Origin of the sequence: Roseovarius sp. AK1035 (genome assembly GCF_003288315.1) — a bacterium.
GTDB lineage: Bacteria > Pseudomonadota > Alphaproteobacteria > Rhodobacterales > Rhodobacteraceae > Roseovarius > Roseovarius mucosus_A.
The window spans coordinates 3,804,849-3,858,950 of record NZ_CP030099.1 but is presented as its reverse complement, the minus strand read 5'-3'; the positions used below and the strand labels follow the sequence as shown (position 1 = coordinate 3,858,950).

General features: G+C 62.2%; 57 protein-coding genes and 2 tRNA genes (2 of these 59 running past the window's edge). 26 read left to right on the top strand and 33 right to left on the bottom strand.

The genetic code is table 11. The features are described from left to right. The 3 genes in view from mobA to RAK1035_RS18395 are tightly spaced (each overlapping or abutting the next) and all read left to right on the top strand, a layout consistent with a single transcriptional unit that may run on beyond the window. Positions 1 to 525, top strand: partial view of a molybdenum cofactor guanylyltransferase MobA gene (mobA, locus tag RAK1035_RS18405; RefSeq protein ID WP_008280356.1) — the 3' portion only. The gene continues 111 nt to the left of window position 1, outside the view; 525 of the gene's 636 nt are visible here — the last part of the coding sequence; its start codon lies off the left edge, out of view; the stop codon is at positions 523 to 525. Then, the gene (gene mobB, locus RAK1035_RS18400; protein WP_008280355.1) at positions 522 to 1,013 is read left to right on the top strand and encodes a molybdopterin-guanine dinucleotide biosynthesis protein B; all 492 of its coding nucleotides are present in this window, start codon (positions 522 to 524) and stop codon (positions 1,011 to 1,013) included. Before mobA ends, mobB begins: the two co-directional genes overlap by 4 nt. Next, entirely contained in the window at positions 1,010 to 3,109 is a 2,100-nt protein-coding gene (locus RAK1035_RS18395; RefSeq protein ID WP_008280354.1) for a molybdopterin-binding protein, read from the top strand. The genes mobB and RAK1035_RS18395 overlap by 4 nt, the downstream gene beginning before the upstream one ends. Before the next feature lie 7 nt (positions 3,110 to 3,116). On the opposite strand, the gene RAK1035_RS18390 is transcribed toward RAK1035_RS18395, so the two are convergent. After that, on the bottom strand, positions 3,117 to 4,100 hold the full coding sequence (locus RAK1035_RS18390; protein WP_008280353.1) for a KpsF/GutQ family sugar-phosphate isomerase: 984 nt from the start codon (positions 4,098 to 4,100) through the stop codon (positions 3,117 to 3,119). 157 nt (positions 4,101 to 4,257) lie between these two features. Between RAK1035_RS18390 and RAK1035_RS18385 the strand changes: the two genes are divergently transcribed. Beyond that, a complete protein-coding gene (locus RAK1035_RS18385; RefSeq protein ID WP_008280352.1) occupies positions 4,258 to 5,481 on the top strand; it encodes an MFS transporter in 1,224 nt (407 codons plus the stop codon). Between the two features lie 8 nt (positions 5,482 to 5,489). On the opposite strand, the gene RAK1035_RS18380 is transcribed toward RAK1035_RS18385, so the two are convergent. The 3 genes from RAK1035_RS18380 to RAK1035_RS18370 all read right to left on the bottom strand — a co-directional run bounded on the left by RAK1035_RS18380 (position 5,490) and on the right by RAK1035_RS18370 (position 8,179). Beyond that, positions 5,490 to 6,860 carry a glutamate--cysteine ligase gene (locus tag RAK1035_RS18380; RefSeq protein ID WP_008280351.1) on the bottom strand — a complete coding sequence of 457 codons (1,371 nt, stop codon included), beginning with the start codon at positions 6,858 to 6,860 and terminating at the stop codon, positions 5,490 to 5,492. 63 nt (positions 6,861 to 6,923) lie between these two features. Then, positions 6,924 to 7,451: a hypothetical protein gene (locus RAK1035_RS18375; RefSeq protein ID WP_008280350.1), complete on the bottom strand. Its 528-nt coding sequence runs from the start codon at positions 7,449 to 7,451 to the stop codon at positions 6,924 to 6,926. Beyond that, positions 7,448 to 8,179 carry a 16S rRNA (uracil(1498)-N(3))-methyltransferase gene (locus tag RAK1035_RS18370; RefSeq protein ID WP_008280349.1) on the bottom strand — a complete coding sequence of 244 codons (732 nt, stop codon included), beginning with the start codon at positions 8,177 to 8,179 and terminating at the stop codon, positions 7,448 to 7,450. The genes RAK1035_RS18375 and RAK1035_RS18370 overlap by 4 nt, the downstream gene beginning before the upstream one ends. Before the next feature lie 11 nt (positions 8,180 to 8,190). Here RAK1035_RS18370 and ubiA point away from each other — a divergent pair, with 11 nt between their 5' ends. The 3 genes from ubiA to RAK1035_RS18355 all read left to right on the top strand — a co-directional run bounded on the left by ubiA (position 8,191) and on the right by RAK1035_RS18355 (position 11,458). Beyond that, on the top strand, positions 8,191 to 9,156 hold the full coding sequence (gene ubiA / locus RAK1035_RS18365) for a 4-hydroxybenzoate octaprenyltransferase (RefSeq protein ID WP_008280348.1): 966 nt from the start codon (positions 8,191 to 8,193) through the stop codon (positions 9,154 to 9,156). Positions 9,157 to 9,218: 62 nt separating this feature from the next. Further along, entirely contained in the window at positions 9,219 to 11,126 is a 1,908-nt protein-coding gene (locus RAK1035_RS18360) for an OmpA family protein (RefSeq protein WP_008280347.1), read from the top strand. Next, positions 11,123 to 11,458 carry a hypothetical protein gene (locus RAK1035_RS18355; RefSeq protein ID WP_008280346.1) on the top strand — a complete coding sequence of 112 codons (336 nt, stop codon included), beginning with the start codon at positions 11,123 to 11,125 and terminating at the stop codon, positions 11,456 to 11,458. The genes RAK1035_RS18360 and RAK1035_RS18355 overlap by 4 nt, the downstream gene beginning before the upstream one ends. 127 nt (positions 11,459 to 11,585) lie before the next feature. Here RAK1035_RS18355 and RAK1035_RS18350 read toward each other — a convergent pair whose 3' ends face one another. The 5 genes from RAK1035_RS18350 to RAK1035_RS18330 form a co-directional block, all read right to left on the bottom strand. Beyond that, positions 11,586 to 12,062, bottom strand: coding sequence for a copper chaperone PCu(A)C (locus tag RAK1035_RS18350; protein WP_008280345.1), 477 nt, complete (start codon positions 12,060 to 12,062; stop codon positions 11,586 to 11,588). A gap of 43 nt (positions 12,063 to 12,105) precedes the next feature. Then, entirely contained in the window at positions 12,106 to 12,453 is a 348-nt protein-coding gene (locus RAK1035_RS18345; RefSeq protein ID WP_008280344.1) for a hypothetical protein, read from the bottom strand. A 102-nt stretch (positions 12,454 to 12,555) separates the two neighbouring features. Then, positions 12,556 to 12,846 (bottom strand): 50S ribosomal protein L28, encoded by a 291-nt coding sequence (rpmB, locus tag RAK1035_RS18340; protein ID WP_008280343.1) that lies wholly within the window; start codon positions 12,844 to 12,846, stop codon positions 12,556 to 12,558. 294 nt (positions 12,847 to 13,140) lie between these two features. Further along, a tRNA-Ala gene (locus tag RAK1035_RS18335) sits at positions 13,141 to 13,216 on the bottom strand. A gap of 84 nt (positions 13,217 to 13,300) precedes the next feature. After that, complete coding sequence (locus RAK1035_RS18330) at positions 13,301 to 13,627, bottom strand: TIGR02300 family protein (RefSeq protein ID WP_008280342.1); 327 nt, start codon at positions 13,625 to 13,627, stop codon at positions 13,301 to 13,303. Positions 13,628 to 13,740: 113 nt separating this feature from the next. Here RAK1035_RS18330 and RAK1035_RS18325 point away from each other — a divergent pair, with 113 nt between their 5' ends. Together RAK1035_RS18325 and RAK1035_RS18320 are read left to right on the top strand one after the other, a co-directional pair. Further along, the gene (locus RAK1035_RS18325; protein WP_008280341.1) at positions 13,741 to 14,433 is read left to right on the top strand and encodes a M48 family metallopeptidase; all 693 of its coding nucleotides are present in this window, start codon (positions 13,741 to 13,743) and stop codon (positions 14,431 to 14,433) included. 30 nt (positions 14,434 to 14,463) lie between these two features. Then, positions 14,464 to 15,111, top strand: coding sequence for a GntR family transcriptional regulator (locus tag RAK1035_RS18320; RefSeq protein WP_008280340.1), 648 nt, complete (start codon positions 14,464 to 14,466; stop codon positions 15,109 to 15,111). 4 nt (positions 15,112 to 15,115) lie between these two features. Here the strand turns inward: RAK1035_RS18320 and cbiB are convergent, their stop codons facing one another. From cbiB to RAK1035_RS18305, 3 genes are read right to left on the bottom strand one after another with little or no spacing between them, the layout of a single operon-like run. After that, positions 15,116 to 15,997 (bottom strand): adenosylcobinamide-phosphate synthase CbiB, encoded by an 882-nt coding sequence (gene cbiB, locus RAK1035_RS18315; RefSeq protein WP_008280339.1) that lies wholly within the window; start codon positions 15,995 to 15,997, stop codon positions 15,116 to 15,118. A gap of 14 nt (positions 15,998 to 16,011) precedes the next feature. After that, positions 16,012 to 16,956 (bottom strand): threonine-phosphate decarboxylase CobD, encoded by a 945-nt coding sequence (gene cobD, locus RAK1035_RS18310; RefSeq protein ID WP_008280338.1) that lies wholly within the window; start codon positions 16,954 to 16,956, stop codon positions 16,012 to 16,014. 5 nt (positions 16,957 to 16,961) lie between these two features. Then, a complete protein-coding gene (locus RAK1035_RS18305; RefSeq protein WP_037297500.1) occupies positions 16,962 to 17,342 on the bottom strand; it encodes a DUF1636 family protein in 381 nt (126 codons plus the stop codon). 234 nt (positions 17,343 to 17,576) lie between these two features. Between RAK1035_RS18305 and gpmI the strand changes: the two genes are divergently transcribed. The 3 genes from gpmI to RAK1035_RS18290 are packed head-to-tail and all read left to right on the top strand — an operon-like array spanning position 17,577 to position 21,571. Continuing rightward, positions 17,577 to 19,091 (top strand): 2,3-bisphosphoglycerate-independent phosphoglycerate mutase, encoded by a 1,515-nt coding sequence (gpmI, locus tag RAK1035_RS18300; protein WP_112303116.1) that lies wholly within the window; start codon positions 17,577 to 17,579, stop codon positions 19,089 to 19,091. Next, positions 19,088 to 20,227 (top strand): murein hydrolase activator EnvC family protein, encoded by a 1,140-nt coding sequence (locus tag RAK1035_RS18295; protein ID WP_008282591.1) that lies wholly within the window; start codon positions 19,088 to 19,090, stop codon positions 20,225 to 20,227. Before gpmI ends, RAK1035_RS18295 begins: the two co-directional genes overlap by 4 nt. Before the next feature lie 3 nt (positions 20,228 to 20,230). Further along, the gene (locus RAK1035_RS18290; protein ID WP_008282590.1) at positions 20,231 to 21,571 is read left to right on the top strand and encodes a S41 family peptidase; all 1,341 of its coding nucleotides are present in this window, start codon (positions 20,231 to 20,233) and stop codon (positions 21,569 to 21,571) included. A 273-nt stretch (positions 21,572 to 21,844) separates the two neighbouring features. On the opposite strand, the gene RAK1035_RS18285 is transcribed toward RAK1035_RS18290, so the two are convergent. From RAK1035_RS18285 to RAK1035_RS18265, 5 genes are all read right to left on the bottom strand, one after another. Continuing rightward, positions 21,845 to 22,459, bottom strand: coding sequence for a hypothetical protein (locus RAK1035_RS18285; protein WP_008282589.1), 615 nt, complete (start codon positions 22,457 to 22,459; stop codon positions 21,845 to 21,847). A 34-nt stretch (positions 22,460 to 22,493) separates the two neighbouring features. After that, positions 22,494 to 22,628, bottom strand: coding sequence for an aa3-type cytochrome c oxidase subunit IV (locus RAK1035_RS18280; RefSeq protein WP_008282588.1), 135 nt, complete (start codon positions 22,626 to 22,628; stop codon positions 22,494 to 22,496). 90 nt (positions 22,629 to 22,718) lie between these two features. Continuing rightward, complete coding sequence (locus RAK1035_RS18275; RefSeq protein WP_008282587.1) at positions 22,719 to 23,171, bottom strand: hypothetical protein; 453 nt, start codon at positions 23,169 to 23,171, stop codon at positions 22,719 to 22,721. Between the two features lie 14 nt (positions 23,172 to 23,185). Beyond that, on the bottom strand, positions 23,186 to 24,229 hold the full coding sequence (locus RAK1035_RS18270; RefSeq protein ID WP_037298553.1) for an MBL fold metallo-hydrolase: 1,044 nt from the start codon (positions 24,227 to 24,229) through the stop codon (positions 23,186 to 23,188). Further along, on the bottom strand, positions 24,229 to 25,947 hold the full coding sequence (locus RAK1035_RS18265) for an acyl-CoA dehydrogenase (RefSeq protein ID WP_008282585.1): 1,719 nt from the start codon (positions 25,945 to 25,947) through the stop codon (positions 24,229 to 24,231). The genes RAK1035_RS18270 and RAK1035_RS18265 overlap by 1 nt, the downstream gene beginning before the upstream one ends. Before the next feature lie 137 nt (positions 25,948 to 26,084). On the opposite strand from RAK1035_RS18265, the gene RAK1035_RS18260 reads away from it, so the two are divergent. Beyond that, complete coding sequence (locus RAK1035_RS18260; protein WP_008282584.1) at positions 26,085 to 27,032, top strand: L-threonylcarbamoyladenylate synthase; 948 nt, start codon at positions 26,085 to 26,087, stop codon at positions 27,030 to 27,032. A 19-nt stretch (positions 27,033 to 27,051) separates the two neighbouring features. Here RAK1035_RS18260 and RAK1035_RS18255 read toward each other — a convergent pair whose 3' ends face one another. Further along, on the bottom strand, positions 27,052 to 27,378 hold the full coding sequence (locus tag RAK1035_RS18255; RefSeq protein WP_008282583.1) for a DUF1330 domain-containing protein: 327 nt from the start codon (positions 27,376 to 27,378) through the stop codon (positions 27,052 to 27,054). A 211-nt stretch (positions 27,379 to 27,589) separates the two neighbouring features. Between RAK1035_RS18255 and RAK1035_RS18250 the strand changes: the two genes are divergently transcribed. The 4 genes from RAK1035_RS18250 to RAK1035_RS18235 all read left to right on the top strand — a co-directional run bounded on the left by RAK1035_RS18250 (position 27,590) and on the right by RAK1035_RS18235 (position 29,949). Further along, a tRNA-Gly gene (locus RAK1035_RS18250) sits at positions 27,590 to 27,664 on the top strand. A gap of 122 nt (positions 27,665 to 27,786) precedes the next feature. After that, entirely contained in the window at positions 27,787 to 28,374 is a 588-nt protein-coding gene (hisB, locus tag RAK1035_RS18245) for an imidazoleglycerol-phosphate dehydratase HisB (protein WP_008282582.1), read from the top strand. Between the two features lie 3 nt (positions 28,375 to 28,377). Then, positions 28,378 to 29,016: an imidazole glycerol phosphate synthase subunit HisH gene (gene hisH, locus RAK1035_RS18240; protein ID WP_008282581.1), complete on the top strand. Its 639-nt coding sequence runs from the start codon at positions 28,378 to 28,380 to the stop codon at positions 29,014 to 29,016. Further along, complete coding sequence (locus RAK1035_RS18235) at positions 29,017 to 29,949, top strand: glutaminase (RefSeq protein WP_008282580.1); 933 nt, start codon at positions 29,017 to 29,019, stop codon at positions 29,947 to 29,949. A gap of 46 nt (positions 29,950 to 29,995) precedes the next feature. On the opposite strand, the gene RAK1035_RS18230 is transcribed toward RAK1035_RS18235, so the two are convergent. Then, a complete protein-coding gene (locus RAK1035_RS18230) occupies positions 29,996 to 30,385 on the bottom strand; it encodes a DUF2147 domain-containing protein (protein WP_008282579.1) in 390 nt (129 codons plus the stop codon). 136 nt (positions 30,386 to 30,521) lie between these two features. On the opposite strand from RAK1035_RS18230, the gene hisA reads away from it, so the two are divergent. Continuing rightward, entirely contained in the window at positions 30,522 to 31,244 is a 723-nt protein-coding gene (gene hisA, locus RAK1035_RS18225; protein WP_037298551.1) for a 1-(5-phosphoribosyl)-5-[(5-phosphoribosylamino)methylideneamino]imidazole-4-carboxamide isomerase, read from the top strand. Positions 31,245 to 31,263: 19 nt separating this feature from the next. Here hisA and RAK1035_RS18220 read toward each other — a convergent pair whose 3' ends face one another. Next, entirely contained in the window at positions 31,264 to 31,716 is a 453-nt protein-coding gene (locus RAK1035_RS18220) for a DUF302 domain-containing protein (protein WP_008282577.1), read from the bottom strand. Positions 31,717 to 31,818: 102 nt separating this feature from the next. Between RAK1035_RS18220 and hisF the strand changes: the two genes are divergently transcribed. The 3 genes from hisF to RAK1035_RS18205 are packed head-to-tail and all read left to right on the top strand — an operon-like array spanning position 31,819 to position 33,188. Beyond that, positions 31,819 to 32,583: an imidazole glycerol phosphate synthase subunit HisF gene (gene hisF / locus RAK1035_RS18215; RefSeq protein ID WP_008282576.1), complete on the top strand. Its 765-nt coding sequence runs from the start codon at positions 31,819 to 31,821 to the stop codon at positions 32,581 to 32,583. Further along, positions 32,580 to 32,894: a phosphoribosyl-ATP diphosphatase gene (locus tag RAK1035_RS18210; protein WP_008282575.1), complete on the top strand. Its 315-nt coding sequence runs from the start codon at positions 32,580 to 32,582 to the stop codon at positions 32,892 to 32,894. The genes hisF and RAK1035_RS18210 overlap by 4 nt, the downstream gene beginning before the upstream one ends. A 3-nt stretch (positions 32,895 to 32,897) precedes the next feature. Beyond that, complete coding sequence (locus RAK1035_RS18205; RefSeq protein WP_008282574.1) at positions 32,898 to 33,188, top strand: Dabb family protein; 291 nt, start codon at positions 32,898 to 32,900, stop codon at positions 33,186 to 33,188. Between the two features lie 72 nt (positions 33,189 to 33,260). Here RAK1035_RS18205 and RAK1035_RS18200 read toward each other — a convergent pair whose 3' ends face one another. The 8 genes from RAK1035_RS18200 to RAK1035_RS18165 all read right to left on the bottom strand — a co-directional run bounded on the left by RAK1035_RS18200 (position 33,261) and on the right by RAK1035_RS18165 (position 42,420). Then, on the bottom strand, positions 33,261 to 34,832 hold the full coding sequence (locus RAK1035_RS18200; RefSeq protein WP_008282573.1) for a GMC family oxidoreductase: 1,572 nt from the start codon (positions 34,830 to 34,832) through the stop codon (positions 33,261 to 33,263). A gap of 27 nt (positions 34,833 to 34,859) precedes the next feature. Next, on the bottom strand, positions 34,860 to 35,384 hold the full coding sequence (locus RAK1035_RS18195; RefSeq protein ID WP_037298549.1) for a twin-arginine translocation pathway signal: 525 nt from the start codon (positions 35,382 to 35,384) through the stop codon (positions 34,860 to 34,862). 56 nt (positions 35,385 to 35,440) lie between these two features. After that, a complete protein-coding gene (locus tag RAK1035_RS18190; protein ID WP_008282571.1) occupies positions 35,441 to 35,836 on the bottom strand; it encodes a VOC family protein in 396 nt (131 codons plus the stop codon). A gap of 89 nt (positions 35,837 to 35,925) precedes the next feature. Then, entirely contained in the window at positions 35,926 to 36,219 is a 294-nt protein-coding gene (locus RAK1035_RS18185; RefSeq protein ID WP_198133611.1) for a ribbon-helix-helix domain-containing protein, read from the bottom strand. A gap of 142 nt (positions 36,220 to 36,361) precedes the next feature. Continuing rightward, positions 36,362 to 36,751, bottom strand: a complete 390-nt coding sequence (locus RAK1035_RS18180) for an MAPEG family protein (RefSeq protein ID WP_008282569.1) — start codon at positions 36,749 to 36,751, stop codon at positions 36,362 to 36,364. A 15-nt stretch (positions 36,752 to 36,766) separates the two neighbouring features. After that, positions 36,767 to 37,567 carry a phosphodiesterase gene (locus RAK1035_RS18175; RefSeq protein ID WP_037298546.1) on the bottom strand — a complete coding sequence of 267 codons (801 nt, stop codon included), beginning with the start codon at positions 37,565 to 37,567 and terminating at the stop codon, positions 36,767 to 36,769. A 120-nt stretch (positions 37,568 to 37,687) separates the two neighbouring features. Continuing rightward, positions 37,688 to 41,128, bottom strand: coding sequence for a pyruvate carboxylase (gene pyc / locus RAK1035_RS18170; protein ID WP_037298608.1), 3,441 nt, complete (start codon positions 41,126 to 41,128; stop codon positions 37,688 to 37,690). Positions 41,129 to 41,280: 152 nt separating this feature from the next. Continuing rightward, the gene (locus RAK1035_RS18165) at positions 41,281 to 42,420 is read right to left on the bottom strand and encodes an alpha-hydroxy acid oxidase (RefSeq protein ID WP_232279245.1); all 1,140 of its coding nucleotides are present in this window, start codon (positions 42,418 to 42,420) and stop codon (positions 41,281 to 41,283) included. A gap of 109 nt (positions 42,421 to 42,529) precedes the next feature. On the opposite strand from RAK1035_RS18165, the gene RAK1035_RS18160 reads away from it, so the two are divergent. Continuing rightward, the gene (locus RAK1035_RS18160) at positions 42,530 to 44,869 is read left to right on the top strand and encodes an ATP-dependent helicase (RefSeq protein WP_008282563.1); all 2,340 of its coding nucleotides are present in this window, start codon (positions 42,530 to 42,532) and stop codon (positions 44,867 to 44,869) included. A gap of 99 nt (positions 44,870 to 44,968) precedes the next feature. On the opposite strand, the gene RAK1035_RS18155 is transcribed toward RAK1035_RS18160, so the two are convergent. From RAK1035_RS18155 to RAK1035_RS18135, 5 genes are read right to left on the bottom strand one after another with little or no spacing between them, the layout of a single operon-like run. Then, on the bottom strand, positions 44,969 to 46,111 hold the full coding sequence (locus RAK1035_RS18155) for a saccharopine dehydrogenase family protein (protein WP_008282562.1): 1,143 nt from the start codon (positions 46,109 to 46,111) through the stop codon (positions 44,969 to 44,971). Between the two features lie 13 nt (positions 46,112 to 46,124). After that, a complete protein-coding gene (locus RAK1035_RS18150; RefSeq protein WP_008282560.1) occupies positions 46,125 to 46,373 on the bottom strand; it encodes a SemiSWEET family sugar transporter in 249 nt (82 codons plus the stop codon). Continuing rightward, positions 46,374 to 47,429, bottom strand: a complete 1,056-nt coding sequence (locus tag RAK1035_RS18145; RefSeq protein ID WP_008282559.1) for a saccharopine dehydrogenase — start codon at positions 47,427 to 47,429, stop codon at positions 46,374 to 46,376. Positions 47,430 to 47,438: 9 nt separating this feature from the next. Beyond that, complete coding sequence (locus RAK1035_RS18140; RefSeq protein WP_008282558.1) at positions 47,439 to 48,053, bottom strand: glutathione S-transferase family protein; 615 nt, start codon at positions 48,051 to 48,053, stop codon at positions 47,439 to 47,441. 19 nt (positions 48,054 to 48,072) lie between these two features. After that, positions 48,073 to 48,723, bottom strand: coding sequence for a histidine phosphatase family protein (locus tag RAK1035_RS18135; protein ID WP_008282557.1), 651 nt, complete (start codon positions 48,721 to 48,723; stop codon positions 48,073 to 48,075). Positions 48,724 to 48,955: 232 nt separating this feature from the next. On the opposite strand from RAK1035_RS18135, the gene fdhF reads away from it, so the two are divergent. From fdhF to RAK1035_RS18115, 4 genes are all read left to right on the top strand, one after another. Then, positions 48,956 to 51,730, top strand: coding sequence for a formate dehydrogenase subunit alpha (gene fdhF, locus RAK1035_RS18130; RefSeq protein WP_008282556.1), 2,775 nt, complete (start codon positions 48,956 to 48,958; stop codon positions 51,728 to 51,730). 104 nt (positions 51,731 to 51,834) lie between these two features. After that, on the top strand, positions 51,835 to 52,884 hold the full coding sequence (locus tag RAK1035_RS18125) for a cobalt-precorrin-5B (C(1))-methyltransferase (RefSeq protein ID WP_008282555.1): 1,050 nt from the start codon (positions 51,835 to 51,837) through the stop codon (positions 52,882 to 52,884). Further along, positions 52,881 to 53,609, top strand: coding sequence for a cobalt-precorrin-6A reductase (locus RAK1035_RS18120; RefSeq protein ID WP_008282554.1), 729 nt, complete (start codon positions 52,881 to 52,883; stop codon positions 53,607 to 53,609). The genes RAK1035_RS18125 and RAK1035_RS18120 overlap by 4 nt, the downstream gene beginning before the upstream one ends. After that, positions 53,606 to 54,102: the 5' portion of a DNA-3-methyladenine glycosylase family protein gene (locus tag RAK1035_RS18115; RefSeq protein WP_008282553.1), read on the top strand. It continues 133 nt past the right edge of the window; the window shows 497 of its 630 coding nt (coding positions 1-497); it begins with the start codon at positions 53,606 to 53,608; its stop codon lies off the right edge, out of view. The genes RAK1035_RS18120 and RAK1035_RS18115 overlap by 4 nt, the downstream gene beginning before the upstream one ends.

Here is a 54,102-nt window from a genome sequence, read left to right as displayed (position 1 = left end):
GACCGTCTGGGCCCTCAGGTGGGGGCGATGGCGCTCAACGCCAATGGCGAGCCCGCCCGCTTTGCGGCCTTTGGCCTGCCGGTGCTGCCCGATCCCATCCCCGGTTTCGCCGGGCCGCTGGTGGGCGTTCTGGCCGGTCTTGATTGGGCTGCGGGGCAGGGGGCCGACTCTATCGTCACCGTCGCCGCCGACACGCCGTTTTTCCCGACCGATCTTGTGGCGCATCTGACAGGCGTGGCAGAGGGCATGACCCATCCCCTCGTTCTTGCCGCCACCCCGCGCGGTGACACCGAGACCAAATCCATGAGCTGCAGCGGTTTGATCCGCCATCCCACCTTTGGCCTCTGGCCCACGGCGCTGCGGCATGATCTGCGCGCGGCGCTGTTGGACGGGCTGCGCAAGGTGGTGCTCTGGACCGACAAACATGACGGGCGCGAGGCGGTATTTGACGACGCGCTCGATCCCTTTTTCAACGTCAATACGCCCGAGGATCTGGACGCGGCACGCAGGAGACTATCAGCATGAGGATTTATGGCGTCACCGGCTGGAAGAACGCGGGCAAGACCGGGCTGATGGAGCGGCTGGTGGCCGAGATCACGGGGCGCGGCTATACGGTTTCCACTGTGAAACACGCGCATCACACCTTTGACGTGGACCAACCGGGCAAGGACAGTCACCGCCACCGCGTGGCGGGCGCGACCGAGGTGCTCTTGGCCTCGCGTAACCGCTTTGCCCTGATGCATGAACTGCGCGAAGAGGGCGAACCGACGCTTGAATCTCTCTTGCAGAAACTCTCCCCCGTCGATCTGGTGTTGGTCGAGGGCTACAAGCGTGATCGCCATCCCAAGGTCGAGGCGTTTCGCGCCGAAACCGGCAATCCGCTGATTGCCACCGATGATCCCACCATCCGCGCCGTGGCGAGCGATACGGCGTTGACGATCGACCGGCCTCTGTTCGACCTTAACGACACCAAGGCAATTGCCGATTTCATCTTGGCGGAGGTGGCGTTGTGAACCGGTTTGACACGTTTGCGATGCTGGATTGGTCGGGCGGCAACGACACCGGGGCGCGCCCGTGTCGGGATGCGATCTGGCTAGGGGTGACACGCGACGGGGTGGATGAGGCCCCGACCTATCTGCGCAACCGGGCCGAGGCCGAGGCGGCGCTAGTGGCCCTGATTGCGGCAGAGCTTGCGGCGGGGCGCAGGCTTTTGATCGGGGTGGATTTTCCCTTTGGCTTTCCGGCGGGGTTTGCCCGAGGTTTGACTGGCTGCGACAATCCCTTTGCCGTCTGGGACTGGCTGGAAACGGTGATCGAGGATGCACCGGGCGGCAATAACCGCTTTGATGTGGCGGGCGAGATCAACGGGCGCTTTCCCGGCGTGGGGCCATTCTGGTTCAACGGGTTGAAGCGCGAGATTGACGGATTGCCGCGCAAGGACACGCGCGCAGGCCATGGCATGGCTGAGAAGCGCGCGGCTGAGGCGCGGGCACCGGGGGCCTTCACCTGCTGGCAGATGGGGGGCGCGGGGGCCGTGGGTGGGCAGGTTCTGACCGGGCTGCCGGTGCTTAACCGGCTCAGACGCAGGTTTTACGGGCAAGTGTCTGTCTGGCCGTTCGAGGTGTTGGACAAGCCCGTGGCGCTGGTCGAAATCTGGCCGGGGCTGATCAATGCCGCTGTCAAACCCTTGGGCGAGATCCGGGATGCGCATCAGGTGCGGCTGATGGCGCGCGCGTTGGCGCGTTTACCTCAGGAGCAACTGGCCGAAATGCTGGCGGTGGATGCGCCGGAAGAAGGCTGGATTCTGGGTTTGGGATATGAGGCGGCGTTGATTGCCGCATGTGACGACGTGCTCAAACCGCCGCCCCTGCGGAATGATTGTTTTGCACTGCCTGCGGGCGTGGATTGGACGCCGGTCGATGACGCATTGGCGCTTTTGCAAGATCGGCTGCGTCCCGTGGTGGGCCAGACCCGCGCGCCGCTGGCGCAGGCCTTGGGCCGCGTTCTGGCCGCACCCGTCACCGCGCTGCGCGCCAACCCGCCCGAGGCGAATACCGCCGTGGATGGCTATGGCTTTGCCCATGCAAGCCTGACCGCTGGCGATCAAACGCTGCCGCTCGTTGAGGGGCGCGCCGCCGCTGGTGTGCCCTATCCCGACAGCGTGCCCCCCGGCCATGCGGTGCGCGTGCTGACGGGGGCTGCGCTGCCTGAGGGCGTTGATACCGTGATCCTGCAAGAGGATGTGACCTTGGGCGCGGGGCGTATCGCGTTTCGTGCGGGGCTAAAGCCCGGTGCCAATACACGCCGCGCGGGCGAGGATGTGGCGGCAGATGCGCCGGTACTTGCGCCGGGCCGTGTGATTAGCCCTGCCGATCTGGCGCTTTGCGCCGCTGTGGGCGTGGCGGATCTGCCAGTGCATGAACAGCTGCGCGTCGCGGTCATCTCCACTGGCGATGAACTGGTAGAGGCCGGTCATCCCGCCCGACCCGGCCAGATCTATGATGCAAACCGTCCTATGCTTTTGGGTCTTGTGGAGCAGATGGGCTATGCGCCGCTTGATCTGGGGCGTATTGCCGATGACCGCGCAGCGCTTCGCGCTGCGTTGGATCGTGCGGCGGAAGATTCGGATGCCATTCTCACCTCTGGCGGCGCGTCGTCGGGCGATGAGGATCATGTATCGGCCTTGTTGAATGAGGCGGGGGCCATGGCCGAATGGCGTATCGCCCTGAAACCGGGGCGGCCCTTGGCGCTTGGCCTCTGGCGGGGCGTGCCGGTTTTTGGCCTGCCGGGCAATCCGGTGGCGGCCCTTGTCTGTGCGCTGATCTTTGCGCGGCCTGCGTTGCGGCTCTTGTCCGGAGCGGGCTGGTCTGTGCCGCAGGGATTTCACGTGCCCGCCGGTTTTGAGAAACGCAAGAAACCGGGCCGCCGTGAATATCTGCGCGCGCGGATCCGTGAGGGGCGGGCAGAGGTTTTCGCCTCGGAAGGCTCGGGGCGGATCAGTGGCCTAAGCTGGGCCGAAGGTCTGGTGGAATTGCCTGACGGTGCGGTGACCATTCAGCCGGGTGATCCGGTGCGCTATATCCCCTATGCGAGCTTTCTGAGCGCCTGATCCGGGATCAGGCGACCCCGGCGCGCAGGATGTCATGGATATGCACGAGGCCGCGCAATTGCCCGCTCTCATCCACGGCAAAGAGCGCGCTGATCTTGTGGGTGTTCATCACGCCCAAAGCCTCGGACAAGAGCGCCTCGGGCAGGATGCTGCGGGGGTTGCGGGTGGCCACCTCTCCGGCGGTGCGTGCCATGAGGTCTGATAGGTTGCGCCGCAAATCGCCATCGGTGATCACCGCCATTAGCCGACCTTCCTCGACCACGGCCGCCACGCCAAAGCCCTTGGCCGTCATCTCGATCAAGGTTTCGCCCATCGGGGTCTCGGCGCTGACCACGGGCAGGGCCGCGCCGCTGTGCATGACCGAAGAGACGCGCAAAAGCTGCGCGCCCAGCGTGCCGCCGGGGTGAAAGGCCAGAAAATTCTCGCGCTCAAAGCCCCGCAGCCGCATCATCGCCACAGCCAGAGCATCGCCCAAGGCCAGCGTGCAGGTGGTGCTTGTGGTGGGGGCCATGCCGATGGCGCAGGCCTCGGGGGCATTGGGCAGGGTCAGACGGAAATCGGCCTGTTGTCCAAGGGTACTGTCGGGTTTTTTGGTTATGGCGATGAGAGGGATCGCAAAGCGGCGGCTATGGGCAATGATATCGGCCAGTTCCCGGGTTTCGCCAGAGTTGGAGATCAGGATCAGCGCATCTTCCCGTGTGATCATGCCCAGATCGCCATGGCTTGCCTCGCCCGGATGGACATATTGCGCCGGCGTGCCAGTGCTGGCCATGGTTGCCGCGATCTTGGCGGCGATATGGCCAGATTTCCCCATGCCAGAGACGATGACCCGACCCTTGACCTCAAGAAGGCGCGTCACCACTGCATCGAAGTCGATGGGCAGGTCCGCGTGGAGGGCGCTGAGAGCCTCGGCCTCGATCCGGATGACGTCGCGGGCAATCTCGGTCGGGGTTTCGATCTGGGTCCCGGTTTGGGTCTTGGCGGTCGACATGGGCTGAGCCCTCCTTTTTGCGGCAAGTGTTAGCCTGTCGCGCGCGCCGGGCCAAGCACGGGATAGAGATTGCAGCAAAATGCCGCCCCATCACAACCCGTTGAAGGCCGCTCTTTTCCATCTGGTCAGTCTCTGCGCGCCGTCCTATCGTCGCGCCATGAACGCCGATACCGCCCTTCTCGACAGCCGCTATGCCTGGACACGCCTTGGCGTGTCTTTGGCCATTGCCATGATCGGCAATGCCGGTATGTGGTCCATCATCGTGGTCATGCCCGCCATGCAGGCCGAGTTTGGCGTCGACCGCGCGGCGGCCTCTATGCCCTATACGCTGACCATGGTGGGGTTTGCGCTGGGCAACCTTGGTATCGGGCGGGTGGTGGACCGTTTTGGTGTCACGGCGGCGCTGATCGGGTCAGCGCTTCTGATCTCCACTGCGACGGCCCTGGCTGCGATGAGCCCCACGGTTTTGTTGCTTTCGACGCTTCAATTCATGATCGGTTTCGGATCTGCCGCCAGTTTCGGGCCGCTGATTGCCGATGTCTCGCTCTGGTTTCTAAAGCGGCGCGGGATTGCTGTGGCGATCACCGCCAGCGGCAATTACCTGTCAGGGGCAATTTGGCCGGTGATCCTTGCCGGTATTCTGGCAGAGCAGGGGTGGCGGGCGGTTTATATGGTGCTGGCGGTCGTCACGGTGGCAGGGGTGATCCCGCTTGCGCTGTTGTTGCGACGCCGGGTGCCTTTGGCGGCGCGCGCCCATGCTGACAGCCTGTCTTCGGCCCGTGCTGGGGCGACGGGGCTGTCGCCGCGCACTCTGGCCTTGCTTCTGGGCCTTGCCGGGGTGGGCTGCTGCGTGGCGATGTCGATGCCGCAGGTCCATATCGTAAGCTATTGCGTTGATCTGGGTTATGGCCCTGCCGTGGGGTCACAGATGCTGTCGCTCATGCTTTTGGGCGGGGTTGCATCGCGTCTGGTCTCAGGCCTGCTTGCGGATCGGTTGGGGGGCGTGCGCACGCTTTTGATCGGTTCGGCGCTGCAATGTCTGGCGCTGTTCCTCTACCTGCCCTCGGGTGGGCTAACCTCGCTTTATGTTGTCAGCCTTGTCTTTGGCTTGGCGCAGGGCGGCATCGTGCCCAGCTATGCGGTGATCGTGCGAGAGTATATGCCCAGTGCCGAGGCTGGGCGGCGCGTGGGATTTGTGATGATGGCAACCATCGCCGGGATGGCGATTGGCGGCTGGATGTCGGGCTGGATTTATGACCTGACCGGCAGCTATCACATGGCGTTTCTCAACGGCATTGCTTGGAATTTCCTCAACATCGGGATCATGGTTCTGATCCTGATGCGCACCCGGACCAGAACGGGCAGCCCGCTGCCAGCCTGAACAGGCGGTTAATAGCTGTAGTCAGCGTAAATCCGGCTAAGATCACCCGCCCAATCGCTATTATACCGGTCGAGCAATTCATCCGCGGGGGCCTTGCCGGTCTCGACGCTTTCGCGCAGCGCATTGAGGAAATGGGTCTCGTCGGGGATCATGCCGCCGCCGCCCGACCGCGCGCGCGCCTTAAGGCCCGCCTCAGAGATGTTGAGAACCTCGCGGGCCAGTTCGTGCATGTGGATGTCGCCCACCCGCGCCTGAAGCCCGTCCACACTGGCCGCCACCCGCAGCGCATCGCGCGTCTCGGCATCCCAGCCCTTGCAGACGTCCCATGCCGCATCAAGTGCGGATTGGTCATACATCAACCCCACCCAGAAGGCAGGCAGCGCACAGAGCCTGCGCCACGGGCCACCATCGGCCCCGCGCATCTCCATGAATTTCTTGATCCGCGCCTCGGGGAAGGTGGTGGTCAGGTGATCGGCCCAATCGCTCAACGTTGGTTTCTCGCCGGGCAGGGCAGGAAGTTCACCGCGCAGGAAATCGCGGAACGACTGCCCCAGAGCGTCGATATACTTGCCGTCGCGATAGACGAAATACATCGGCACATCGAGCGCGTAATCGGCATAGGCCTCAAACCCGAAACCCTCTTCGAACACAAAGGGCAACATGCCGGTGCGCGCGGGATCAAGATCGCGCCAGACGCGGGCGCGCCAGCTTTTGTGCCCATTGGGCTTGCCCTCGAAAAACGGCGAATTGGCGAAAAGGGCTGTTGCCACCGGCTGCAAGGCCAGCGCCACGCGCAGTTTCTGCACCATGTCGGGTTCTGAGGAGAAATCGAGATTGACCTGCACGGTGCAGGTGCGGCGCATCATGGTGCGCCCCATGGTGCCGACTTTCTGCATATAGCTGTCCATCAGCTTGTAGCGGCCCTTGGGCATGAGCGGCATGTCGTCATGCATCCAGATCGGGGCAGCACCCAGGCCGATAAAGCCCACGCCTACTTTGTCGGCGATGTCCTTGACCTCGCGCAGGTGGTCGTTCACCTCGTCGCAGGTCTGGTGAATGGTCTCAATCGGCGCACCCGAAAGCTCTAGTTGACCGCCCGGCTCGAGGCTGACATTCGCCCCGTCCTTTTCCAAGCCGATGAGCTTGCCGCCCTCTTCTACGGGCGACCAGCCATGCACATCGCGCAGCCCTTCAAGCACCGCCAATACGCTGCGCGGCCCCTCGTAGGGAATGGGGCGCAGCGTGTCCTTGCAATAGCCGAACTTTTCATGCTCGGTGCCAATGCGCCAATCTTGCTTGGGTTTGCAACCACTTGCCAGATATTCTGCAAGTTGCTCATGGCGTTCGATCGGCCCGCCGCCGGATTGTGGGATAGACATATTCGGGCCTCCTGATCAGGGCATTGTCTCGGGCGACACAGTTGGCGGCAAACACACGGACTGTCAATGCAGCCTAAGGTGCGAGACCGCGCTTTGCGGGTTCTGCCAAATCACGGTTGGGTGATCGGGTAGGCGGCGCATCTGCGCCAGCATATGTTCGGTGCGCAGGCCGGGCAGGGCGGCGAAGGCGTCAAAGAGCGCTTCGGCCCCTTCGGCGTTGAGCGGGATATGCAGCGCGGGCGCGCCATCTATGCTTAGCACCCAATGTGGCGGCTTGCCTGTGGGATCGAGAGTAAGCGCGTCAAGATCGCGAATGGCCACAACGCCCCCCGTCAGAGGCCCGAAATAGGCGACTTGCCCCTCGTCCACCTGCACCACGCCGGGGCCGCCCGCGCCTGCGCGAAATCGCGCGCGTTGCAGCCCCATCACCAGTACTGCCCCGGCAAGGATCAAGAGCGCGTAGCCCAGCCATTGCAAAAGGCCATAGCTGCCAATCCCCCACCAAAGCCCAAGTGCTGCCAACCCGACACCGCTGAGCACTTCGCGCCAGCGCCAGAGAGCAGCGCGCGCTTGCGGGCGAATAAAGCTCATGTCCAATCCCCTAAAGCGCGTTGCCAGAGCGTCATTGCCGCCACCGCCGCCGTATCGGCGCGCAGGATGCGAGGCCCAAGGCTGACGGCATGCGCCTGCGGCAGCGCCGCGAGGCGCGCGCGCTCGGCCTCTGAAAACCCGCCCTCGGGGCCGATCAGGATGGCCCAAGGCGCGCCGCGCGGCAAATCACCGGCAAGCGTTGCCGCGTGGCCCGCCAGCCCTTCATCGCAAAACATCAACTGCCGGTCCTTGGGCCAGTCCGCAAGCATCCGGTCAAGGCGGTGCAGATCGCCGACTTCGGGCACAAAGGTGCCGCCGCATTGCTCGGCGGCCTCGACGGCATGGGCCTGAAGGCGGTCCTGTCGGATGCGTTCGGCATTGGTGAACTCGGTCTGCACAGGGATGATCCGCGCAGCCCCCATCTCGGCGGCTTTCTCGACGATGAAATCGGTCCGCGCCTTTTTGATCGGGGCGAACAAGAGCCAAAGATCCGGCGGATCGCGCTGCGGAGCTGTCTGCTCTGCCACCTGCAACACCCCGCCGCGTTTGCCTGCCTCGATCACGTCGGCGCGCCATTCGCCGTGCCGCCCGTCAAAGAGCAGCACAGCATCACCGACGCCTTGCCGCATCACCCCAAAGAGGTAATGGGCCTGTGGTTGCGTCAGAGGAATGGTTTGCCCTTCCCCCAACGGGTGCTCTACATAAAGCCTGATCTTCGCTGCTTTCATGGGGCCAACATATGACCGCAAAGAACCAGACGCCAGAGGCCACTGGACAGGTGGCAGATGCCTATGCGGGCAATTGGGTGGACCGATTGGCCCCTGCGGCGACGCGCCCCTATTTGCGGCTGAGCCGAGCAGATCGGCCGATTGGCACATGGCTCTTGCTTTTGCCCTGCTGGTGGGGGCTGACGCTGGCGATGCTGTCAGATGGGCAGGCGGGGTGGCATGATCTGTGGATCTTCATCGGCTGTGGTCTTGGTGCCTTTCTTATGCGCGGGGCGGGCTGCACGTGGAATGACATCACCGACCGGCATATCGACGGCTCCGTCGCGCGCACGGCCTCGCGGCCTATTCCTTCGAGGCAGGTCACGGTGCGCGGCGCGCTGATCTGGATGGCGGTGCAGGCGCTGATTGCGTTCGGGATTCTGCTGACGTTCAACACCGCCGCAATCGTGCTTGGCATACTCTCGCTCTTGCCGGTCGCCGTCTATCCCTTTGCCAAGCGGTTCACATGGTGGCCGCAGGTCTTTCTGGGTCTTGCCTTTAACTGGGGCGCGCTTTTGGCCTGGACGGCCCATACCGGACGCCTCGAGACACCTGCGGTGATCCTTTATCTCGCGGGTATCGCCTGGACGCTCTTTTATGACACGATCTATGCCCATCAGGACGCTGAGGATGACGCCCTTATCGGGGTGAAATCCACGGCGCGGCTCTTTGGCGACAATTCCCCGCGCTGGCTGCGGTGGTTTTTGGTGGCGACTGTCTCTTTGATGGCGTTGGCGGTTATTCTTGCGGTGCCGGACGCCCGGATGACGGCGCTTCTTGTGGCGCTCTGCGGACCGTGGATGATGGGCTGGCATATGCAAGGCCAGATGCGCCGCTTGCGGTTGGACGATACCGCGCTCCTGCTTCACCTTTTCCGGTCTAACCGCGATGCGGGTCTCTTGCCTGTGCCGTTTTTCGCCGTCGCTTGTCTGCTGTGATTGAACTCAGGTCGCCGCACGCCTAAAGACGTGGGCAGCACTCATAAATTGGCCATTGCCCGATGCGTTTATCATCTGCCTTTACGATCGCCGGAACCTTTGTCGGGGCAGCGGTGCTTGCGGTTGTTGCCGCAGGCTTTGCTGTGAGCGCCATTGAAGACAGCTCTCGGCGGGCGGTGCGTGACACGCTGGACCGGGTTGGATTGGTCTGGGCTGATGTCGATACGGACGGGCTGCAACTCTTTCTGGCGGGCACCGCGCCCTCTGAGGCGTTGCGGTTCAAGGCGCTGTCGCTGGCGGGCACGGTGGTTGATGCAGCGCGGGTGATCGACCAGATGTTGGTGCAAGATGCAGCCGATATCGCGCCGCCGCGCTTTGCCATCGAAATCCTGCGCAACGATAGCGGCATTTCCTTGATCGGGCTGGTGCCTGCGGCCACGGACCGAAATAAGCTTTTGGCGGATATCGCGTCTGTGACCGATGACGTCCCGGTGGCCGACCTGCTTGATTCCGCAGATTACCCGTATCCAGAGACATGGCCCGCAGCGCTGCGTTATGCGGTGCGGTCGCTGGGAAAATTGCCGCGCGCCAAGATTTCCGTGAGCGCGGATAGGGTCGAGATCAAGGCCATGGTCGACAGCACAGAGGCACAGCGCCGGATCGAGACGGATCTGGCGCGCACGGCCCCGGACGATGTGCGACTGGCGCTCGCAATCTCGGCACCGCGGCCAGTGATCACGCCATTTACCCTGCGGTTCGTCATCGACGAAACAGGCGCGCGATTCGACTCCTGCTCTGCGGATACCGAAGAGGCGCGCGATGGTATTTTGCGCGCTGCGGGCAAGGCTGGCATCCAGACCAAGGCGGACTGTGTGGTCGGGATGGGCGTGCCCTCGCCCCAGTGGTCGCGGGCGGCAGAACTGGCCATCGCGGCGGTCGCGGACCTTGGCGGCGGGACGGTTACGTTTTCGGATGCCGATGTAGCGCTTTTGGCGCCAGAAGGCACGGCGCAGAGCCTCTTTGACGATGTGGCGGGCAAACTTGAGGCCGATCTGCCTGAGGTTTTTGCCCTTACTGCCACGTTGCCGCCGCCGCCCGATGCCGCGCAGCCCGCAGCGCCAGAGTTTGTGGCCACTCTGTCGCCCGAAGGTCAGGTTCTGATTCGGGGCCGGGTGGGCAGCGAGACCAGCCGCGAGACCGTGCGTAGTTTTGCCAAGGCGCGGTTTTCGTCAGATTCGGTGCATCTGACGGCGCGGGTCGCCGAGGGTTTGCCGCGTGATTGGCCGATCCGCGTTCTGACCGGGCTTGAAGCCTTGTCCTATCTGTCGAACGGTGTCGTGACCGTCACGCCCGATAATATCGGCGTTAAGGGCAATACAGGCCGCAAGACTGCCAGTGCGGAAATCGCGCAGTTTCTTGCGGAAAAGCTGGGCGAGGCAGAACAATACTCTATCGACGTGACGTATAAAGAGGCCCTTGATCCTGTGGCCGGGCTTCCGACGCCAGAAGAATGCGAGGCGCAAATCGCGGGGATCCAAGCAGAGCGCAAGATCAACTTTGAGCCGGGATCGGCCAAGATTGATGCCCAAGGGGCTGCCATCATGGATGACATTGCCGATGTGCTGAAAAAATGCGGCGAGGTTCGGATGGAAATCGGCGGCCATACCGATAGCCAGGGTGGCGAGGATATGAACGCGCAACTCAGTCTCTCGCGTGCGCGCGCGGTTCTGGACGAATTGCGCATGCGCCGCGTGCTGACATCGAGCATTGACGCCAAGGGCTATGGCGAGAGCGTGCCCATCGCTGATAACGAGACCGAAGAGGGCCGCGAGACCAACCGCCGTATCGAATTTCGCCTGATCCGCCCCGAGCCACTGCCAGATGAGCAAACAGCGCTTGAAAGCCTTGAAGAACCGGGGGAAGAAGGTGCAGAGGCAGAAGAGACCACGCAGGATACGCCAACCGAATGAATAGAACCGAATTCATCATCGCAACCGCCATCGTTCTTTTCGTGGCGTTCTGCATGGGCTGGTTCGCCAATTGGCTGGTACATCGCTTTATCCGCGTGCCGGGATCGGATGTCGGGGAACTGGAGCGGTTGGCGCAAGAACTGCACGAGGCCGAAGAAACCCGCGATCAGGCGATCACCTATCTGCAACAGCGTGAGGCGGAGTTGACCAATCAGATCAGCCAGACCGAGGCAGAACTGGCCGCCACCATGGACGGTCTGCGCGAGGCGCGCTATGAGGCTGAACAACTGCGCGCGCATCTTGAAAAGATGGCTGGTCGCGCCGTCGGCTGATACTTTAGCGACGTTCGGCAGGGCCGTATCAAGCGAAAAAAGTGTTTCGGCGTTCCAATGAACAGCCGAAACACTTTGAAGGCGATCAGAAATTTGCGTTGCGATGCCTTACGAGGGCCTAAACCGGTTAGTGTTTGGTCCCGTGCGCTTTGCCGTGGCCCTCTTCTGGTTTGCGCGCCAGATCGACGGGCACGTCGACCACGATCTCGCCGAATTTCTCGAACACCAGCGTTATCGGTATGATCTTGCCTTGCTCAAAGCTCTCGGTGAGGCCCATCAGCATTACATGCGCGCCGCCGCGTTCCAACACCAGCGTCTCACCTGCCGTGATGGCAAAGCCTTCTTCGACATGCACCATCTTCATCACGCCGCTCTCTTCGATGTGGGTGTGCAACTCGACCCGTTGCGCGGCGGGCGAGACCGCGCCGATCAGGCGGTCATCAGCATCGCCGATATTCTCGATCAGCATGAAGGCCGCGCCGGTCTTGGCCGTGGGGCTGGCGCTGCGGGCGTAGGTGTCAAGCACTTGGATTTCTTGGGCCAGTGCGGGCACGGCAAGGATGGTTGTGGCGAAGGCCGCCAGAAGGGTGGATTTGAAGGACATGGGTCGCTCCTTGAATGTCTGAATTACGGTCTGAAATTGGCTGTCAGACCGCCACAGGCGGTGCCCGTGCGACATTCGGGGGCAGGCTGCGCATCGCAGCATGGCGTTCCACTGTAATCGTGCTGATCCGCCGCTCTGACGCCAGCCACAGGCCAAGGGCCAGGGGCGCGTCCAGCACAACGGCAAAACCGGGCAAGCAATCAGGGCAGAGGTGGGGCGTTGCACGGGGCTGCCCCTCTGCGTCCACCGCGACTGTGATCGGCCCTGTGCCGGTGCAGAGCACGATCTTGCCTACGGGCTGTGCCATGCCGCGTGCCACGGCAAGGCTCTGGCTGGTAAGGGCCAGAACAAGGCAGAGGGCCAAGGCCAGGATCGGGTGCAGTGGTCTCATCGGCCAGAGGTATAGGCCTGCGCGCCCGGCATGGGCAAGCGACAAAAAAGCACAGCCCCGCCGGTTGGGCAGGGCTGTTCGCGAAACAGTTTACGCTTTGGTTCAGGCGGTTGCGGCCTGCGCCTTGGCAATCTCTTTCTTGACCTTCAGCGCGGAGGCCGACAGCTCGTCGTCCTTGGCTTTGGCGAGAAACGCATCCAGACCACCGCGATGGTCGACGCTGCGCAGGGCATGCGCCGAGATCCGCAGCTTGATGCCGCGATTCAGGGTCTCGGATTGCAGGGTCACGTCGTTGAGGTTCGGCAGATACCGACGACGTGTCTTGTTGTTGGCGTGGCTGGAGTTATTGCCAACCATCGGGCCTTTTCCGGTCAGTTCACAGCGGCGCGACATGAGATCATCCTCGTTCTTGCTGAGGGCGCGTGCTGGCCCTTCTTAACACAAACGGGCACCACCACAGGCAGCGCCCCGAATTCCGTTTGGCGTCTTTAGGCTCAAAGCACAGGCGCGTCAAGGGATTCTCGGGCTGAATTTGGCGCAATCCCGCGGCAGCCCCTCGCGGGCCATTGTAGCGGCCATCTACGCCTTCGGTGAGAGTATTTGGGCCATAAAGAAGCAGGCAGGAAAGACGCAACTGGTCGCCGTTGGTTGTGGAGGGCGGCAAGTTGCGTGATTTATAGTGGGAATTGGTGGAGCCTAGGGGGATCGAACCCCTGACCTCTTGCATGCCATGCAAGCGCTCTCCCAGCTGAGCTAAGGCCCCAATTCCATGGCCGCATTGGGCCGTGCGCCGCTCTCTAAGCAAAGCGGCGGGCGGGATCAAGTGGAAAATCCCGCCCTCCGATCATTAAAGATCGTTGTCGTCCGAGGCCACGTCGGCGATGTCGTCGAGCGACACATCCTCGTCCTCGTCATCCTCGAGCAGATCATCATCCAGCTCGACATCAACGTCATCATCATCCAGCAGATCCGCATCATCATCAAGGATGCTCCCTGCCTTCAGTTTCTTCGTTTCCGCATCTTCAGCGTCCGGAGCCATCGAGCGCGATTTGTGCGACGACAGTTCCACCACCTCGCCGGTGTAGGGACTGACGATCGGGTTCTTGTTCAGGTCGTAAAAGCGTTTGCCGGTTGTCGGGCAGATACGCTTGACGCCCCATTCTTCCTTGGGCATGGGTGATCCCCTTTGAATCTCTGGTCTTGTCGACGATCCGCGTCCCCTGCCATAACATTGAATGGCTGTCAAAGCCTTTGACGGTGACACCCGGACCCCGAGCAGGAGCGCATATGGGCCATCACTTGCTGACGGGCAACCCCCCGGTTGCCCTGACTTTGCGCCATAGTGCGCGCGCGCGGCGCATTTCGCTGCGTGTGTCCGGGCTGGACGGGCGTGTGACCCTGACGATTCCGCGCGGTGTAAGCGAGGCAGAGGCTTTGGCCTTTGCCCGGTCGCGGGCTGATTGGCTGCGCGGTCATCTGGAGGGGCGACCGGGGCAGATGGTTGTGGGCATTGGCTGCGATCTTCCGGTTGAGGGCGAGATACTGCGAATCGTGCCGGGCAGTGGGCGGCGTGTTCAGCGCGCGCCGGGGCAACTTTGTGTGCCGGGGCCAGAAGAAAGCGCTTCGGCGCGTCTGGAAGGGTGGCTCAAAGCGCGGGCGCGGGATCGGCTGGCGGCGGCCTCGGATCATTACGCGGGCCTTTTGGGGCGGCGCTATACCCGGCTGACCCTGCGCGACACGCGGTCGCGGTGGGGGTCTTGTTCGGCCTCGGGGGCGCTGAGCTATTCTTGGCGGCTGATCCTCGCGCCGCCCGCTGTGTTGGATTATGTGGCGGCGCATGAGGTGGCGCATCTGGCGCAGATGAACCATTCGCCCGCGTTCTGGGCCGAAGTGGCGCGACTGATGCCCGAGTATGAAACGCGGCGCGCCTGGCTTCGGCGCGAAGGCGGGGCGCTGCACCGGTATCGTTTCGGCAATTGACCTAAGCGCAGTTTGTGATCACATGGGCGCATGCTTTTGCCGCCACGCCCCGATCCGTCTCCGTCTGCGCATGACCGCGTCTATCGCGGTCTGCGGTCGCGCATCATGCATGGCGAGATTGCTCCGGGGCAGGCACTGACCCTGCGGGGAATTGGCGCAGAGTTCGGCGTGTCGATGACGCCTGCGCGTGAGGCCGTGCGCCGTCTTTCGGCCGAGGGTGCGCTGACCATGTCCAGCTCTGGCCGCGTGTCTACGCCGGAACTCAACAGCGAACGGATCGAAGAGCTGGCGGCGCTGCGTGCGCTGATCGAGGTGGAACTGGCCAGTCGCGCGCTGCCGCGGGCGCATATCGCGCTGATTGACCGTCTCCAGAGCATCAACGCCCGCGTGTCTGAGGATATCGCCCGACAGGACGCGGTGGCCTATATCCGACGCAATCTGGAATTTCACCGCACGCTCTATCTGCGCGCCCAAGCGCCGGCCATGTTGGCGATGGCGGAAACCGTATGGCTTCAGCTTGGTCCGACCATGCGGGCCCTCTATGGCCGCCTGCGGCGCAAAGACCCGCCGCATTATCACCGGTTGATCATCGCGGCCCTCAAGGCAGGGGATGAGCCGAGCCTACGTCTCGCGGTGCGCTCGGATGTCACCCAAGGTCTGAAGATGCTGATCGGCTAAGGCGTCAGATCAGAAGCGTCGAGACCGCCACCAAAGCCAGAGCCGCGCCCCACGCCCGCCAGAGCGCGCCGCAGGCGGCCTCAATCTCTGCCGCGCCGATGTCACGTTGCCCGGTCGCGTTCACATAGGGAAACTCCTGGCGCGTGCCGTGGTAAGAGCGGGGGCCGGACAGGGCCACGCCCAAGGCCCGCGCCATCGCGGCCTCGGGCCAGCCAGCATTGGGCGAGCGGTGTTGGCGCGCTTCGCGCGCGACCTGATCCCATTGCCACCAGAGCCCGTGAGTGGCGAGGATCAGCGCGGCCGTCAGGCGTGCGGGTGCCAGATTGAGCAGATCGTCGAATCGCGCCGCCGCCCAGCCAAAGGCCTCATGTCGCGGTGTGCGATAGCCGATCATGCTGTCGGCGGTATTTGTGATCTTGTAGAGCATGAGCCCCGGCAGCCCCCCGATCAGAAACCAGAAGGCAGGTGCGATGACCCCGTCGCTGAGGTTTTCAGCGGCTGATTCGATGGCCCCGCGCGCCACATCCGAGGGCTGCATCGCCGCCGTGTCGCGCCCCACGATCTGTGCCACCGCGTGCCGCCCGTCGCCCAAGGAAAGACGCAAGCCCCGCGCCACGGCTGCCACGTGATCCACAAGCGAGCGTTGCGCCAAAAGGATCGCGGCAACGATGACCTCGACAACGGGGCCAAGTTGCGCCAAGGCCCATCCGAGTCCTAGGGCCAAGACCCCGAGCCCGGTCATGGCCGCAATACCCCGCGCGCGCCGCGCCACGCCGCGGTTGAGCACCCGGTCGCACCAGCCCACTGCACGCCCCATCAGAACCGCCGGATGCGGCAGCCGATCCCAGAGCCAACGTGGTTCGCCCAAGGCTGCATCGAGCAGCATTGCCCATACAAGGATCACAGTGCCGCCTCGAGCCGTGCCCAGCCATCCGGCCCCGGCAAGCCCAGACGGATCAGATCCTCTGCATAGGGAAACACCCGGATGAGGATGCGGTGTTTCGCCAACCGCTCGTGCCACGCCTGCGCAGAGTTGACCCGGTATAGCCGGAACAGAGCACAGCCGCCGACCGCCTCGGCCCCGGCGCGCCACATCAGCGCGTCGAGGTGCGCGGCCTCTTCATTCAGGCGCACCCGCGTTTCGCGCGCCCAGTCCAGATCGCGGAGCGCCCGCGTCCCGATGTCCAGCGCCGGGCCAGAGACAGGCCAAGGCCCCAGCATTTCGGCGAGACGGTCCAGATCGTCGCGCGCGCCGATGGCAAAGCCAAGCCGCAGCCCCGCCAGCCCCCAGAACTTGCCGAAACTCTTGAGCACGATCACCCTTGGCCGTGTTGCACAGCGCACCAGCGAGCGATCCGGAGCCACATCGCAGAAACTTTCGTCGATCACGGTCAGGGGGGCGTCCAGATCCTGCGCGCCGTAAAATTGCCCGGTGGGATTGTTGGGGTGCACCATGACCCGTGCATCTACGGGGGTGTCAGGGTTGCGAGTGTCGATCACCTGCCAGCCATGGGCGCGAAAGCTGGCGGCGTGTTCATTGTAGGTGGGGCCGGGGATGTGCACCGAACCGGGCGCGCGCAGCCCCGGCAGGCGCGCGATCAGAGCAGAGGCACCGGGCGCGGCCAGCACCGCCGCCTCATCGGGCACCTGCCAAAATACCCGTGCGGCCGTGGTCAGTGCCTCTTGCGCGGCGCGGTCGGGCAGGGCGGTCCAAGCCTCGGGGGATGTGATCTCGACCGGGTAGGGCAGGGGGTTGATCCCTGTCGACAGGTCAAGCCAATCGGCCCGCGCCCCGCCATAGTCTGCCCGCGCCGCGTCAAGGCCGCCGCCGTGATCCCGTTGCATGGTCCTCAGACCTCTGGTTCGGTGGGCAGAGGGGGGTGTCGGGATACGAAATGCCCCTTTACCCCCTGCGGCCATTGTTTGTAGGGCACTTGCCCTGTCGCGCTGTCGGCATGCAGCGCGGCATAGGCGACAATCGCTTCGGCGGCGTCACTCTCGGGGGTGAAATCGCCCAAGGTATAGGCCAGCTTGCCCGCGCTCTGAATGGCGACGTTACAGCCCTTGCCGCAGCCCATGAGACAGGCCACCCGGCGCGTGCGGACGTTGGGATGGCCTTCTGCCGCGCGCTCGACGAGGGCGGCAAGATCTTCGCCATGTGGGCGGCTGTGCGTGGCGGCGTCCCAATCCTCGCGTTTGCAGGTGTCGCAGATGGTGATCCAGGTTGTCATTTTGTGCCTTTCCTTGTCCGCTGGCCCGTTCAAGCGGAATTCCGCCGCCTTCGCAAGCATCCTGAGGGGGCCGCCTGCGTGACGTTGGACCGTAGCGCTCTGATAGAGCGCGGCACGAAGACGAACCGTGCGAGGCGCGACAGGTTTCCGCCGGATTGCGGCGCGATTGCAAAGCACCTTCACCCTGCGGTCCCGACAGGCTAGAAGGCGGCAACACGAAGGTCAGGAGAAAGCATGCCGAAACCCGTCGTCCTGTGCATCCTTGATGGTTGGGGGCTGAGCGACAGCCCCCATGCCAATGCGCCGCATCTGGCGCAGACGCCTGTTTTCGACCAGTTGATGGCCACGTGCCCCCATGCCACATTGATCACCCATGGCCCGGATGTGGGCCTGCCGCGCGGGCAGATGGGCAATTCCGAGGTGGGTCACACCAATATCGGCGCGGGGCGCGTTGTGGCGATGGATCTGGGCCAGATCGACCTGTCCATTGACGATCGATCCTTCTTTTCAAACACCGCCTTGCAGGGCTTTATTGCCAAGATGAAGGCGAGTGGCGGGCGCGCACATCTTCTGGGGCTGATGTCAGATGGCGGGGTGCATGGGCATCTCAATCACATCGCGGCGGCGGCGCGTGCCCTGACCGAAGCGGGCGTGCCGGTTCTGCTTCATGCCATGACCGACGGGCGGGACGTGGCCCCGAAATCGGCGCGGGTGCAGTTGGAGGCCTTGCGCTACTTGATGCCGCCGGAGGTGCGTATCGCCACCGTCACGGGGCGCTACTTTGCCATGGACCGTGACAACCGCTGGTCGCGCGTTCAAGAAGCCTATGAGGCGATTGTTTCAGGGCGCGGCCTGCGCTGCCCCGATCCGCGGATGGCAATCACCAATGCCTATGCGCGGTCCGAGACCGACGAATTCATCACCGCGACGGTGATTGGCGATTACGCTGGCGCGCGAGATGGCGATGGTCTCTTTTGTCTCAACTTTCGCGCTGACCGCTCTCGCGAAATCCTGCAAGCGGTTGCCGATCCGGCCTTTGCCGCATTCGAGCGGGGAGAGTGTCCTCAGTGGGCGGCGCTGCTTGGGATGGTGGAGTATTCCGAGGCGCATACTGCGTGGTTCGATACAGTTTTTCCCTCGCGCGACATCGTCAACACTCTTGCTGAATGGGTGGCGCAACACGGGCTTTGCCAGTTTCATCTGGCCGAGACCGAGAAGTATCCGCATGTGACCTTTTTCCTGAACGGGGGCAAAGAGCAACCGGAGCCGGGCGAGGATCGTTACATGGCCCCCTCGCCCAATGTCGCGACGTATGATCTCAAGCCCGAGATGTCCGCCGACGAGGTGACGACCCGGCTGGTCGCGGCGATCCGAGGGCGCTATGATCTGATCGTGGTGAACTACGCCAATCCCGATATGGTCGGCCATACCGGCGATCTCAAGGCGGCTATGGCAGCCTGCGAGGCTGTGGACCGAGGGCTTGGCAAGGTTGTCGCGGCGCTCGCAGAAGTGGGCGGCACGATGATTGTCACGGCGGATCACGGCAATTGCGAAGTGATGGTCGATCCTGAAACCGGCGGGCCGCATACCGCCCACACGCTCAACCCCGTTCCAGTGATCTTGTTGGGTGGGCCAGAGGGGGCGGGCCTGCGTGCGGGGGGGCGGTTGGCGGATCTCGCACCGACGGTGTTGCAGCTAATGGGGCTGCAACAACCGGTGGAAATGACCGGGGAGACCCTGCTGACATGAGGTTTTTGCCCACCTGTTGCGCTGTATTTCTGCTCTGTGGCACGCTTTCGCCCGCTTTGGCGCAGGACCCTGCGGCTGCAGCACGGGCGGCCAGTGAACAGCTCAGCCTTGCCGCCGAGGCCCTGGCCGAGGCAGAGGGCGCACAGAACCGGGTCAAGGCCCTGACCCAAGTGATTTCGGCCTATGAGGATGGGCTTGAGGCGATGCGCGACGGGCTGCGCCGGGCATCACTGCGCGAACAGTCACTTGGGGCCGAATTGCAGGCGCGCGAGGCCGAGATTGCGCAGTTGCTGGGCGTGCTCTCGGGCATGGGCAGTGCGCCGGTGCCGGTGCTGCTGATGCATCCATCGGGGCCGGTTGGCACGGCGCGGGCGGGTATGATCCTGTCCGAGGTTGCACCGGCGCTGGATGCGCGCGCGCTCGAACTGCGCGACAAGGTGCAGGAGTTGAGCGTGCTGCGTGTGCTTCAGCAAAGTGCGGCAGACAAGCTGCAAGAGGGGCTGGAAGGCGTGCAAGAGGCGCGCACCGCGCTCAGTACCGCCATGGCCGAGCGCACAGACCTGCCGCGCCGCTTTACCGAGGACCCGGTCAGGACCGCGTTGCTGATCGCCTCGACCGAGACGCTGGAGGGGTTCGCCAGTGGTCTCAGCGAGATTGCGGTAGATGAGGCACCGGGTAGCCTACCTGATATCACGGCGCGCAAAGGCGCGCTGCCGCTGCCTGCCGAAGGGGTGATCCTGCGCCGCGCGGGCGAGGCAGACGCCGCCGGGATTGCACGCCCCGGCATTCTATTGGCCACGCGCCCGCGTGCCCTTGTCACTTCGCCCAGTGCCGCGACCGTGCGCTATCGCGGTCCTTTGCTTGACTACGGAAATGTGATCATTCTGGAACCACAGGCGGGGATTTTGCTGGTGTTTGCGGGCCTTGATGTTGTTTATGGTCAGGCAGGGCAGGTCCTGCCGGGCGGTAGCCCAGTGGGGCTTATGGGGGGTGCGGGCACCGAAGGTGATCTGCTACTTGCCGCCAATGTGCAGGATACGGGTGCCAGACGCACGCAGACGCTCTATATTGAGGTGCGGCAAGACAATTCTCCAGTGGACCCGCTCACGTGGTTCAAGACCGATAAGGATGGTTGAGACATGAAAAAATTCCTGATGGCTGCCTCTGCCGGCATTTTGACCGGCGCCGTGGTAACGACACAGGTGGCCGCCCCGCTGTTGGCGCAGGAGGCCGAGACGACCAATAACGTCTACGAACAGCTTGATCTGTTTGGAGATATTTTTGAACGCATCCGCGCGCAATATGTCGAAGAGGTTGAAACCAAGGAGCTTATCGAGGCGGCGATCAACGGCATGTTGACCTCGCTTGATCCGCATTCCAGCTATCTCTCGCCCGATGATGCCGAGAACATGCAGGTGCAGACGCGTGGCGAATTCGGCGGTTTGGGGATCGAGGTCACGCAAGAGGATGGCTTCGTCAAGGTGGTCTCGCCCATGGATGGCACCCCGGCGGATCAGGCGGGTATCGAGGCGGGCGATTTTATCACCCATGTCGATGGGGCCAGCGTTTTGGGTCTGACGCTTGACGAGGCGGTGGATCTGATGCGCGGGCCGGTAGGTAGCGAGATCCTTATCACCGTGGTGCGTGAGGGGTCGCCGGAACCGTTTGACGTCTCGATCATCCGCGACACGATCAAACTGACGGCGGTGCGCGCGCGTGCCGAACAAGATGCGGTTGTTCTGCGCGTGACCACATTCAACGATCAAACCTATGCCAATCTTGCAAGTGGCCTTGCCGAAAAGATCGAGGAATTGGGCGGCGAAGATGAGGTGAGCGGCATCATCCTTGATCTGCGCAACAATCCGGGTGGCCTGCTTACGCAGGCGATCAAAGTTTCGGATGCGTTTCTGGACAAGGGCGAGATCGTAAGCACAAGAGGCCGCAACCCGCAGGATGGCGAGCGCTTTAATGCCACGCCCGGCGACCTGGCCAATGGCAAGCCGATCGTGGTTTTGATCAATGGCGGTTCTGCGAGCGCTTCAGAAATCGTGGCAGGTGCGTTGCAGGATCATCACCGGGCTATCGTTGTGGGCACCAAGAGCTTTGGCAAAGGCTCGGTGCAGACGGTCATGCCGCTGAGGGGGAACGGCGCAATGCGCTTGACCACGTCGCGGTATTACACGCCATCGGGCCGCTCTATTCAGGCGCTTGGTGTGAGCCCTGACATTCTTGTCGAGCAGCCGCCGCGCGCGCCGCAGACCGAGGAGGAAGAGACCACGAATCGTCCCGACCGCTCTGAGGCCGATCTTCGTGGACGCCTGAACAATGACAGCCTGACCGAGGATGAGATCAAGCAGATCGAAGAAGATCGGGCACGGGCCGAACTGGCGGCCAAGCTGCGCGAAGATGATTATCAACTGGCCTATGCCATTGATATCCTGCGCGGTCTCTCGGTTATGGCTGGGGGCCAGCCGGAATAACCCCCTCGCTCAATTCCACGAAATCAAAGCCCCGTCCGCCTTGTGCGGGCGGGGTTTTCTGTTTGGGGGGGGCGGCGGCTCTGCATCTGGCAGGGGGATAGTGCTGTCTTTTGCCCCAATCCCCACGGGCGGCGTTGCCACGAGATGGTGCCGAGAGCGCCACATCTCAGGCAAGCGGATTTGGCCCTACGACCACTCGTGCGAAGATCATCTAGGACATTTCAGGACGCATCGCATGGCCCGAGACGACTCAGGCCAAGCCTTTTGTGCGGATCACTGTGCCTTGGCGCGCTGCGGGTCCCAAGCGGCGAGGACATTGGAATTGTCGTCGCTGTCGTATTCGTACAGCGTCTGCTCGGTCACGCCGGGGATTTGGCCAAAGGCCTCGGCGGTTTTGCGCGGATACCAAGAGGTGGGAATCTGGCTGGGAAAAAGCTCTGCCAGAATGCGCGACGTGGCGAACGAGCATTGTGCCTGCGGCACCGGTCCGTTGGCCTTTACCAGTTGCAGCGCGCGTTCGGCCAATTCCGGCGAGACGTCGAGTTTCTGTATCTGCACCCGAAAGGTCTCGCGTGCATGGTAGCGGGTATAGACATCCTCGACCTGAGGATTGATCCCAAAGAGAACATCATTGCGCTCGGGTAGGTGCTTGGCCTTGTTGAAGGATCCCGCAGGATCAAAAATCACCCGCTGCGATCCGTTGACCATCAGCGAGGTATGCGCGCCAGAACCGTTACTATTGTTGATCATCGTATAAAGGGTCAGGCGCGGCGGGCCATCATGGCGATAGGCGGCGCGCGCCACCTCTTCATCCGGTGCCCAGACCGATTCCGCCGAACATCCCGCCAGCGTGAGAGAGGCGGCAAGCGCCAGAACCAATGACCGCATTACATACCCTCAGCGCGGGAGCCGAACCGCAAGATCAGCCGTTGACCGCAGCGATAAAGAGCAACAGGACGATGCAGGCGATTGCGACATATGTCACCCACTTGATGAACCCATCAAAGGTCTTTTCCTGAACGTCGATATTCATTTCACCATGCTTGTGCTCGGCCATGTTCTGCGTGTCCCTTGCTGACTTCCGTTCAAATTCCGCCGTTGGATAGCCCATTTGGCTGGGCCTGTCACCACCCAAGCTGTCGCGGTCTCAGGCTTTGTTAAGGTCTTGGGCGAGGCGGAATCCGATCCGGTTCGGCTCTGCTGTCTCGACCTGTTTCGGAAGGGCGCGCAGCATCACGCTAAGCTGTCCGACATGCTGGATCAGTTGCGTGCGCATACCCATCTGATCCTGTCCGTAAAACGTCAGGATGTCTGGCTCGAAATAGCCCATGCCTTCGATGCGGATCACGCCGCTATCGCTCCCGGCAAAGCCCATGGCCACCTCATGCGCCTCATCAAGTGTTTTCTCAAAGTTCTGGATATAGAGAATCAGGCGTTCATAGGCCCATTGCGCCGCGCTCTTGGTCTGGCCTGCGCCATTGGTCAGAGAGTTAGCGGCTGTTTCGATACAGGGCTGGTTCGGGTCGGAATGCACCTCATGCGCGCGGGGCATGGCGTCGGCCTCAACGGCGTCGGCGGTGGTGTGGATGGTCTGTTCCATGGGGCGGCCCCTTGTCAGAGATCCTTGATTTGCCAGAGCCACGCCTCGTCGGCGCGTCGCCAGCGGGTTACCTCACCAGCGTGCAGCAAGTGGTTGAGATGCGCAATGGCCTCGACCAGCGCCAGACCATAGGTGCCCCGGTCGATCTGGCGCTTGAAGAGCAGGGGGAAACACTCGGCGGCGGTGTGCGGCGTGCTGAGAAAATCGCGCAGCCGGTCGAGTGCGCCATGGTGATTGTCCCGCAATTGCCGCATGCGAAACGGCAGGCCGGTAAAGGGCAGTTTATGTCCGGGCAAGACGAGGTGATCGTCATGGGCATGGGCCGCCAGATGGTCGCAGGCTGCCAGCCAGTCGGCCAGCGGATCGGCCTCTGGCTCGGTCGGATAAACGCCGACATTGGGGCTGATACCGGGCAGGATTTGATCCCCGGCCAGAACCAGATTGCCGGCCCGCGACCACAGCGTGACATGTTCAGGGGCATGCCCCCCGCCCATCCGCACATCCCAATCATAGCCGCCTGCGCGGATCACATCCCCCTCTTGGATACGGGTATAGCCCACCGGGATGGGGGCGCAGATGTCTGAGAAATTATAGGGGCGCTCGGCCTTGCGGGCCTCGTATACGTCAGGGTCCATCCCGCCCGCCCGTGAAAAGGCGAGGGCCTGCGGCGTTGGGCTGTCCTCGACATCAAGGATCAGCATGCGCGCCATCAGCCAACTCGTGCGCGAGGCCCAAAGCTCTGCGCCGAAACGCTCCATCAACCAGCCCGCCATGCCGATATGATCGGGGTGATGATGGGTCAGGATCACGCGGCGCACCGGGCGGCCTTGGAGCGGACCGGCTAGCATATCCTCCCAGAGGGCCACGCTGCGCTTGGAATGAATGCCGGTGTCAACGATGGTCCAGCTATCACCCTCATCCAGCGCGTAGATATTGACGTGATCCAGCACCATCGGCAACGGCAGGCGCAGCCAAAGGACACCGGGCGCCACTTCGGTCGCAGACCCACTTGGGGGGGGCGTGTCCCAGGGCGTAGCTATGACCGTTCCCCCATCCATCAGGCTGCGAAATCCTCGGGCGTGAGGGCGTAAAGATCGGTTGCTCCTTGGGTGGCATGGGCCAAGAGACCGGCGTGTTCCGGCAATAGCCGCGTGATATAGAAACGCGCCACACGCGTGCGCGGGCCGTCGCCCGCTTCGGTCAAGGCGGCCTTGAGGTGGAAATGCCCGCCCAAGACCCTTGCAAAGCCGCGCAGGAACGGGGCCGCCCCGGCAAATCGCTGGTTCAGGTCTTGGTGACCAAGCATCCAGTCCACTGCCTCGCGCAGGCTCTCTGCGGCCTGCCAGACGGGTTCTGCCAGTTCGGGCAGGCTGGCGCGGGCGGCCTCGGCCTGTGCCTCGATCTCGTCGAGCAGGGCATAGGCGGCCTCGCCGCCATCCATCAGCTTGCGCGCCGCGAGGTCCATCGCCTGAATACCGTTGGTGCCCTCGTAGATCGCGGTGACGCGCACATCGCGGGAATATTGCGCGGCCCCGGTTTCTTCGATGAAGCCCATGCCGCCATGCACCTGCACCCCCATTTCGGCAACTGCAATGCCGGTATCGGTGCCAAATGCCTTGGCAATCGGGGTAAGAAACGCTGCGCGCGCCGCCCAATGGGGCTTGTCTGTGGCGGTCTGCATGTCGATGGCCTGCGCGCAGGCAAGGGCAATGGCACGGGCGGCAAAAATGTCGGCCTTCATCGTGGCCAGCATCCGGCGCACATCTGCATGCTCGATAATGCTGCCCGACCCACCTTGAACCGGCGTGCGCCCCTGTTTGCGATCCATCGCATAGGCGAGTGCGTGTTGATAGGCACCTTCGGCAACGCCGATGCCCTGACCACCCACCCCAAGTCGGGCGTTGTTCATCATGGTGAACATGGCGCGCATGCCGTCATGCGCTTCGCCCACCAACCATCCGATCGCGCCGTCATATTGCATCACCGCCGTCGGGCTGCCGTGCAGGCCCATCTTGTGCTCAAGGCTGACCACCTTGAGGCTGTTTTGCTTGCCCGGAGCGCCGTTTTCGTCTGGAATGAACTTGGGCACCAGAAAAAGGCTGATACCTTTGGTTCCCGGCACGCCATCGGGCAGACGCGCAAGCACGAGGTGGCAGACGTTTTCGGTAAAGTCGTTGTCGCCCCACGAGATGTAAATCTTTTGCCCAGTCACGGCATAGGTGCCGTCGCCCATCGGTTCGGCCTTGGAGCGGAGCGCGCCCACATCCGATCCGGCCTGCGGTTCGGTCAGGTTCATGGTTCCCGCCCACGCGCCGCTGACCAGCTTGGGCAGGTAGGTGGCCTTGAGATGGTCGGAGGCGTGATGTTCCAGCGCCTCGATCTGGCCTTGGGTCATCAGCGGGTTAAGTTGCAGCGAGAGGCAGGCAGAAGACATCATCTCGTTTACGGCGGTCGTCACCGTCATCGGCAGGCCCATTCCGCCATGATCGGGATGCGCGCTGATCGACACCCAGCCGCCATCGGCAATCGCGCGGTAGCCATCGGCGTAGCCGGGCGAGGTGCGCACCACCCCATTCTCCAGCTTGGCAGGATGCAGATCACCACTGCGTTGCAGGGGATAGAGCACTTCTTCGCACAGGCGCGCAGCCTCAGAGAGAATCGCGGCGGTCATGTCGGGCGTTGCTTCGGCGAAACGGTCGGTGTCGACGACATGGGAGAGACCAACAATGTGATCGAACAGAAAGCGATACTCATCAACCGGGGCGCGATAGGGCATGTTCCGTTTTCCTTTTCATCTCGTCGGCGTCGCTTGGCATCCGTCACGAAGGCCTGTAGTGATCCGGCCTTGATTGTCAGATTAGCCGAAGGTTCGGCGGCGGCAACCAAAACGCGGCGTCAGGTCAGGGGACGTATATGCCAAATGCAACCGAAATATTGCAAGCGGACCTCGCCGGATTTGCGACGGCCTCTGCGATTTGGTCTGCAGGTGGGCTTGTGGCCTTTCCGACCGAGACGGTCTATGGGTTGGGTGCCGATGCGCGCGACGATAGGGCTGTGGCGCGGATATTCGAGGCCAAGGGGCGCCCCCGGTTCAATCCGCTGATCGTGCATGTCGAAAGTGACGATGCGGCCCGGCGCTATGTCACTTGGTCGGATGCGGCGGAAATCCTTGCTTCGGCCTTCTGGCCCGGTCCGTTGACCCTTGTATTGCCGCTGCGCGCCGATGCCGGCCTTTCGCCTCTTGTGACGGCAGAGCTGCCGACATTGGCGATTCGCGTGCCTGAGCATCCCGTCGCGCGTGGCCTGCTGAGCACGTTCGGCGGTCCGGTCGCGGCACCCTCGGCCAATCCTTCGGGGCGGATCAGCCCGACCACGGCCGCGCATGTGCTGGCGGGGTTGTCTGGGCGGATCGAAGGGGTGATTGAGGGCGGTGCCTGTGCCGTTGGCGTGGAATCGACCATTGTGGGTCTTGCAGGCGAACCCTGCCTGTTGCGGCCCGGTGGCGTGCCGGTCGAGGCGATCGAGGTCGCGTTGGGTATGCCCTTGGCACGTCACGTTGCGGGTGATCCGCTGGTCGCACCGGGACAGCTGCAATCGCATTACGCGCCCGGTGCGCCGGTGCGCCTCAATGCCCAAGATCGGCGGGCGGGCGAGCTTTTACTTGGGTTTGGTGCGGTGGACGCCGACATGAACCTCTCGCCCTCGGGTGATCTGATCGAGGCGGCGGCCAATCTTTTTGGGCATCTTCACGCGCTTGATGCCCGAGACGCGCCGATTGCGGTTTCTCCGATTCCAGAGGTGGGACTGGGGCGCGCCATCAATGACCGCTTGCGCCGTGCGGCGGCCCCGCGCGGCGCGTGATCTCTAACGTGAGGTCAGATCAGCCCTTGGGCAGATAGGGAATCGAGCCTGCGGCATCGGTATCGTCGATCACCCAGAAATGCCCTTCGCTGCCCGCTTGCCGGGCCTTCGCCAGTGGTGCGTAATCGGGATCATGCGCAAAGGCGCGAGCGGCCTCAGCCGAGGGGAACGCGATCAGGGCGATCAGCGTGGTGTCTGGTGCCGCGCCTTCCAGCGTCTCGATATTGGCACTGCGTGACAGATAGCGCCCGCCATGTTTGGCAGCGATATCATGGGTGAGGGCCGCGTAGTCAGGGACCCAGGCGTCATCGGTGATTTTGACCTGCGCGATAAGATAGGCTGGCATGTGCTTTCTCCTGATGTGAAGGGCCACCATCCCCCACGGCCCAAATGCCCGCAAACCCTAACACGCCCGGCGCGGGGGCAGGGCGTTTTGACGCTCCTACTTAGGTCGCAGCCGCGCCGGGCGGAGGCCATTGTAAAATTTTTCCGGGTGCCGCGAATTTTCCTCTTGCAGCCGCGCGCCAGAGTTTATAGATCACGCCTCACCCAAGGATGCGGGCGTAGCTCAGGGGTAGAGCATAACCTTGCCAAGGTTAGGGTCGGGCGTTCGAATCGCCTCGCCCGCTCCAAATTTCCTTAAAATTAAAGAAATTTGGAGCGATCCGCCGGGGGGATCGGGACAATCCGCGCTTGAGGCTTGGCCTGCGCCACGGGTCGCAGTATAGAGCCACCAAAGCTTGACGGAGGCCCCATGCGCAGCGCCACACTCACCCGGAAAACGGCCGAGACCGACATCAGCGTTGAGATCAATCTCGACGGCAGCGGTCGTTATGACAATCAGACCGGCGTGGGGTTCTTTGATCACATGCTGGATCAACTCGCGCGGCATTCGCTGATCGACATGACCGTGCGATGTGCAGGCGATCTGCATATCGACGATCACCACACGGTCGAGGATGTGGGCATCGCCCTTGGACAGGCGCTGAGCCAAGCGCTTGGGGACAAGCGTGGCATCCGGCGCTACGGGGCCTGTCTCTTGCCGATGGATGACGCGCTCGTGCGGGCTGCGCTTGATTTGTCGGGGCGGCCCTATCTGGTATGGAACATGAACCTGCCCACGGCCAAAATCGGCACCTTCGACACTGAATTGGTGCGCGAATTCTTTCAGGCGCTCAGCACCCATGGCGGGATTACCCTGCATGTCGATGCGCTACACGGGATCAACAGTCACCATATGGCCGAGGCGGCGTTCAAGGCGGTGGCCCGTGCCCTGCGCGAAGCGGTCGAGACCGACCCACGCAAGGCGGATGCGATTCCCTCGACCAAGGGCAGCCTGTAACCCATGACCACCGTCATTGTTGACTACGAGAGCGGCAATCTGCACTCGGCCCAAAAGGCGTTCGAGCGTATGGCGCAAGAGACAGGGGCCGGGGCCGTGATCGTGACCTCTGACCCCGATGTGATCCGCGCGGCGACGCGGATCGTGCTGCCGGGGGATGGGGCCTTTCCGGCCTGTCGGCGCGCGCTCTATGACCATCGCGGCGTGTTCGAGGCCATTGAAGAGGCGGTGATCACCCATGCGCGCCCCTTTATGGGGATTTGCATCGGTATGCAGATGCTGGCCACGCGCGGGCTTGAATATGAGGAAACCGCCGGCTTCGACTGGATCCGCGGAACGGTTGAGGCAATCGCCCCCTCAGACCCGGCGCTGAAGGTGCCGCATATGGGCTGGAACGATCTGGTCATCGACAACCCGCATCCGATCTTTGACGGGATCAGCACCGGCGATCATGCCTATTTCGTGCATTCCTATCAGTTCCGGGTCGAGGACCCCGCGCATTTGCTGGCGCATGTCGACTATGCCGGGGCCATCACGGCCGTGGTCGGGCGCGATACGATTGTGGGCACGCAGTTTCACCCAGAGAAAAGCCAGCAAACCGGCCTGCGCATGATTGCGAACTTCCTGCGCTGGAAACCCTGAATGGCGCAGGCATTGCCCCCGCTGCAACCGCTTCTGGACGAGATCACCGAAGTTGCCCGCGCCTCTGAGAACCGGGGCAAGGTGGCGGATTACATCCCGGAGTTGGCAGGCGTCGATCCAGACCAATTCGGCATCGCCATTGCGCGCCCCGGTCAGCCGACGGTGATGGCGGGCGACGCGCAGGTGCCATTTTCGATTCAGTCCGTGTCCAAGGTATTCATGCTGGCCTTGGCGCTTGGCAAGCTGGGTGACCGGCTTTGGTCGCGCGTCGGGCGCGAGCCGTCGGGGCATTCGTTTGACTCGATGCTGCTTTTGGAGTTGGAAAAGGGTTATCCGCGCAATCCGTTCATCAACGCAGGCGCAATTGTGACCACCGATGCGGTGCTGCAAGGGGCAACCCCGCGCGAGACCCTTGGCGCGCTTTTGCGGTTCATTCGCGCGGCGGCGGGGGATGAGGCGATCCATATCAACGAGCGCGTCGCACGTTCTGAAATCGCCACGGGCCACCGCAATTTCGCCCTCGCGCATTACCTTCTGTCGCATGGCAATCTGAAAAATCCGCCAGAGTTGACACTTGGCACGTATTTCCATCAATGCGCGGTCGAGATGACTTGCGCGCAATTGGCCAATGCCGGACTTTTTCTGGTGGGCGGGGCAGGGGCACCACGGTTGGTGTCACAGGCCCGCATCCGCCGTATCAACGCGCTGATGATGACCTGCGGGCATTATGACGGATCGGGCGACTACGCCTTCCGCGTGGGGCTGCCGGGCAAGAGCGGGGTGGGGGGTGGTATTCTGTCGGTGGTGCCGGGTGTCGCGGCGATTGCGGTCTGGTCGCCGGGCCTTAATCACTATGGCAATTCCAAGCTGGGCACCGAGGCGATGGAGCAGCTGGCCGCACGCACGGGATGGTCGGTATTCGGGCCGACGTGATCGGGACAGATGCGCCGCATCTGCCCCAAGTCGGGCCTTGTGGCCGTTACTTGACCTTTTGCCAGGTGCCGCCATCGCGGCAGATACCCAGAACGCAGCCGCTGACCGAGAGCGTATCCCCCGAGAGTTGCAGCTTGGAATTATAGGTCTTGTCACGGTCGGGCGAATAGACCTTGCCCTTGTATTCTCCGCCGCCGGTGGGGGCCGTTTCGGAAATGATCTTGCGGCCGATATTCTTGCTCTGCATTTCCTTGCCGGCTTCATCGAAGGATTTGACCAGCGTGCCGCAGAGTTTTGCGCCGCAAGGGGCGACCTCGATCAGGCCAGAATGGCCGTTGTCATCCTTGGCGGTGCGCCATGTGCCCAAGAGCGGCTCTGCCATCGCCATTCCGGCACCCAACGTGAATACCGCTGTCATCATCACGAGTTTACGCATGTCTGATCCTCCCTGACATCCGCGAAAACCCTGTGCCACGGCTGCGGCACAAATCAAGTCTGACGTCGGGTCGCGTTGCATTTCCCGCCTGTGCATGCCAAATCGCACGGACATTACAGATGAAAGGCCCGGCGCAATGATCCTCTACCCTGCTATCGATCTTAAGGACGGCAAGGCCGTGCGTCTCTTGCGGGGCGATATGGGCGCTGCCACGGTGTTCAACGAAGATCCGGCGGCGCAGGCGTTGGAATTTGTCGCGGCGGGCTGCGAGTGGCTGCATCTCGTGGACCTCAACGGCGCTTTTGTCGGGGTTCCGGTCAATGCGGCCCCGGTTGAGGCGATTCTTGCGCGGTGCAAGGTCCCTGCACAACTGGGCGGCGGAATTCGCGATATGGCCACCATCGAAGCCTGGCTCGACAAGGGGTTGGCGCGCGTCATTCTGGGGACTGTGGCGGTAGAGAACCCCACCCTCGTGCGCGAAGCTGCGCGCGCCTTTCCGGGGCATGTGGCGGTCGGCATCGACGCGCGGAATGGCCGGGTGGCAACCAAGGGATGGGCCACAGAGACCGATGTTGACGCAACAGATTTGGCGAAATCCTTTGAGGATGCCGGGGTGTCTGCACTCATTTACACGGACATCAACCGTGATGGGGCCATGCAGGGGCCCAATATCGAGGCGACAGCGGCCTTGGCCCGGGCGGTCAATATTCCGGTGATTGCTTCGGGGGGGGTGTCGTCGCTGGATGATCTGATCGCCTTGCGCGATTGTGGCGTGGCGCTTGATGGGGCGATTTCGGGCCGCGCGCTTTATGATGGGGCGCTCGACCTTGGGGCGGCCTTGGCCACGCTCAGGGGCTGAGCGCAGCCAGAGCGGTTGCTTACTGCCCTGCCGCCGCAGCCGTCAGCTTGCCAAGCGCGCCGGTCATCATCTTGATATACGCGGCGTCATCGTTGATGGTCGTGTCATCGAACATATCCTCGGGGTCATGATAGGCGAGCCATGTCTCGCCTGCGGCGTTTTGATAAACCAGCACCTTCAGCGGCAGGAAAAGCCCCGCTACCGGGTCATCCTGCATCGCCGCAGTGCCCATTTTAGGGTTGCCGAAGATCAAGAGCTGAGAGGGATCAAGCGCGAGGTCCACAGAGGCCGCGCCCGCTGCGTGATCGACCCGGGCAAAGACCGTGGCCCCGGCCCCCGTCACAGCAGCCTCAAGCCGGTCCATGGTGGTGGCAACATCGCTGGTGGATTTCACCTTAATGATGTCATCGTTACTGGCAAGGGCGGGCAGGGCGGTCAGGGTCATCGCGGCGGCGACAAGAAAACGCTTCATGGTAAACTCCTTCAATTGCAACGCTAATATGGGTCTTATCCTCTGGCATGTTAACTGATTTGCCCATAAACAACGGCGTGAAATTCCTGTAACAGCGGTAATATGCTCAAGACCCGTATCATCCCCTGTCTCGATGTCGCCGATGGCCGTGTGGTCAAGGGCGTAAACTTTGTCGATTTGCAGGATGCGGGTGATCCGGTCGATGCGGCGCGCGCCTATGATGCGGCGGGGGCGGATGAGCTGTGTTTCCTCGATATCCACGCCACGCATGAGAATCGCGGCACCATGTTCGACGTAGTGCGTCGCACCGCCGAGGCCTGTTATATCCCGCTGACCGTCGGCGGTGGGGTGCGGAGCGCGCAGGATGTGCGCGCGCTTTTGCTGGCGGGGGCGGACAAGGTCAGCTTCAATTCTGCCGCTGTGGCCGATCCTGATGTTGTGGCGCGCGCCGCCGATCAGTTTGGCAGCCAGTGCATTGTAGTGGCCATCGACGCCAAGACCGTAAGCCCCGGCAAATGGGAGATTTTCACCCATGGCGGGCGCAAATCTACAGGCATTGACGCTGTGGAATTTGCCCGTCTTGTCGCGGCCAAAGGGGCAGGGGAAATCTTGCTGACCTCAATGGACCGCGATGGCACGCGCGCCGGGTTCAACCTGCCGCTCACGCGGGCGATTGCCGATGCGGTGGATATTCCCGTGATCGCAAGTGGCGGTGTGGGCACGCTTGATCATCTGGTAGAGGGCGTCACAGAGGGGCATGCCTCGGCGGTGCTTGCCGCCTCGATCTTTCACTTCGGCACCTACACGATTGCCGAGGCCAAGGCACATATGGCTGCCGCAGGCATTCCCATGAGGCTGGCGGCATGACCCTCGACGATCTTGCCCGTATCATCGCCGCGCGCGCTGCCGCCGATCCCGAAAGCAGTTGGACCGCCAAACTCTTGGCCAAAGGCCCGGAAAAATGCGCCGAGAAATTCGGCGAAGAGGCCATTGAGGCGATCATTGAAGCGGTCAAAGGCGACCGCGCGCGTCTGACCTCTGAGGCGGCGGATGTGCTCTTTCACTTGCTGGTGATGCTGCAATCGCGCGACGTCGCCCTATCTGATGTCATGGCTGAACTTGCCCGTCGTCAGGGCATCTCTGGCCTTGCAGAAAAAGCCTCCCGCTCGAAAGACTGAGACATGATCCGCCATATTGTATTCTTTTCCGCCACCAACCCGGACGATATCGACCGTATTCGCACAGGCCTGATGATGCTGGCGCAGATACCGCATTCGTCGCATTTCGAAGTGGGGCGCAATCTTCAAAGCGATGTGATCGCGGGCGCTCAGGTGGATCTGGTGGTCTATGCAGAATTCGCGGATGAGGCGGCCCTTGCCGCGTATAAGGCCGATCCGATCTATGCCGATTGTATCGCCCTTGTCCGCCCCCTGCGCGAGTTGCGCATTGCTGCGGATTTCAAGTCAGACTAACGGCCAAACTGGCCCATATCCCCCGGCACACTCGGGGAGAGTTGAGGTGCCGGGGGAGGGACGGGGCGTCCTTTAAAGGTTGCCGCGTGACATCTCACCTGCGATGTGATCCGCCTGCCGGATGGCCAATGCCACGATCGTCAGCGTCGGATTTTCTGCCGCGCCAGTGGTGAATTGCGAGCCATCCGAGACGAAGAGGTTGGGAATGTCATGGGTTTGACCCCATTTGTTCACCACCCCGTCGCGTGGATTTTCCGACATGCGGTTGGTCCCAAGATTATGGGTCGAGGGGTAGGGCGGCGTCGGGAAGGTGCGGGTGGCACCGACCGCCTCGTAGACTGCCGCGCCTTGTTTGTAGGCGTGGTTGCGCATCGCGATGTCATTGGGGTGATCGGAGAAATGCACGTTTGCCACCGGCAAGCCCCATTGATCCTTGACGTCATGGTTGAGCGTGACGCGGTTGGTTTCCTGCGGCATATCCTCGCCGACGATCCACATCCCCGCCATGTTCTCGTATGCGTCGAGGGCGGTGGTGAATTCGCGGCCCCAAGATCCCGGATCGAGGAACGCTGCCATGAAGGGCAAGCCTAGGGCCAGCGTTTCCAGCTCGTAGCCACCGACGAAGCCGCGCGAAGGATCGTGGCGCGATTCGTCCTGAATGATGCCTGCCATGGTCGTGCCGCGCCACATCTTCACCGGCTTGTCGAACACGCCGTAGACCGATCCGGTCATGTGGCGCATGTAGTTGCGCCCCACCTGACCCGAAGAATTGGCCAGCCCATCGGGGAACATCGACGAGGCGGAATTCAAGAGCAGGCGCGGAGATTCGAACGAGTTGCCCGCGACGCAAACGGCACGCGCCTTTTGCATCTGAAGGTTGCCCGCTTCGTCGAAATACTCGACACCCGTCACTTTGCCGCTGTCATCATGCAGGATGCGTGCGACATGCGCCTTCGAGCGCACCTCGAGATTGCCAGTGGCCTCGCCGCGCGGAATATCGGTATAGGCTGCGGACCATTTCGCACCCCATTTGCAGCCCTGAAAGCAGAACCCTGTCTGCTGGCAGGCCATGCGCCCGTCATATTCCTCAGAGTTGATGGCCATGCGTCCGGTGTGCACTTCCTTATAGCCAAGCGCCTTGGCGCCTGCCTCGAACACTTTGTAGTTATTGTTGCCGGGCAGTCCGGCCAGATTGTTGGTTTGGGTCACGCCCAGCTTTTTTTCGGCCAGATCATACCAGGGTTCCATTTCGGCCCCGTCGATGGGCCAGTCGAGCAGGTTTGCCCCTTGCACCGGTCCGTAATTGGTCTTGGCCTTCCATTCATGGTCCTGAAAGCGGATCGAAGCCCCGGCCCAATGGGTCGTGGTGCCGCCAACGGCCTTGACGATCCAAGCGGGCAGGCCGGAAAAATCCTTGGCCACGCGCCAGTCGCCCGACGTCGTGCGTGGGTCGAGCCATGCCAGTTGGCCGAAACTTTCCCATTCGTCGTTGATGTAATCCTCGGGCAGATAGCGCCCGCCCGCCTCAAGCGCCACAACGGACACGCCGCGTTGCGCCAGTTCGTTGGACAGCACACCGCCGCCCGCGCCAGTGCCGATGACGACGATCACAGAGTCGTCGTTAAAATCAAAAGGTGCAGCCATAGTCTTTCCTCCCTAGATGGCTATGGCCTAAAGCCAGTTGATGTCGTCAAAGCCGCGGTTGATGTAACCGCCTTGGCTGAAGGACTCGCCCTCATAGCCAAAGAGCGGCCAAACCGCCTTTTGATTATACAAGCCTGTCACCAGCCCTCCCCGGATCTGTTGAAAGAACGCGCTGTCCTCAACGCTGCGCAGAATGTCGACGCGGTCGCGCTCCCAGCCGATGCTCAGGTAATCGGCGTGGCCTTGGCCCTGTGCCACCGCGTTGAGGCCCGCGATGCCAGCCTCAATGGCGTCGGCGGCCTCGGCCGTGTCATAGCCTTTGACCGCGATGGCATAGTATTCATCGGCGAGATGGTCATGCGGGTAGATGTCGCGTGCCATCTGGATGAGGGTTGCCATTGTTTCGGGCTTGAGCGCCTGTGTTTCGAGTGCCCAGGCCGCGTCTGTGCTGGCGACAAAGCCAGCGCCCACGACAAAGCTTGCGCCCGCCGCGATCGAGCGCGACAGCAATTCGCGCCGGTTAAGCCCCTTGCGGGGTTTGGTCTCAGTCATTGGTTCTCCTCCCATATGATGAATGCGCGCGCCCCCGTGAGGACGCGCGCCTGTTGTCATTTGAAACGCCCGCCGCGTTCCAAAACTTCAATTTCATAGCCGTCAGGATCGGCGACAAAGAAGAACTTGCCCACAAGTTTTCCGTCGGGGGCGAATTCCACCATCTTGCGGGGGTTGAGCCCCTCGGCCTCGAAACGTGCGTGCTCTGCGGCGAGGTCCTCGACCAGAACAGCCAGATGGCCATAGCCATCACCGCGGTCGTAGGGCTCTGTTCGGCCTTTGTTGATGGTCAGTTCCACCTCGAATGGGCTTTCGTCATTCGACATGTAGACGAGGGTGAATTTCTCGAAATCCAGCCGGTCGGCAACACTTAGGCCAAAGGCCCGGGAATAGAAATCGACCGACCGCGCCTCGTCGAGAACGCGAATCATGCTGTGAATGGCTTTGGCCATCATGCCCTCCGAATACTGTATTTGGTCTGGAAAAGTTACCAAAGCAGGGGGAGGGTAGGTAGTATGGGGATACTACGCCGAATTTTGTCTTATTCAGCCGCCATCTGCCGCGCTTCGCCTTCCAGCGGGTTCTCGCGGTGGACGAGGCAAGTGCAGCGTAGGAGCGAGGTGAAATTCGCAGGCTCACCGTGCAGTTCCAGCACTTCGGCATGCAATTTCGAGACAAATCCGGGCGTCGTCAGGCCTTCGCTTTCGGCGATTTCATCTAGGATGCCCCAGAAGGATTTTTCCAAGCGGATGCTTGTGCTTTGTCCATTCAGGCGCATGCGGCGCGTTATCAGGGCATAACGGTCGGGGTCTTGTCCGGCAAAAATTCGGCACATCATCAGGTCCTCCCTCATCCGGGTCGCTGCAGGGACGCTCGCGGCGCGGATCTCAGTACGTTTTAGAATGATGGACGATTTTTACCAGCAGGGGAAGCCTTCTGCGCCGCCCCAGCCCGCAGAGCTGATCGTCTGGATAGTGTCAGAGCAGCGCGTGGCCGATATTGGCCAGCGCGCTCAGGATCAGCATGGCAAAGGTCAGCACCATTCCGGCGCTGCGCATCGGCATGATTTCCGGTGTGCGGCCAAAGCCAGCAGCATGCAGAAGCCGCCCCAAGAGAAGCATCAGCCCCAGAACATGCACGACCCACCCCGGCGCGCCCTGAACCTCGGTCAGGGCCAAAAGGATCAGGCCGAGCGGCGCGTATTCCGCGCAATTTGCCTGCACCCGGATACGGCGGACCAACAATTCCTTGCCGCCATCGCCGATGGAAACATTTGTTTTGAACCGTGCGGTGATCACTAGCACGCTGAGCAGCACAAAAAGCAGGCCGATAAGGCCCGCGTAGAGAGAGGTGATTGTAAGGGTCATTCGGATACCGTTCGGTCAGGAATAAGTTGCGGACAGGGTGGCGGGCAGGGTGAAATCCTCGGTGTGCACGATGACGCCCGTCTCGGTCAGCAGCAAGAGGCCATAGGCGCCCGGCTCGTCAATCGAGAGGCTCGTATCTTGGGCGTCAAGGCTCATGGGCATCTGGTGGCAGGGGCTCTTGAGGATGGCGGTGGGGATGCCGCCTGCCGACCCCTGCACTGTGCGGTGAATGTGGCCTGACATGATTTGTACCACGTTGTCCGCCGCCGAAAGGCGCGCAATCAACTCGTCGCGGTTGCGTAGGCCGATGGCATCCATCCCGGCAAAGCCCGTGTCGATGGGCGGGTGATGGGTGAAGACGATGACCGGGCGCGGGCCCGCCTCGTTTAAACGCTGGTCCAACCAGTCAAGCCGCGCGGGGCAGAGCCAGCCCGAGTGCAGGTCTGGCGCCGCTTCATCCAACGTGTCGAGACAGATCAGCCGATATGCACCGATGTCGGCGGTGTGCTGGATATGCCCGCTGTCCATCTGCGTTGTCTCGGGAAAGGCGGTCAGAAAAGCGGCGCGGCGGTCGTGATTGCCCAGCATCAGGCTGACGGGCAGGGGGCAGTCGGCCAATGCCTCGCGCAGGCGGGCGTATTCCTCGGGCGCGGCGCGGTGGGTCAGATCACCGCAGAGCACGATGCGGGCGGCATCCGGGTGTCGCGTCAACGCATGCGCAAGCCCTTGGGTGAAACGCGCAAAGGGATCAAGGCCGATGATCGTCTGGCCTTGGGCGACGATGTGAATATCGGTGAAAACGAGGATCTTGTGCATGGCGCGGCCTGTCATTGGGCTATGCCGCGCAGCATGGCCGAAATGATTGCGGTGCAAAAGGGCTATCTGTTTTGGGTATAGCCGTCACCCTCGGGACAAGCCCGAGGGTGACGGGGCGCGTCACTCCAATTCGACCAGCAGATCCTTGGCGTCGATCTGGCTGCCGGGCTGGACATGCACCGCCTTGACGGTCGCATCGCGTTCCGCATGCAGGCCGGTTTCCATCTTCATCGCCTCGATAGTCAACAAAAGGTCGCCCGCCTTGATCTTTTGCCCGGCCTTGACCGCAACTGTCGCAACAGCACCCGGCATCGGCGCGCCGATGTGGTTGGCGTTGCCCAGTTCTGCCTTGGGTCGGGCTGCGACCGTGCTTTTGATCCGCCGGTCGGGCACGCGCACCGTGCGCGGCTGGCCGTTCAGCTCAAAGAACACGCGCGCCTCGCCATCCTCTTGCGTTTCGCTTACCGCGACCAGCCGGATTTCGAGCGTCTTGCCGGGGTCGATTTCGGCGGTGATTTCCTCGCCTGTCTCCATCCCGTAAAAGAAGGTGCGCGTAGGCAGGGTACGGACGGGGCCGAATTGCGCGTGACGTTCCATGTAATCGGCGAAAACCTTGGGATACATCAGGCTGCCCATCAGATCCTCGTTGTCGATCTTTTTGCCGAAACGCTCTGTCAGTTCGGCAAACCGCGCGTCCAGATCTTCGGGCGGCAAGAGCGTGCCGGGGCGTACGGTGATCGGCTCTTCGCCCTTGAGCACCTTTTTGACGATCGCGGGGGGAAAGCCGCCGGGGGCCTGCCCCACATAGCCTTTCATCAGCGTGATGACCGAGTCGGGAAAGCTGACCTCGGTCGCGGGGTCGAGCACGTCTTCGCAGGTCAGGCCTTGGCTCACCATCATCAACGCCAGATCGCCCACTGTCTTGGCAATCGGCGTCACCTTGATCACATCGCCGAACATTTGGTTCACATCGGCATAGGTGCGCGCGATGTCATGCCAGCGGTCTTCCATCCCCATCGAGCGCGCCTGCGCCTTGAGGTTGGTGAACTGTCCGCCGGGCATTTCGTGAAGATAGACCTCAGAGGTAGGCGATTGCATCCCGCTTTCAAACGCAGCGTAGTGGTTGCGCACTGATTCCCAGTAGTTCGAGATTTGCCGGATCGCCCCAATGTCGAGCCCGGTGTCGCGCGGCGTGTGGCGCAGCGCCTCGACAACGGTGCCGATCGTGGCTTGGCTGGTATTGCCAGAGAGCGAATCCATAGCACAATCGACGGCATCCACCCCGGCCTCTGAGGCCGCCAGAATGGTGGCCCCGGCAATGCCTGCTGTGTCATGGGTGTGGAAATGCAGCGGCAACCCAACCTCTTCTTTGAGCGACTTGAAAAGCACGCTCGCCGTGGCCGGTTTCATCAATCCGCCCATATCCTTGATACACAGGATATGCGTTCCCGCCTCTTTCAACTCTTTGGCCATCGAGAGGTAATATTTCAGGTCATATTTGGAGCGTGCCGGATCGAGCATATCGCCCGTGTAGCAGATCGCCGCCTCCAGCACCTTGCCCGAGTCGAGCACGGCGTCCATGGAGACGCGCATATTCTCGGCCCAGTTCAGCGGGTCGAACACGCGGAAAATATCAACGCCGCTTTCGGCCGCCTGTTTGACAAAGGCCGCGACCACATTGTCGGGATAGTTGGTATAGCCCACCCCGTTCGAGCCGCGCAGCAGCATCTGCGTGAGCAGGTTGGGCATTCTTGCGCGAATGTCGCGCAAGCGCTGCCACGGGCATTCGTCAAGGAAACGGTAAGCCACGTCAAAGGTCGCACCGCCCCAGCACTCGACCGAGAAGAGGCCGGGGAGATCGTGGGCGTAATTGGGCGCAATGCCGATCATGTCGATCGACCGCATGCGCGTAGCCAAAAGCGATTGATGGCTGTCGCGCATCGTGGTGTCGGTGATCAACAGCTGCTTTTGCGCGGCCATCCAATCCGCCACGGCCTGCGCGCCCTCGCGTTCAAGGATCTGCTTTGGCCCATCCTTGATCTCGGAGTTGGCGGGGCGCGGCGCGCGTGGCAGTTTGAGATCTGCAGGGGGGCGTGTGCGCCCCTCGACCTCGGGATGCCCGTTGACCGTGATGTCGGCGATATAGCTTAGAACGCGCGTACCACGATCCCGCCGCTTGGCGAATTTGAACAGTTCTGGCGTCGTGTCGATGAATTTGGTTGTATAGGTATTGTTGAGGAAGGTCGGGTGCTTGAGCAGGTTCTCGACAAAGGCAATGTTCGTGCTGACACCGCGAATACGGAATTCGCGCAGGGCGCGGTCCATCCGGGCAATCGCCTGTTCGGGGGTAGGTGCCCAAGCCGTGACCTTGGTCAGAAGGCTGTCATAATAGCGCGTGATCACACCGCCCGCATAGGCGGTGCCACCATCCAGACGAATGCCCATGCCGGTGGCCGAGCGATAGGCCGTGATCCGGCCATAATCGGGGATAAAGTTGTTCAGCGGGTCCTCGGTGGTGATCCGGGTCTGGAGCGCGTGGCCATGCAGGGTGATGTCATACTGGCTGGCCTTGCCGGTGGCCTCCATCAGGCTCTTGCCCTCGGCAATCTTGATCTGCGCCTGCACGATGTCGATGCCGGTCACGGCCTCGGTCACGGTATGTTCGACCTGAACGCGCGGATTGACCTCGATGAAATAGAATTTGCCGGTGTCCATATCCATCAGGAATTCGACAGTGCCCGCGCATTCGTAATTCACATGCTTGCAAATCTTGTAGCCAAGCTGACAGATTTCCTCGCGCTGTGTCTCGGACAGGTAGGGGGCGGGGGCGCGTTCCACCACCTTTTGATTGCGGCGCTGCACCGAACAGTCCCGCTCGAACAAGTGGTACATATTGCCGTGCTTGTCGCCCAGGATCTGCACCTCGACATGGCGCGCGCGCAGGATCATCTTCTCGAGATAGCCCTCGCCATTGCCAAAGGCCGCCTCGGCCTCGCGCCGCCCTTCACGAACCTTATCCTCAAGCTCGCTTTCATCCTCGATTGGTCGCATGCCGCGCCCGCCGCCGCCCCAAGACGCCTTGAGCATCAAGGGATAGCCAATTGCCTTGGCCTCTTTGCGGATGGCCTTGATGTCGTCGCCCAGCACTTCGGTTGCCGGGATCACGGGAACGCCTGCCTCCATGGCCACACGGCGCGCGCTTGCCTTGTCTCCAAGGGCGCGCATGGTTTCCGCGCGCGGACCGATAAACGTGATGTCCGCCGCGTCGCAGGCATCGACAAAGGCTGGGTTTTCGGACAAGAGGCCGTAACCGGGGTGGATGGCATCCGCGCCCGACAGCTTGGCCACGCGGATGATCTCTTCGATGGACAGATAGGCCTGAACTGGCCCCATACCCTCACCGATGCGATACGCCTCATCCGCCTTGAACCGGTGAAGCCCGAGCTTGTCCTCTTCTGCAAAGACAGCGACGGTTTTCTTGCCCATTTCATTGGCGGCCCGCATGATGCGGATGGCGATTTCGCCCCGGTTGGCGATGAGAATTTTCTTGAAGTCGGCCATGCCTGTCCCCCGGTTTATCAGTTCTGGCGGCGCGGCATTCCATGCCGCATTGCAGCGCTGCATCCTTGTAAGATTTGTGAAAGGTTTGTGCAATCCGGCAAACTGGGTATTCCCCGGCAAGGGAAATTTCCTGTCCCGACGGGTGGTCCACCCTACCCGTTAGGGATCAGGCGCGACCGAACGTCCCAAAGCGTGCGCGTGCCCAACTGGCCCATATTGGCGCGCAAATCCTCGGCCAGAATATCCGCCAGATGCGCCGGGCCACTCTCTCCAAGCGCGCCAAGCGCATAGTGCCAGCCGCGCCCCATCATCACGAAATCCGCGCCAAGGGCGATGGCACGCAGCACATCAAGCCCGCCCTCGATGCCACCATCCATGATCACCGGCAGGGTGGTTGCCGCGCGCACCTCTGGCAGGGCCTCGATGGTGGCGGGGGCGGCGTCGAACTGACGGCCTGCGTGGTTCGAAATCCAGATTGCGTCTGCGCCCTCTTTCTCAAGCATCGCAGCATCATCCCCGCGCAGCACACCTTTGACCACGAAAGGACCGTCCCATGCGTCGCGCAGCCATCGCAGATAATCCCAGTCGGGCGAGGTGCGCAGCAAGTAACCGGCGTGTTTGTTCGAGGGCAGGCCCTTGGTCTGGCCTGCGTAATCGTCAATCAGACGCATGCGCGGCATGCCCAGCCGCGCGGTGCCAAGCGCCCAAGCCGGGCAGCGGGCAACCTGCGCCATCAGGCGCGGGGTCAGCTTGGGCGGCTGTGTCAGGCCCGAGCGCACTTGCCGCTCGCGGCGGCTGCCCACGGGCACATCGACGGTCAGCACCAGCACCGTGAACCCGGCATTGCGGGCGCGGTTGAGCATGTCGGTGCGAATGCCGGTATCGCGCGGCGGATACATCTGGAACCAGCCATTGCCGTTCAGATGTGGCCCGATGTCCTCTGGTTTTTGGCTGGCCACAGTCGACAGGCCATAGGGAATGCCCACCTGCGTGGCCGCCCGCGCCAAGAGACGCTCGGCATCGGGCCAGATGAGGCCCGACATGCCCACGGGCGCGATGCCCACCGGCAAAGCGTAGGTCTGTCCCAAGAGGGTGGCCGAGATGTCGGGTGTGAACTCACCATGCAGGATCGACGGGCTGAGCCGCACCTGATCGAGCATCAGGCGATTGCGCCCCTTGGTCGCCTCGGTCCCTGTGGCACTGTCAAGGTATTCCCAGACGAAATGCGGAATGCGCCGCGCGGCTCGGGCGCGCAGATCAGACAGGGCGGGATAGGTTGCATGCAGGTTCATGGCGCGCATTTGCGCGGGTTTTCAGGGGCTTGTCCAGAGGCCAGATGGGGGCGGAACAATCCCCGAACATCTCTTTATCTCTGGTCGCCTCCGCGCTATTGTCGGGGGCATGAACAGATTTGACGAATCCGACGCCTTTGAGGGGGCCAGCCTCTCGGCCCGTGCCATGGCGGCGCGGCCCGCGCCCTATCTTGATGATCTCAACCCCGAACAGCGCCGCGCGGCGGAAACGCTGGATGGTCCGGTGCTGATGCTGGCTGGCGCGGGCACGGGCAAGACCAAGGCGCTGACCACGCGCATCGTGCATCTGATGAACACCGGGCGCGCGGGGCCCGGCGATATCTTGGCCGTGACCTTTACCAACAAGGCCGCGCGCGAGATGAAAGAGCGTGTGGGCCGCCTTTTGGGTCAGCCGGCAGAGGGGATGCCGTGGCTGGGCACCTTTCATTCGATCTGCGTCAAACTTTTGCGTCGGCATGCCGAACTGGTTGATCTGAAATCGAATTTCACCATTCTTGATACCGACGATCAACTGCGCCTACTCAAACAACTGGTGCAGGCGTCTGGCATCGACGACAAACGCTGGCCCGCGCGGATGCTGGCGGGAATCATCGACCAGTGGAAAAACCGCGCTTGGACGCCTGACAATCTGCCCGCGTCAGAGGGCAGCGCCTATGATGGCAAGGGTCCGGCGCTCTACCATCAGTATCAAGCGCGACTGAAGGAATTGAATGCGGTCGATTTTGGCGATCTGCTGCTGCATGTTGTGACAATATTCCAGCGCCACGATGACGTGCTCAGGCAATACCAACGCTGGTTCCGCTATATCCTCGTGGACGAGTATCAGGATACCAACGTCGCGCAATATCTCTGGCTGCGGCTTTTGGCTGGGGGGCACAAGAACATCTGCTGCGTGGGCGATGATGATCAGTCGATCTATGGCTGGCGCGGGGCCGAAGTGGGCAATATCCTGCGGTTCGAAAAGGATTTTCCCGGTGCGGCGGTGATCCGGCTTGAACAGAATTACCGTTCGACGCCGCATATTCTCGCCGCTGCTTCTGGTGTGATCGCGGGAAATCGCGACCGGCTTGGCAAAGAGTTGTGGACCGAGGCTGAAGAGGGAGAAAAGCTCCGCCTGATCGGCCATTGGGATGGCGAGGAAGAGGCGCGCTGGATTGGCGAAGAAATCGACGCGATGCAACGCGGGACGCGGGGCATGCGGCCCTATTCGCTTGACGCAATGGCAATCCTCGTGCGGGCCAGCCACCAGATGCGCGCCTTCGAGGATCGGTTTCTGACCATCGGTCTGCCCTACCGCGTGATCGGCGGCCCGCGCTTTTACGAGCGTTTGGAAATTCGCGATGCCATGGCCTATTTCCGCCTTGTGGTCTCGCCTTCGGATGATTTGGCCTTTGAGCGGATCGTCAACACGCCCAAGCGCGGGTTGGGTGACAAGGCGCAGCAGAAAATCCAGATGACCGCGCGCCAGCATGGTGTGCCATTGGTCGAAGGCGCGCGCCTTTTGCTTGACGACAAGGGGATCACCGGCAAGGCGGCGGGCGAGCTGCGCCTTTTGATCGACGGGCTTGGCCGTTGGGGCCGGATGGTGGGCGATGCCGATATCAGCCATGTCGAACTGGCGGAGATGATCCTTGACGAGAGCGGCTATACCGGCATGTGGCAAAACGACAAGACGCCCGAGGCACCGGGGCGGCTTGAAAACCTCAAGGAACTGGTCAAGGCCCTCGAAGGGTTCGAGAACCTGCAAGGGTTTTTGGAACACGTGAGCCTCATCATGGATAATGAGGCGGGTGAAGAGGGCGAGAAGGTCACGCTGATGACCTTGCACGCGGCCAAAGGGCTCGAGTTTCCGGCCGTGTTCCTGCCGGGATGGGAAGATGGGCTTTTCCCCTCGCAACGCTCGATGGACGAAAGCGGCGTGCGGGGATTGGAAGAGGAGCGGCGGCTGGCCTATGTCGGCATCACCCGTGCCGAAGAGGTCTGTACGATTTCATTCGCGGGCAATCGCCGGGTCTATGGCCAGTGGCAGAGCCAGATGCCATCACGCTTCATTGACGAATTGCCTGAGGGGCATGTTGATGTTCTGACCCCTCCGGGCCTTTATGGCGGGGGCTATGGGGCGGCGGCCAGTTCAGGCATCGAGAGCCGCGCCGCCGAAGCCAATGTCTACAATAGCCCCGGTTGGCGACGGCTTCAGGCGCGGGGCGCGGAGCGGCCCCTGAGCCAACCCAGTGAAGCGCGCCACAGCGTGATCGACCTGCAGGCGATGAGTGCGCACACAGTGGGCGAGCGCGTCTTTCATCAAAAGTTCGGCTATGGCGCAATCATCGCCATCGAGGGCGACAAGCTCGAAATCGCGTTTGAGAAGGCGGGCACCAAAAAGGTTGTTGCCCGTTTCATCACGGGCGCGGATGACGTTCCGTTCTAGCCGGAGGATCGCGGCGTATTTGAGTATTTTTGCCAAGAAGAAACCTGGCTTGGCTTCTTCTTGGTGCAAATACTCCTGTACGACCTAGCGCCGAAACGCCTAGCTGAGGTGATCGACGACGGTCAGATGTTGCGCCAATTGATTGACCTCGCCCAAGTAGCGCGCAACCAGTTTCGGATCATGCGGGGCTGCGCTGACGCCCGCTGCAATCTCGCGCGTCAGCACCGAGTCGACCGCCAGAGAAACCGGGATTGACACCAGCCGCGCCATCGCCGTGCCGCGCGCGTCGCCCCAGGCATCCATCACATAGCTCTTGTGCCAGACGGGTTCCCCGGCGTTTTCGGCCCTGAGATCCACGCAGAGCACGACACGATCCGGCTCGCCCTCATCATAGGCGTTCTCTTGCCAGAACTGATCCGACATCTCTTTGAGGCGGCTATCGCCTGCGGTGCCTTCCAAGGTCTCGATTTCCGCGAAAATAGGCTTCCATGCCTCTGACCAGCCATTGAGCCGCAGCGTGCCACGCACGAAATCCTTGATCCGCCAGTCTGGATCAAAGCGGTAATCCGCGATGAAGGGGATCGAGTCCCGGTTGGGGTAAACCTCAAAGGTTTCGGGGGTCGGCAAGGGGGCGTCATAGCTGGAAATGGCATCCCAAGGCCGCGCCACCCGAAGTTCCGAGAAATTCCGGATTGACCGCGAGGGCGAACGCAGCGCCTTGAGCACGCCCAAGGGCGACCAACTGAATTTGTAGCGGAACGGGTTGGGCTGTTTTGGCACGCCGCCGCAATAGGAGGTAAAGCTGAGATCATTGCCCGCGTCATAGGCCTTGGAGGCGCGATAGTCGGCCACCAGATGATGCGCCATGAGGTGGTCGATGCCGGGGTCGAGACCGATTTCGTTGACAAAGCACAGCCCCTTGTCGCGCGCAGCCTGATCGAGGGCGCGCATCTCTGGTGCGATGTAAGAGGATGAAACGAAATGCGCGCCCCTCTCAAGGCAAAGTTCGGCCAGGGGCACGTGCCAGTCGCCCGGCAGCATTGACACCACAACGTCACCGGGATTGAGCACCTTGGCCAATGCGTCCATGTCAAATGCATGGATCGTGTCGGTGAGATCGCCGACCATTGCCCGCGCCTTGTCGGTCGAGCGGTTCCACACCGTCACATCACGCCCTGCCTCAATCAGCCGCCGTAGGCCGGGGATGGCCGATAGGCCGGTGCCGCACCAGTGGATTGTCATGTCGTTCTCTCCTTCATTTAAAGCGGAGTTTTGCCGCGACGATGCTGAGCATCGCGACCACGGCGCAGATATTCGCAAGGATGAGCGGCCAGTCGCCGATCATCATCCCATAGACCAGCCAGAGGGAAACGGTGGTCAAAAACAGCAGGTTCGAGGGCAGCGACAGGCCGGATGTGTCGCGCGTGGCCCAAGCCTTGACCGCCTGTGGAATCCAGCAGATCGTGCCCAGAAAGGCGGCCAGATATCCGACATAGGGGGCCATTCAGAGCGCTTTCATATGGGTGTGAAAGGTCTCTGCCGCGCGCCCCCAGACGCCTTGATCTGGCGTGTCGAGCGTCAGCAGGGAGGTTAGCAACTGTCCCGCATAGTCCTGAGAGGATTCCACCGGCAAGAGCGAGGGCAGGTTGTCTATGGCCATGACATCGAGCGGCGGAACATCGTGCACGCGCAGTACGGGCGCGGCCCAAGTGGTTGCCGCATCATAGACTGGCACCGGGTTATAGTCACTGTCAGGGTCGCAGGCGACATCGCCGATCACGGTCAGGTGGCGCGGCGCGGCCAAGGCGGATTTAGGCACGAAAACCGGTGTGCCGGGGCGGGCAAAGATGCAGTTGAGGAAGATGTCATGCGTTAGGATTTCGGGAAACGGCCCACCCGATGCGGTCTCGGCCATGTCCCAACGGGTGACGGGCACATCCATCGCTTCGCAGAGATCCGCCGCCCCTGTGCCCACGCGGCCCAAGGCCCCGATGACAATGGCGCGGGGGCGTGTGGCACCCGAAGCCTCAAGCCGCGCGCCAAGATCGGCCAAAAGTGCGTCGCGCCCCGGATAGGTATCGACGGTCGGGCAGAGGCCGCCGCCCTGTTGTGCCGCCCATGCCATGAGCGATACCGCTGCCCCCGCATAGCCCGCCCAATAGCCAAAGGCAGCAACGCGGCGGCCGGTTACATCGACCAGATATTCCAGATCGTAAAGCGTGCCGCCCCCAGCCTGAAACCGCTGCAAGAGTCGTCGTCCGGCATGTTGCCCCTTGAAGGCGTGGCCGAACATGATGTGGCGATGCGGCAGGGGGGTGCCATCCTCGGGCAACTCCTTGAGGCCAAAGATGATTGCGTCCTGCGGTGCCGAGGGCCATGCGTTTTCCGGGGCGATTTCGCAGCCAGCGGCGCGGTAGCCGTCGATTGGGATGGCGCGGTTTTGGCTTTCTTCCACTGTGACGCGGATGCCTTTGGCGATCAGTTGCGCCGCGCCCTCGGGCGTCAGCCCCACGCGTTCCTCATTGGGCCGCTGTTCGGCCCTTACCCACAGATGTGTCATCTCAGCCTCTCAGATCATGTTATCCGCGATCACCCGTTCTACAGATGGGCGCGCGCGCATTGCCTGCACGAAGGCTGCGATTTTGGGGAACTTGGCCACATCCACCCCGTCGCCTTCCAGCCAGTTGCAGGCGACAAAGAGATAGGCATCGGCAAGAGAGAGTGTTTCTCCCAGCACAAAGGGGCCGGTCAGGATATGATTTTCGACGTAATCAGCGCTGTCGGTCATGGTCTGTACCGATTTGGCCTTCATGTCGTCGAAAGAGCTTTGCTGATCGGCCCACCGGTGCCCGCGCATTTTGTGCGCGTGGTTCACATGCATGGTGGAGGCTATGTAATACATGGCCTCGCGCATTTTGGCAGCCTTCAAGGGGTCTGTGGGGCGCAAACCTGCTTGGGGTGTGGTGTCCGCAATGAAATCGAGGATTGCACCGGTTTCGGTCAGGATACTGGTGTCGGTAACGAGAGTCGGGACACGCCCCTTGGGATTGATCGCAAGATATGCGGCGCCGGTTTGTTCCCCCGCCCGGAAATCAAGGCGCATCGGTTCAAAATCCAGACCCGCCTCGTGCAGCGCGATGGCCACCGCAATCGAGATGGTGCCTTTGGCATAGTATAACTTCATGGCGCGGTTCCTCTTGCTGTCAGATAAAGGTGCGGGCATGCGCCCGATCGGGAGTGTCGAGATGCGGCGTTGCGTTGAACGTGCCCAGCATCAGCATATCATGCACATGCTCCAGCCGGTGGAGCGAGCTGTTCCTCACTTGCAACATGACTTTGGCCATGCCCGGAATATCCAGCCCGAGCACATGCCGTATGACCATGCCGATCACGCCGCCTGAGGTTACGATCAGAACACGCCCATGCTGCTGGCAGATGTCGTCGATCAAGCCGGTGATCCGGTTGGTAAAATGAGCAAAGGTTTCAGGTACATCCTCCAGATCGCCGCGCGCCCAGTGTTCGATCACCTGAGGCAGGTAGCGGGCGAATTCGGTGGCGTCCGCAGGGGCCGGAATGCCGTGCTGTGCCTCGATGGCGCGGGCGAGGGCGAAATAGCTTAACTCGTCAAGACGCGGGTCTTGTTCGGTGATCTGATAGCCCATAGCGCGGGCGGTGCCGATCTGACGGTTGAGCGTGCCGGTGATCACATGGTCAAAATGCGGATTCGTCCGCTCCAGATGTGCGCCCAGCCATTCGGCCTGCTGCACGCCCAGAGGCGATAGCCGGTCATAGCCTGCCTCATCGGTCGCATGGCTGTTGGCCTGCCCGTGCCGCACCAGAATAAGCTCTGCCAAGGTTTCCCTCCCCCGAATTCCGCGCGACGTTAGCGCCGGTTGCGGCGGGGTTAAAGGGAGCGCGTGAAATATTCCATCCCATCGCTGACAGGCGTGACGGTGCTGTCGATTTAAGACCTCTGCCGTGGCTCTTTGCCATTCGTGGCGCAAATGTGGGGTGAGGTGTCGGGATTGACGGCCTCTGGCATGCTGCTGCATGCTTTAAAAAGTCCCAAAGCAGGGAGGCACGCTGATGACCGACAAGATCACACTCGTATTGGATGGCCGCGAGGTCGAGGTAGAGGCTGGTCAGACGATCTGGGAAGTCGCCAATGGTCGTGGTCTGAAAATTCCGCACCTCTGCCACAAGCCTGCCCCAGGCTATCGCCCCGATGGCAATTGCCGCGCCTGTATGGTCGAGGTCCAAGGTGAGCGCACGCTTGTCGCCTCGTGCATCCGCGAGGCCAAGGCGGGCATGGTTGTCACAACCAACTCCGCCCGTGCAGAATCGGCGCGCAAAATGGTTGTTGAGATGCTCTTGGCCGATCAGCCTGAGCAGGCGCAGTCGCATGACCGCTCAAGCCACCTCTGGGATATGGCCGAAGCCAATGGCGTGACCCATAGCCGCTTTCCCAAGCTGGAGCGCGACCGCATTCCGCTGCTCGATGACAGCCACATCGCGATGCGCGTCAATCTCGACGCCTGTATTCAATGTGGTCTCTGCGTGCGGGCGTGCCGCGAGGTTCAGGTGAATGACGTGATCGGCATGGCCGGGCGTGGGCATGACGCCTATCCGGTGTTCGATCTTGCGGATCCGATGGGCGATTCGACCTGTGTGGCCTGCGGCGAATGCGTGCAGGCCTGCCCGACCGGGGCCCTGATGCCTGCAACCGTGCTTGATGACGTACAGCAGGGCGACAGCGCCGATTTCGATGAAGAGGTCAAGAGCATCTGCCCGTTCTGTGGTGTGGGGTGTCAGGTTTCGCTCAAGGTCAAGAATGGCAAGGTCAAATATGTTGAGGGCATCAACGGGCCTGCCAACGAGGGGCGTCTGTGCGTCAAGGGGCGGTTCGGTTTTGACTATATCCACCATCCGCATCGCCTGACCAAGCCGCTCATCCGCCGCGATGATGCGCCGGCAAAGGGGCTGAATGTCGATCCCGGCAATTGGCAGGAAGTGTTCCGTGAAGCATCTTGGGACGAGGCGCTTGATCTTGCAGCAGGCGCACTCAAGGGGCTGAAGGACACCCATGGCGGCACCAGTGTTGCAGGATTTGGCAGCGCGAAATGCACCAATGAAGAAGCCTATCTCTTCCAGAAATTCATCCGTCAGGGATTTGGTCACAACAATGTGGATCACTGCACGCGGCTCTGCCATGCGTCGTCTGTGGCGGCGCTGATCGAGAATGTCGGCTCTGGTGCCGTGACGGCGACCTTCAACCAGATTGAAAACGCTGATGTGGCGATTATCATCGGGGCCAACCCGCTCGAAAACCATCCCGTTGCCGCGACCTATTTCAAGCAGTTCACCAAGCGTGGTGGCAAGCTGATCGTGATGGACCCGCGCGGGCAGGGGATGAAGCGTTTTGCCACGCATATGTTGCAATTCCGCCCCGGCGCAGATGTCTCGATGTTGAATGCGATCATGCATGTGATTGTCGAAGAGGGGCTCTACGACCAGCAATACATCGCGGCCTTCACCGAGAACTGGGAAGCCGAGAAAAAGCATCTGGCACAATTCCCGCCCGAAAAGATGGAGGGTATTTGCGGTGTTCCCGCCGAGACCCTGCGCGCTGTGGCGCGGGATTTCGCCACGGCCAAGGCCGGTATGATCTTTTGGGGGATGGGCGTCAGCCAGCATATCCACGGCACTGACAATTCGCGCTGCCTGATCTCACTGGCGCTGATGTGCGGTCATGTGGGCCGTCCGGGCACAGGGTTGCATCCGCTGCGCGGCCAGAACAACGTGCAAGGCGCGTCTGACGCGGGCCTCGTGCCGATGTTCCTTCCGGACTATCAGACGGTGACAGATGACGGCGTGCGCCGCGCCTTTACCGAAGTCTGGCAATCGGGGGACTTCTCGAACCAGAAGGGCCTGACCGTGACCGAGATCATGGACGCGGTCCATGACGACAAGATCAAAGGCATGTATATCCTGGGCGAAAACCCGGCGATGTCTGATCCTGATGTCGAACACGCCCGCGATGCTTTGGCCAAGCTCGAGCATCTGGTGGTGCAGGACATTTTCATCACGGAAACAGCCAATTATGCCGATGTGATCCTGCCCGCGAGCGCGTTCTACGAGAAATCGGGGACCGTGACCAATACCAACCGTCAGGTGCAGATGGGCCGACCCGCCGTTACCCCACCGGGTGAGGCGCGCGAGGATTGGGCGATCACGGTTGAGCTGGCCAATCGGATCGGGCTTGACTGGTCTTATGACAGCCCGGCGGATGTTTTCGCCGAGATGAAGGTCAACATGCGCTCGCTCGACAATATCACCTGGGAGCGGTTGGAGCGCGAAGGCGCTGTGACCTATCCTTGCAAAGGGCCTGATCAGCCGGGTGAGTCGGTTGTGTTCGGCGACGGTTTCCCGCGGCCTGAGGGACGCGCGAAATTCACCCCGGCGGCAATCATTCCGCCCGACGATGTGCCCGATGCCGAGTATCCGATGATCCTGACAACCGGTCGGCAGCTTGAGCATTGGCACACAGGGTCGATGACCCGCCGCGCCAGCGTGCTTGATGCGGTAGAGCCGGAGGCCAATTGTTCGATGCATCCTGCCACCCTGCGCAAGCTGGGCGTAGAGCCGGGCGGCATGGTGCGGCTGAGCACCAAGCGTGGTTCAATCCGGATCATGGCGCGGGCAGATCGCGCAGTGGCCCCTGATATGGTGTTCCTGCCCTTTGCCTATGTCGAAGCGGCGGCGAACATCCTGACCAATCCTGCGGTCGATCCCTATGGCAAGATCCCAGAGTTCAAATTCTCGGCAGTCAAGGTCGAGGCAGCGAATATCGCGGCAGAGTGAGGCCGCGCACGCGCCCCGCAGGTTTTGCGGGGCGCGCACAGGGTCCGACCGTTAGATTTGGCATTTGGCCTCTGGCTGTGGCGCGCCTATAGTCCTGACTGGATATGACCCGCAAACCCGATACCCCCCTGCGCCGTGGCTGGACCACGGGCGCTTGCGCAACCGCCGCGACACGGGCGGCGCTCAGCCTGCTATGGGGCGAAGGGGCCGTGCCGCGTGTCTGCATCACCTTGCCAAGGGGTGAGACGCCCGAATTCGTCATTGCCCATCATGCCAGCGGCGAGGGGTGGGCCGAGGCTGGGGTGATCAAGGACGCGGGCGATGACCCGGATGTCACACATGGGGCGATGATCATCGCGCGGGTGGCCCGCTCAGAAGGGGGCGTGGTGTTTCGCGCAGGCGAGGGCGTGGGGCGTGTCACCATGCCGGGGCTGCCCATCCCGCCGGGTGAGCCTGCAATCAACCCCGTGCCACGTCAGATGATGCGAGAGACCGTGGAAGACATGGCCGAGCGGCTGTCTGAAAGCCCGGATATCGAAATCACGGTGTCGGTACCGGGGGGGGCTGCGCTTGCGCAAAAGACTTGGAACTCGAGGCTGGGCATAAAAGGCGGGTTGTCGATTCTGGGCACAACAGGGATCGTGCGCCCGTTTTCCTGCGCCGCTTGGATAGCCTCGATCCATCGTGGCATTGACGTGGCGCGCGAGGCGGGGCTGGATCATGTGGCAGGCTGCACTGGCGCCACGAGCGAGCAGGTGGTGCAGAGCCTTTATGACCTTCCGGATCATGCGATGTTGGATATGGGGGACTTTGCGGGTGGGATGCTCAAATATCTCGCCCGGCATCCGCTGCCGCGCCTGACGGTGGGGGGCGGTATCGGCAAGATGGTCAAGCTGGCGCAGGGCGCGCGCGATTTGCATTCAGGCCGCAGCCAAGTGGATTTCGCAGGCCTCGCCGACGCGCTTGCCATACCAGATCTGAAGTACATGAACACGGCGTTGCAAGCCTATGACGTTGCTGGGGAAGTCTTGGCAGAATGGGTGGCGCAGGAAAGCCGGTTGAAGGTGCTGTCAATGCTGCCCAAAGGCGTCGCGGTTGATACGGTTGTGATCGACCGGGCCGGTGTGGTGCTGGCACGGGCGGGGGCGGCATGACGCTCTTGCTGCTGGCGGGCACGGGAGAGGCGCAGCAGGTGGCACGACTTTTGGTTGCCGAGGGGCGTCCTGCCATTGCCTCGCTTGCCGGGGCCACGCGCGCGCCGCGCGCCATGGGCCTGCCCACGCGAATAGGTGGGTTTGGCGGCGAGGATGGCTTTTTGCGCTACCTCACCGAGGCCGGGATCACCGCAGTTCTTGATGCAACGCATCCTTTCGCCAGCCGGATATCCGAGCGCACGGCACGGCTCTGCGCTGACAGGGCCGTACCATATTGCCAGCTTTTGCGGCCGGAATGGGTGCCTGGGGCCGGTGACCGCTGGACCATTATCGCCGCAGAGGAAGAGGCGGCGGCGCATATTCCCGAGGGGGCGACGGTTTTCCTTGCCACCGGGCGGCAGGGCGTGACACGCTTTGCCAATCTCGACGGGCGGCGGCTGATTTGTCGCGTGGTCGATCCACCCGAGGCACCCTTTCCGATGGCAAATGGCACCTATCTTGTTGGTCGCCCGCCGTTTTCCGTGGCGGAGGAGATCGCGCTCTTCACCCGGCTAGGTATCGACTGGCTGGTGGTCAAGAATGCGGGGGGGGCCGCGTCCGAGAGCAAGCTGGCGGCTGCGCGGGCGCTGAACCTGCCCGTGGCGATGATCGCGCGACCGCCACAGCCAAAGGCCCCGCGCGTGGCGACGGTGGCGGCGGCAATGGAGTGGGTGCGCAACATATGACGGGCCGGATCATCGAGTGCGACGCGGACGTTCAAGAAGGGGCAGCGCATTTGGCCGCCCTCTGCCCCCGCCTGCATCATGCCTATGCGCTGACGGGGCCGCTGCCGTTGCGGCGGAACCCGGACGGATTTGCGCGGCTACTCAGTGCGATTGTCAGCCAACAGGTCAGCGTTGCTTCGGCCAATGCGATCTGGTCAAGACTGGAACAGGCCGGTTTCACCGAACCTCAGCGCATCGTCGCGGTCACGGATGACGATCTGCGTGCCGTAGGCCTCAGCCGCCAAAAGGCGCGCTATGCCCGCGCGCTTGCCGAGGCGGGGATCGATTATGCCGCCTTGCGCAGCGCTCCGACGTCTGAGGTGATTGCCACGCTTACGCAAGTGTCTGGTATCGGTGTCTGGACGGCGGAAATCTATGCGATGTTCAGCTTGGGGCGTGCAGACGTATTTGCGCCTGGTGATCTGGCCTTGCAAGAGGCGGTGCGCCTGCTCTA

Excerpts from the sequence above, each read along its gene's own strand:
- RAK1035_RS18140 (WP_008282558.1), bottom strand. The coding sequence starts at position 48,053 with ATGAAGTTATACTATGCCAAAGGCACCATCTCGATTGCGGTGGCCATC.
- RAK1035_RS18125 (WP_008282555.1), top strand. The coding sequence starts at position 51,835 with ATGACCCGCAAACCCGATACCCCCCTGCGCCGTGGCTGGACCACGGGC.
- RAK1035_RS18145 (WP_008282559.1), bottom strand. The coding sequence starts at position 47,429 with ATGACACATCTGTGGGTAAGGGCCGAACAGCGGCCCAATGAGGAACGC.
- RAK1035_RS18195 (WP_037298549.1), bottom strand. The coding sequence starts at position 35,384 with ATGACTGAGACCAAACCCCGCAAGGGGCTTAACCGGCGCGAATTGCTG.
- RAK1035_RS18220 (WP_008282577.1), bottom strand. The coding sequence starts at position 31,716 with ATGAAGCGTTTTCTTGTCGCCGCCGCGATGACCCTGACCGCCCTGCCC.
- RAK1035_RS18280 (WP_008282588.1), bottom strand. The coding sequence starts at position 22,628 with ATGGCCGAGCACAAGCATGGTGAAATGAATATCGACGTTCAGGAAAAG.
- RAK1035_RS18355 (WP_008280346.1), top strand. The coding sequence starts at position 11,123 with ATGAATAGAACCGAATTCATCATCGCAACCGCCATCGTTCTTTTCGTG.
- RAK1035_RS18235 (WP_008282580.1), top strand. The coding sequence starts at position 29,017 with ATGGCGCAGGCATTGCCCCCGCTGCAACCGCTTCTGGACGAGATCACC.
- RAK1035_RS18330 (WP_008280342.1), bottom strand. The coding sequence starts at position 13,627 with ATGCCCAAGGAAGAATGGGGCGTCAAGCGTATCTGCCCGACAACCGGC.
- RAK1035_RS18230 (WP_008282579.1), bottom strand. The coding sequence starts at position 30,385 with ATGCGTAAACTCGTGATGATGACAGCGGTATTCACGTTGGGTGCCGGA.
- rpmB (WP_008280343.1), bottom strand. The coding sequence starts at position 12,846 with ATGTCGCGCCGCTGTGAACTGACCGGAAAAGGCCCGATGGTTGGCAAT.
- RAK1035_RS18255 (WP_008282583.1), bottom strand. The coding sequence starts at position 27,378 with ATGCCAGCCTATCTTATCGCGCAGGTCAAAATCACCGATGACGCCTGG.
- cbiB (WP_008280339.1), bottom strand. The coding sequence starts at position 15,997 with ATGCTGCTCGATGCAGCCTTGGGCGAACCACGTTGGCTCTGGGATCGG.
- RAK1035_RS18385 (WP_008280352.1), top strand. The coding sequence starts at position 4,258 with ATGAACGCCGATACCGCCCTTCTCGACAGCCGCTATGCCTGGACACGC.
- RAK1035_RS18345 (WP_008280344.1), bottom strand. The coding sequence starts at position 12,453 with ATGAGACCACTGCACCCGATCCTGGCCTTGGCCCTCTGCCTTGTTCTG.
- RAK1035_RS18285 (WP_008282589.1), bottom strand. The coding sequence starts at position 22,459 with ATGCGGTCATTGGTTCTGGCGCTTGCCGCCTCTCTCACGCTGGCGGGA.
- hisB (WP_008282582.1), top strand. The coding sequence starts at position 27,787 with ATGCGCAGCGCCACACTCACCCGGAAAACGGCCGAGACCGACATCAGC.
- RAK1035_RS18180 (WP_008282569.1), bottom strand. The coding sequence starts at position 36,751 with ATGACCCTTACAATCACCTCTCTCTACGCGGGCCTTATCGGCCTGCTT.
- hisF (WP_008282576.1), top strand. The coding sequence starts at position 31,819 with ATGCTCAAGACCCGTATCATCCCCTGTCTCGATGTCGCCGATGGCCGT.
- RAK1035_RS18175 (WP_037298546.1), bottom strand. The coding sequence starts at position 37,567 with ATGCACAAGATCCTCGTTTTCACCGATATTCACATCGTCGCCCAAGGC.
- RAK1035_RS18350 (WP_008280345.1), bottom strand. The coding sequence starts at position 12,062 with ATGTCCTTCAAATCCACCCTTCTGGCGGCCTTCGCCACAACCATCCTT.
- RAK1035_RS18260 (WP_008282584.1), top strand. The coding sequence starts at position 26,085 with ATGCCAAATGCAACCGAAATATTGCAAGCGGACCTCGCCGGATTTGCG.
- RAK1035_RS18165 (WP_232279245.1), bottom strand. The coding sequence starts at position 42,420 with ATGAACCTGCATGCAACCTATCCCGCCCTGTCTGATCTGCGCGCCCGA.
- RAK1035_RS18200 (WP_008282573.1), bottom strand. The coding sequence starts at position 34,832 with ATGGCTGCACCTTTTGATTTTAACGACGACTCTGTGATCGTCGTCATC.
- RAK1035_RS18265 (WP_008282585.1), bottom strand. The coding sequence starts at position 25,947 with ATGCCCTATCGCGCCCCGGTTGATGAGTATCGCTTTCTGTTCGATCAC.
- RAK1035_RS18320 (WP_008280340.1), top strand. The coding sequence starts at position 14,464 with ATGCTTTTGCCGCCACGCCCCGATCCGTCTCCGTCTGCGCATGACCGC.
- fdhF (WP_008282556.1), top strand. The coding sequence starts at position 48,956 with ATGACCGACAAGATCACACTCGTATTGGATGGCCGCGAGGTCGAGGTA.
- RAK1035_RS18270 (WP_037298553.1), bottom strand. The coding sequence starts at position 24,229 with ATGGATGGGGGAACGGTCATAGCTACGCCCTGGGACACGCCCCCCCCA.
- RAK1035_RS18190 (WP_008282571.1), bottom strand. The coding sequence starts at position 35,836 with ATGGCCAAAGCCATTCACAGCATGATTCGCGTTCTCGACGAGGCGCGG.
- RAK1035_RS18295 (WP_008282591.1), top strand. The coding sequence starts at position 19,088 with ATGAGGTTTTTGCCCACCTGTTGCGCTGTATTTCTGCTCTGTGGCACG.
- RAK1035_RS18360 (WP_008280347.1), top strand. The coding sequence starts at position 9,219 with ATGCGTTTATCATCTGCCTTTACGATCGCCGGAACCTTTGTCGGGGCA.
- RAK1035_RS18390 (WP_008280353.1), bottom strand. The coding sequence starts at position 4,100 with ATGTCGACCGCCAAGACCCAAACCGGGACCCAGATCGAAACCCCGACC.
- RAK1035_RS18150 (WP_008282560.1), bottom strand. The coding sequence starts at position 46,373 with ATGGCCCCCTATGTCGGATATCTGGCCGCCTTTCTGGGCACGATCTGC.
- RAK1035_RS18120 (WP_008282554.1), top strand. The coding sequence starts at position 52,881 with ATGACGCTCTTGCTGCTGGCGGGCACGGGAGAGGCGCAGCAGGTGGCA.
- hisH (WP_008282581.1), top strand. The coding sequence starts at position 28,378 with ATGACCACCGTCATTGTTGACTACGAGAGCGGCAATCTGCACTCGGCC.
- RAK1035_RS18210 (WP_008282575.1), top strand. The coding sequence starts at position 32,580 with ATGACCCTCGACGATCTTGCCCGTATCATCGCCGCGCGCGCTGCCGCC.
- RAK1035_RS18325 (WP_008280341.1), top strand. The coding sequence starts at position 13,741 with ATGGGCCATCACTTGCTGACGGGCAACCCCCCGGTTGCCCTGACTTTG.
- RAK1035_RS18155 (WP_008282562.1), bottom strand. The coding sequence starts at position 46,111 with ATGACAATCCACTGGTGCGGCACCGGCCTATCGGCCATCCCCGGCCTA.
- RAK1035_RS18160 (WP_008282563.1), top strand. The coding sequence starts at position 42,530 with ATGAACAGATTTGACGAATCCGACGCCTTTGAGGGGGCCAGCCTCTCG.
- cobD (WP_008280338.1), bottom strand. The coding sequence starts at position 16,956 with ATGCAACGGGATCACGGCGGCGGCCTTGACGCGGCGCGGGCAGACTAT.
- pyc (WP_037298608.1), bottom strand. The coding sequence starts at position 41,128 with ATGGCCGACTTCAAGAAAATTCTCATCGCCAACCGGGGCGAAATCGCC.
- RAK1035_RS18205 (WP_008282574.1), top strand. The coding sequence starts at position 32,898 with ATGATCCGCCATATTGTATTCTTTTCCGCCACCAACCCGGACGATATC.
- RAK1035_RS18305 (WP_037297500.1), bottom strand. The coding sequence starts at position 17,342 with ATGACAACCTGGATCACCATCTGCGACACCTGCAAACGCGAGGATTGG.
- RAK1035_RS18275 (WP_008282587.1), bottom strand. The coding sequence starts at position 23,171 with ATGGAACAGACCATCCACACCACCGCCGACGCCGTTGAGGCCGACGCC.
- RAK1035_RS18380 (WP_008280351.1), bottom strand. The coding sequence starts at position 6,860 with ATGTCTATCCCACAATCCGGCGGCGGGCCGATCGAACGCCATGAGCAA.
- RAK1035_RS18370 (WP_008280349.1), bottom strand. The coding sequence starts at position 8,179 with ATGAAAGCAGCGAAGATCAGGCTTTATGTAGAGCACCCGTTGGGGGAA.
- RAK1035_RS18290 (WP_008282590.1), top strand. The coding sequence starts at position 20,231 with ATGAAAAAATTCCTGATGGCTGCCTCTGCCGGCATTTTGACCGGCGCC.
- RAK1035_RS18185 (WP_198133611.1), bottom strand. The coding sequence starts at position 36,219 with ATGTGCCGAATTTTTGCCGGACAAGACCCCGACCGTTATGCCCTGATA.
- mobB (WP_008280355.1), top strand. The coding sequence starts at position 522 with ATGAGGATTTATGGCGTCACCGGCTGGAAGAACGCGGGCAAGACCGGG.
- RAK1035_RS18375 (WP_008280350.1), bottom strand. The coding sequence starts at position 7,451 with ATGAGCTTTATTCGCCCGCAAGCGCGCGCTGCTCTCTGGCGCTGGCGC.
- hisA (WP_037298551.1), top strand. The coding sequence starts at position 30,522 with ATGATCCTCTACCCTGCTATCGATCTTAAGGACGGCAAGGCCGTGCGT.
- ubiA (WP_008280348.1), top strand. The coding sequence starts at position 8,191 with ATGACCGCAAAGAACCAGACGCCAGAGGCCACTGGACAGGTGGCAGAT.
- gpmI (WP_112303116.1), top strand. The coding sequence starts at position 17,577 with ATGCCGAAACCCGTCGTCCTGTGCATCCTTGATGGTTGGGGGCTGAGC.